Genomic DNA, 57,671 nt, shown 5'->3' on the forward strand with positions numbered 1-57,671 from the left:
TAAAGGTGTAATGTCTTTGAACACAATACCTTCTTTCGGATAATCTGGTACAATTGCGATATGTTGCTTGAAATCCATATTTCTGAATCCTCCTCAGATATAAAAGGCTTGTAAATACAAATCCTTTACCATAACTGTTCTACTTATTTATGATTACGAATCGTTTCAAACCATGTATATAGTTGCTGATATGTGCTATAAACCAATTCTTTCTCTAATTGTAAGTGGTTCATTTTCTCACGATATGTGTTCGATTCAATTAAATCACGCTTTTGTTTTTTGTCTGCCATAAAAATGACACCGTCTTTTATTGTAACAAATTCTAACTCAAAAAACACCTGTGTCATGAAATTTACTGTATCTTTTGACCAACCTTTATGACGACACAATTGTTCCCCATATTGCCTTAAAGAAAATGGAGCTTTTTGGTTCAAGAAAGAATAGTACCATTTAAAGTGTTCCCTCGTTGGGACTGTACTAAATAAATGATTATTCTCTTGATACAATAGTGTATAAATCCGGGCAGGGAATCCTGACTTAAATAAATCACGTAATTCATCTGTTCCTTTCGGTAAATCAAGTAACACAATGTATTGATCATCTAAATGACTTACCTCTGATGCATGCACGAGCTGTTCTTTATAGTCTTCTAAAGCAAATTTATTCAATACCTCTTCAGAAAAATACACCATTATTATTTTTTCTTTCGGAAGTTCTGCTAAATTCGCTTCTACATTACGCATACTACGCCAGTCAAATAATTGCCATGCCTCTACAGCAATATCTTGCACCATTAATTGCGGCTTTTTAAAGTTATTCCATTCATTAATGGACGCTTCTCCTACTACAGAAACCTTCGCAACCGGAGAGATTTCTTTCGCATAAGCACCGAATCCAAATCCAATTGTGTCCAGTGTTGCTTGTCCATCACGAAGAGCCATTTTCAAATGAGATCCATCAGATCCGATTGCACGAATACTTTCTAAGTCAGCGTTTTTCACCGCAATACGTGGTTTCGGATTTCCTACGCCAAATGGCGCTAACTTTTGCATATCCTCAATCGCGGCAAGCGTTACATCCTCTACTTTACAAAATGCATCCACTGCTGTAATCGGAATAAAATCTTCTTCTGTTAAAATTACATCTGCTTGCTCATTTAATCGCCTTCTTAATTCATCCACATCATTCATATGAAGCGTCATTCCCGCCGCCATCGGATGGCCTCCGAAATGCGGTAACAGTTCACGGCAATCTGAAAGGTTTGCAAACAAATCAAACCCTGCAATACTACGAGCTGATCCCTTTGCTGTTTCTTTATGAGGATCAATACTTAATACAATCGTTGGACGGTAAAAACGTTCAACTAACTTAGAAGCGACTATTCCAATTACCCCTGGATTCCAACCTTCTTTCGCAAGAACTAATACTTTATTTTCTTCTGGCGGGAATTTATTTTCGACTTCAGCGATAGCTTCTTCTGTAATTTGCTTTACAATATCTTTTCGAAGTTTGTTCAGCTCATCAATCTCTTCAGCTAGCTCTTTCGCTTCCTCTGGATCGTCCGATAATAAAAGGTGAACAGCAGGTGCTGCATCTTCTAAACGTCCAACGGCATTAATACGCGGCGCGAGCGAGAAGCCAATACTTTCTTCTGTAATTTCACTTTGCGAAACGTTAGCAACTTTAAATAACGCCTTTAAACCGATATTTCGCGTCATTCGCATATGCTTCAGTCCACGCTGTACTAGCAATCTATTTTCACCGTGAAGTGATACTAAATCGGCTACCGTACCGATTACTGCAATTTCCAACAAATGCTCCGGCACACGACCTAAAAGTGCATGTGCAACTTTAAATGCAACACCAACACCCGCTAAATAATGAAACGGATAAACACCGCCCTCTAATTTCGGATGAATAATCGCAAGTGCTTCTGGTAATTCTGGTGGTGGCTCATGGTGATCTGTAATAATAAGATCTATTCCAAGTTCCTTCGCTACCTTCGCTTCATGTACCGCTGCGATACCAGTATCAACAGTAATAATTAGCGAGAACCCTGCACTGTGCGCCCAACGGAATGCTTCTTCATTTGGCCCATAACCTTCAGTAAAACGATTTGGAATATAAAACTCAACATCTGCACCTAATTCTTGAAGAGCAAGATATAACACAGTCGTACTACTTACTCCGTCCGCATCATAATCACCAAATATTAATATTTGTTCTCCATTTTCAATAGCTTTTTTCACACGTTCTACAGTCCGATCCATCCCTTCAAGTAAAAATGGATCGTGAAATTCTTGATCTGCTGTATTTAAAAAGTCTACAATCTTGTCTTCTGTATTTAAGCCTCTACCTAGGAATAATGAAGTCACTAAAGGTGATAATTGTAATTTACTTGCTAATTCACTCACTGGTTCCTCATTATATTCTTTTTCTTTCCAACGCGTTTTCGGTTGTAACACGAAATCACCCCTTAACCTATCCATTATACAAGACAGATTAAGGGGTGACAATATAATGCAAATAACGAGTGGATATCTGCATAATCAAATATCTACTATACTCAATTTGGAGAATACGGATTAATATGTACAAAAACATTTTGTACGTTATCTTGTTTCATAAGTACTTCTTTTACATGTTTTCCAATGCGATGTCCTTCTTCTACAGTGATATAAGGATCTACAGATACTTTAATATCAACAATTACATAATGACCATGTTCCCTCGCATATAAAGATCCGATTTTTTTCACACCTTCCACTTGAAGAACTGCCTCTCTAAGCGGAACAACATCTTCTTCATGACGAACATGATCGAGCGTTGCATGAATAGCTTCCGCTCCAATATCCCACGCCATCTTCGCAACGAGAAGTGAAACAAATAATCCTGCAATAGGATCAGCATATACAAGCCAATCTATACCTAACTTACCGCCGATAATAGCTGCACAAATGCCGATTAAAGCTGCAATTGAAGAAAACACATCAGAACGATGCTCATATGCATTTGCGATAATTGCATCACTATTTATACGTTTTCCTAATCGGAATTTATACTGAAACATTCCTTCTTTGACTACAATCGAAAGAACGACAGCAAAAATCGTAATTCCTTTTGGTGGTTCTAATTCTTGCGAAAAAGCTTTTATAGACGAGATCGCTATCTCCAGTCCAACAATAAATAATAATACCGCAACAATAATCGCTGAAATCGATTCCGCTTTACCGTGACCGTACGGATGATCTTCATCAGGCGGTTGCTTCGCCGCTCGCAATCCAAAAAGTACAGCTAACGAGCCAATTACATCCGATCCAGAATGCACCGCATCCGCTAAAAGTGCCTTACTGTTTCCAATGTAACCAATTACCGCTTTTACAATCGCTAATATAATATTACCAACGATTCCGACAATAGCACCAAACTCGGCCTGTTTAAAACGTTCATCTTTTTCCATAATTAAAATCCCTTCTTTTCTTAACCTATCGTTTTATCCCGCTTTAACGGGCAGTAAGACTCCCACCTCAAAATCCGGCAAATACGAGGAAGTTAGGTGGGAGATCAACTGCCCGTAAAAGCCCGATTGGTTCAACTAATAATCAGTGGGGGATGACCCCCCACTGATTAAAGTTTCACTTTATTATAACAAAACTAAAGACCTCTCCACCACTTTCTTCCATTTGTTCTTTTTTAAAAGACGCTACATTATTGTATCCAGAAACGAAAAAAGAGATGCCCCATAAAAGGACATCATCTTTATATATATTTTCATTTTTACACTTGCGGTTCAGTTACTGGTTTTTCTACTTTTTTATTTCCTTTACCCTTTTTCAAACGACGGTTTTCAAGCATTAACCAAATTTGAGAAGCAACGAAAATAGAAGAGTACGTACCTACAACTAATCCAATTAATAACGCAAGTGAGAAGTTACGCAGTGATTCACTACCGAAAATAAGTAGTGCAATTACTGGGAACAACACTGTTAATACTGTATTAATTGAGCGACCAATTGTTTGACGAATACTTGCGTTTACGATTTCTTCTAAATCTTTTATATCACGAACTCGTTTTTTCTGTTTGTATAACTCACGGTTTCTATCGAACGTAACGATTGAGTCATTGATAGAATAACCGATAATTGTTAACACAGCAGCGATAAACGTTAAGTCTACCTCTATTTGGAAAAGACTAAATATAACAATCATAACGAATGCATCGTGTAATAATGCGATTACTGCAGATACTGCGTACGTAAGGCGGAAACGAATACTTACGTATAAAACGATTACTGCAGAAGCAATTAATACTGCGATAAATGCATTTCGCGCAATTTCTTTCCCTATTGTCGGCGAAACTGTACTTACGTTTGGATCTGTACCATATTTATCGTGGAAGAATGTTTTTGTTTTCGCAATTTCATCTTTTGATAGAACACCTAATGTACGAACTGCGAAACCTTTATTGTCATTTCCAGTCGGTACAATATTTTCTTCCTTCACATCAATCTTCAGTTCGTTGAAATCTTTATGAACGTCGGACACAGTAAGTGCTTGTTTTGATTGCAAGTCAATACGTGTACCACTTGCAAAGTCAATTCCAAGGTTCATTTTGAAGATCGGTAATATAATTGCCCCAGCAATTACAACTACAATTGAGAATAAGAAGAATTTATGACCGATATTTACGAAGTTAATACGATCAAATTTCGTCGGTGGATGTACTACACCTTTTGTTAATGGAATAATATCCTTTTCCTTAACACCAAAGTAAGATGGCTTTTTATCGAAGTAACGGCTCTTTACAAGTAAACCTAGTAAGAAACGAGTACCGAATACATTCGTAATAAAACCAACTAAAATACTTACGATTAAACTTGTTGCGAAACCTTTTACAGAGCTATTACCGTAAGCGAATAAAACACCTGCTGCTGCAATTGTTGTAATGTTCGCATCTAATATTGTCGCTAATGAACGATGGTTACCAGCACGAAATGCTGACATCATCGACTTACCAATTTTCAGCTCTTCCTTTAACCTCTCGTACGTAATGATATTCGCATCAACTGCGATACCAACCCCGAGCACTAATGCCGCAATACCTGGCAACGTAAGAACTGCATGCATCCAGTTAAAGACTAGTAACGTAACGAAAATGTATAAACCTAACATAATAACCGCTACAAGTCCTGGCAGACGGTAGAATACAAGCATAAATAGGAAGATAATAGCAATACCGATCGCACTAGCGAAAATCGTTTGCTCTAATGCTTGTTGACCAAATTTCGCTCCAACAGATGTTGAATACATTTCTTTTAAATCAACAGGAAGTGCCCCTGCATTTAATAAAGATGACAGTTCTTTCGCACTTTCAACTGTGAAGTTTCCACCTACGATAGATACTTCAGCTTGATTAAATACTTGATCTACTGTTGCTGCTGATAAAAACTTCGGATTCGGTTTTGCAGATTCTGCTTTATATGAATCTTTTCCTTCTTCAAAATCAAGCCAGATTACCATTAAATTCGTTGGTGGTGGCATTTTTGAAATCTTTTCAGTTACTTCACGGAATTTTTCAGCGCTTTTTAACGTAAGTCCAACACTTGGACGACCTTTATCATCAAATGTTTGCTTCGCTCCGCCGCCTTTTAAATCCGTTCCGTCCATAAGAAGATTGTCATTCACATCACGGAATGTTAATTTCGCTTGTGTTGATAACATTTCACGCGCTTTTTGCTGATCTTGTACACCAGCAAGCTGGACACGGATTCGATTTTCTCCTTCGATTTGAATGTTCGGCTCACTTACACCGAGAACATTGACACGATTCTCAAGAGCACCTACTGTACTTACAAGTGCATTATGATCGATTTTATCACCTTTTTTGGCTGGTTTTACTTCATACAGAATTTCAAAACCACCGCGAAGGTCTAGTCCTAGACTAATTCCTTTTGCTATGTCTTTTCCTGCCGCACCAATTACTCCACCAATTAATAAAACGATGAGGAAAAAGGCGGCAATTCTTGTACCACGCTTTGCCATATGTACCCTCTTTCTGCTACTAACAGATTCCATACATCACTTGATTCACTTGCAATAAGCAAATCTCTATACCTATATGCTTGTCTAGTTAGTAGACTTCCTTTCTGTAAAATACATGTGTTTCTTGCTAGGTCATCACTAGCTGTGTCGGTAAGACCTACGTAATACCTACACTTTCATTATTTTTTCTCTTCACTACCTCCTTTATATATAATCTTAGACATAATTATTTCCTCTTTATCAATACCTATCATTATACTGCAAAAGGAAGAACAAACCAATTGCAGTCGGTTATTTATTTTCATATTCATCAAACGACCAAAGTGGCGCTTGATATGCTTCAACAGTTAAATAATTCATATATTCATTAGTACTTACTCTTAATACATCATTTACTAATTCATATAATCTAACATCACTGTCTATCTTTTTCCACTTTTTCACCTTGAGAAACTTCCAAATATCATTATCTGTCACTCGGTCGTAACCAAACATTTGAAACTCTTCTACTTTACTTTCTAAAACGACTTGTAACTGTCCGCGGTATGATTCTACCAAAGCCTCTTTATCCAACATATATAACATCTCCTTCTTATTTCAGCACGAAAAGTCGCTTTTAATCCCGCTCTAATGGACAGCAATAACTACTTTCAAGAGCATTATCATACTCCACTCTCTTAAATGCTTGTCATTCTTGTCTCATACGTGCATATAAATTATTGTAAATCATTCCATTGATTTTGAGAAGGTAGGAGAAGACCATGACGAAACAAAGCTTTTTAAAAGGTGCTTTTATTTTAATGATAGCTGGCTTTATTACAAAAATCCTTGGGTTTATTAACCGCATTGTAATGGCACGTATTTTAGGAGAAGAAGGCGTTGGCCTTTATATGATGGCTGTCCCCACCTTCATTTTAGCAATTACATTAACACAAATCGGCCTTCCTGTTGCGATTGCAAAATTTGTAGCAGAAGCGGAAGCAGTGAACGATAAACAAAGAGTTAAAAAAATATTAACTGTCTCGCTAGCAGTTACATCCGTTATTAGTATCGTTTTAACAATTGCGATTATGCTACTCACACCTATTTTAGCAAAAACATTATTAACAGATGAAAGAACATACTATCCATTAATGGCTATTTTACCTGTCGTCCCTGTTATTGCAGTTTCTTCTGTTTTACGTGGTTACTTCCAAGGGAAACAAAATATGAAACCGAGTGCTTATGCCCAAGTTTTAGAACAAGTGGTCCGCATTACAATTATCGCTGTATGCATTCGTTTATTTTTACCTTATGGCGTAGAATATGCTGCAGCCGGCGCCATGCTATCAGCTGTTCTTGGCGAAGTTGCATCTTTATTATTTTTACTTACTTTATTCCAACGCGAAAAACATTTATCTATACGCTCTGGATTTTTCACTACTGTAAAGGAGAGCAAAAATACATTTTATTCCCTTATGGACATTGCACTCCCAACTACAGGAAGCCGCTTGATCGGTTCCATTTCTTATTTCTTTGAACCTATCGTCGTTATGCAAAGCTTAGCGGTCGCCGGCGTTGCTGCTTCTGTCGCAACTCAGCAATACGGTATGTTAAACGGTTATGCGTTCCCGCTTCTATCACTGCCAGCCTTTATTACATACGCTCTTTCTACAGCACTCGTCCCATCAATTAGCGAGGCAATGGCAAAGAGACAACACAAATTAGTTGAACACCGATTACAACAAGCACTTCGAATTTCATTAATAACCGGCGGATGGTCAGTCGTTATATTATATGTATTTGCTTCTCCTGTTTTAACTCTCATGTACGGCTCAGACAACGCGACGGCGTTCATCCAGCTTCTTGCACCTTGCTTTTTATTTCATTATTTTCAAAGTCCCCTTACATCTGTGTTGCAAGCTTTAAACTTAGCACGCGCTGCTATGATGAACACATTTATTGGTGCTATCGTAAAATTAATCGTTATCTTTGTACTCGCTTCACGCCCAGAGTTCCAAATGATGGGGGTTGCTCTCGCCATCGCAGCAAATATCGTGACGGTAACATTCCTTCACTACGCCACTGTTTTAAAGAAAATTACATTTACCATTTATGCAAAAGACTATATTTTCGGCGGGATTGCTATCGGGATTGCTGGTACCTTCGGTTTTTATCTTCATAAGCATATCGTTTTTTCTCATTCACTTGGCGTACAAACATTATGGGAGATCACCTTAACAACAATCGTTTATATCGTTCTCCTTTTCGTTTTCAAACTCATCCGAAAAGAAGAATTAAGTCGGCTCCCTATCATTCGTAAACTTTCATTTTTGAAGTAAAGTGAAACTTTAATCAGTGGGGGCATCCCCCACTGATTATTAGCCCGCACCAATCGGGCTTACCATTCAAAATGGTAAGCCTCTAATTCTCTTTCAAATCAACAAAAAATTGTCCATTTTGAAAACTACAATATAAAATCTGTTTCACATCTTTATAACCTAAGTTATTCAATTTTTCAACGAGCCATTCATCTGTATGCTCAATCATTTGCAAATGATTGTATTGAATTTCTCCATCAATAATTAGTGGGAGTGTAAAAATTGGTGTATCATTTTTACTCTTTTTACTTTTTTGTTTTTGAAAGACAGATAACCTCCCAGTTGGTTCTAAAATAGCGTATTCTACATCACGTACATCTCCGACTCCTTGCTCCCGTAGTTGCATCATTAAATCATCTATGCTATACCGCTGCTTCCGCATCTTTTTTTCATCAATTTTACCTGCATTTACAAGGATAGCCGGCTCCCCTTCTATTAAATGCCGAAAACGTTGAAACTTTAATGAAATGACTGACAAAATGATTTGTATACACATAAGAAAAGTCATTGGAACTAATTGATGCCAAAGTGACTTATCTGTATTTTCAATTGCCACTACAGCCATTTCACCGAGCATAATGAATACAACTAAATCTAATACACTTAATTCTCCAATTTCACGTTTACCCATAAGACGAAAAATAATTAAAATGATTATATACAACAGCATTGTTCGTCCAATTATTGATATCCATTCCATTTCTACATCTCCTTTTTTACTTATAGGTTCCCCCACAAAAAAGAAACTAGTCTAACTTAAACAAAATGAAAATATGCTTGTATTAAAAAGGGGGAATGCATAATGGATGGAACGAAAAAATTATCAACTGCAATTGGCTTTGGTATTATCACCCTATTAATCCTCGCATCTATTACAAGTATGATTATGGCTCTTTTATTAAAATTCACTAATATTGGCGAAGAGACATTAGCGGTTACCATTTTTATACTAGCTCTTCTATCTACTCTCATATCCGGATTTGTAGCTGGTAAAAAGGCAAAAGGAAAAGGATGGTTAGTCGGCCTCACAACAGGACTCACATTCACTCTTCTCGTCTTTCTCGTTAACTATTTAGGCTTCTCTCAAACTTTATCGAACTCACAGTTACTCTACCAATTGGCATTAATGGGTGCGAGTACACTCGGAGGTATTTTCGGTGTAAATATGTCAAAACAAAATAATTAAAAAAGGCCCTGCACATTTCATGCAGGGCCTTCATCATTAGTTTTTCACAACTTCACGAATCGCATTACGATCGAAAGTTAAGTGTGAACCACCAGATTTAACAACAATTTTAGTTTCATCTACTGATTCAATTGTACCATGTAAGCCACCAATTGTTACGATAGCATCACCTTTTTTGATTTCATTTTGCATTTGAGCTACTGCTTTTTGACGCTTTTGCTGCGGGCGAATTAATAAGAAATAGAAAATCGCAAACATCGCAACAATCATAATGATATTCATCATACCTGGATTCATCTTTTGTTCCTCCTTTTAAATTATGTATTAGAAGTTTTTAGCATTCGGTTTATTAAAGCCATACTGTTCAAAGAACTCTTCGCGGAAATCGCCAAGACGGTCTTCACGAATAGCTTGTCTCACCTGCTCCATTAAGTTTAACAGAAAATGAAGGTTGTGATAAGACGTTAAACGAATTCCGAACGTTTCATCACATTTCATTAAGTGACGAATGTACGCACGAGAGTAATTTTTACATGTGTAGCAATCACAGTTTGGATCAAGCGGACCGAAATCTCTAGCGAATTTCGCGTTTTTCACAACTAAGCGACCTTCACTTGTCATACATGTACCATTTCGGGCAATACGAGTTGGAAGTACGCAGTCGAACATATCAATACCACGAATCGCACCATCAATTAATGAGTCAGGAGAACCTACTCCCATTAAGTAACGTGGCTTATTATCTGGAAGAAGTGGTGTTGTAAATTCAAGTACACGGTTCATAATATCTTTCGGCTCTCCAACAGATAAACCACCTACAGCGTAACCAGGGAAGTCCATTGAAACAAGATCTTTCGCACTTTGACGACGAAGCTCTTCAAACTCTCCGCCCTGTACAATACCAAATAAACCTTGGTCTTGTGGACGCTCATGCGCCTTTAGACAACGCTCTGCCCAACGGCTCGTACGCTCTACAGACTTTTTCATATATTCAAAAGTAGCTGGGAACGGTGGACACTCGTCAAATGCCATCATGATATCTGAACCTAATGCATTTTGAATTTCCATCGCCTTTTCTGGAGATAAGAATAATTTATCGCCATTTAAATGATTACGGAAATGAACACCTTCCTCTTCAATACGTCGGAAATCACTTAAACTAAATACTTGGAATCCACCTGAATCCGTTAAGATTGCACGATCCCAGTTCATAAACTTATGCAAGCCACCTGCTTCACGAATAATTTCGTGACCTGGGCGTAGCCATAAATGATACGTATTACTTAAAATAATACCAGAATCCATTGCTTTTAATTCTTCTGGTGACATCGTTTTAACTGTTGCAAGTGTACCAACTGGCATAAATGTTGGTGTATCAAATGAACCGTGTGGCGTATGCACACGTCCTAAACGCGCACCCGTTTGTTTACAAGTTTTAATAAATTCATAACGAATTGCTGTCATAATTTACTCCTTTTATTTGTTTCTCATTTTAGCGTGAGATGCAACGAACATCGCATCACCAAAGCTAAAGAAACGATATTTTTCTTTTACTGCTTCATTATATGCATGAAGTACATTATCTCTATTTGCAAATGCACTTACAAGCATAATTAATGTTGATTTCGGCAAATGGAAGTTTGTAATTAAACCATCAATTGCTTTAAATTCATATCCTGGGTACATAAAAATATCTGTCCATCCAGAAGCGGCACAAAGCTTACCATCATGATCTGTCGCAATCGTTTCTAATGTACGAGTTGATGTCGTACCTACTGTAATAATACGTCCACCATTCTCTTTCACACGGTTTAATAACGCAGCTGTCTCTTCAGACATATGATAATACTCTGCATGCATATGATGCTCTTCAATAGTATCTGCAGAAACTGGTCTAAATGTTCCAAGTCCTACATGGAGCGTAATAAATGCTAATTGAACGCCTTTTTGCTTCAATTTCTCGAGTAACTCTTCTGTAAAGTGAAGTCCAGCTGTCGGTGCTGCTGCTGAACCAATTTCCTTCGCATATACCGTTTGATAACGATCGCGATCTTCCAACGTCTCTTTAATATACGGAGGAAGTGGCATTTCTCCAAGTTCGTCTAAAATTTCATAAAAGATGCCGTCATATGAAAACTCAAGTTGACGCCCACCTTGATCTGCAGTTCCTGTACAAGTTGCTTTTAACTTTCCTTCACCAAAAGAGATTACAGTACCTTCTTTTACACGCTTCGCTGGCTTGACAAGTGTTTCCCACTTATCGCCTTCCTCTTGTTTTAAAAGAAGCACTTCGATATGTGCACCTGTATCTTCTTTCACACCGTGCAAGCGAGCAGGCATAACTTTCGTTTCATTTAAAACTAAGCAATCCCCCTCATGTAAGTAAGAAAGAATGTCCGTAAAATGTTTATGCTCAATATCCCCTGTTTCACGGTCTAACACCATCAATCTTGATGTTTCACGCTCTTCAAGCGGGATTTGTGCAATAAGCTCTTCTGGTAAATGAAAATCAAACAGATTAATATCCATAACTATATCCACCTATTTCTTATTTGAATCGATTTATTATATACATAACAAAAGATAATACAATACTTAACACAATACATGTAATGATAGGAAAATAAAAGGTAACGTTTCCTTTTTTCACAAAAATATCGCCTGGAAGCCTTCCAATAAACTTCCAAGCCAGACCAACAACAATGAGTAAAATACCAGCTGTAATAAGCAGCTTTGGCATCTCCGTCATACCTTTGGCATCTCCATTCCGAAATGTTCATATGCGAGTGGAGTTACGATTCGGCCTCTTGGAGTTCGTTGTAAAAAGCCAATTTGTAATAAATACGGCTCATACACATCTTCAATTGTATGAGATTCTTCTCCAATCGTTGCCGAAACTGTTTCTAATCCAACTGGACCACCGCGGAACTTTTCAATAATACCAAGCAGTAATTTATGGTCAATATGATCAAGTCCTAATTTATCTACTTGTAATAGCTCTAACGCCATTTGTGTAATTTCCATCGCAATCGTTCCGTCACTGCGAACTTGCGCGAAGTCACGTACACGTCGTAATAGACGATTCGCAATACGAGGTGTACCACGGGCACGTCTTGCAATTTCTAGTGCTGCCAACGAATCAATCTCCACTTCGAATACTTCTGCTGTGCGTTCTACAATCGCAGAAAGCTGATCTACTGTATAATACTCTAATCGTGAAAGTACACCGAAACGGTCACGAAGTGGTGCTGATAATGCACCTGCACGCGTCGTTGCCCCAACTAGCGTAAATGGGGGTAAGTCTAGACGTACAGATCGAGCTGACGGTCCTTTCCCAATAACGATATCAAGGCAAAAGTCTTCCATCGCTGGGTATAACACTTCTTCAATAGATCTATGCAAACGATGAATTTCATCAATAAATAATACATCCCCAGGCTGAAGTGCTGTTAATACAGCCGCTAAATCTCCTGGTCTTTCAATTGCGGGACCTGACGTTGTTCGAATGTTAACACCCATTTCATTGGCAATAATATTCGCAAGCGTCGTTTTACCAAGTCCAGGTGGCCCATATAAAAGTACGTGATCTAACGTTTCTTCACGCATTTTCGCCGCTTCAATAAAAACTTCTAAATTATGCTTCGCTTTATCTTGGCCAATATACTGACGGAGCGTCTGTGGCCGTAATGAATACTCTAAATCTGCATCTTCATATGCAGATTCCCCTGAAAGGAGACGTTCGTCCATTATACTCACCTCTTACCATTTAGTAAAAGACTAAGTGCCTTTTTAATATATTGATCCGTCGTTAGTGATTCTTTTAATAGTTCTGGTACAACGCGAGAAACTTCTCGTTCTGCATAACCGAGTGCACGCAGTGCTTCCAGCGCTTCATCAAGTTCAACTGATGAACCTTTCTTCTCATCAAAACTTTCGACATCTGAGAACAAATCAACAAACGCATCTGGTACAACATCTGCTAATTTCCCTTTTAAATCTAAAATCATTTGGCGCGCTGTTTTCTTTCCAACACCTGGGAATTTCACTAAAAACTTCTCATCTTCATGTTCAATTGCTTGAACGACCTGTCCTGTTTGACCAGAAGCTAAAATTGCAAGAGCGCCTTTCGGTCCAATGCCTGATACACCTAACAATTTTGTAAATAATAAACGCTCTTCACGTGTTTTAAATCCGTAAAGTGCCATAATATCTTCTCTCACATAATGATATGTATAGACACGAATTTCTTGCTTACTTCTTTGAAAGACATATGGATTTGGTGTAAAAATTTGATAACCAATTCCATTATGATCAATTACGACATATTCCGGTCCTACATACTCCACGTAACCTGTAACATATTCAAACAAAATACGATCTCTCCCTCTCAAATCATGTATTCCATTTTAACATATTTAACAATAGAAAAGCGAGGCTACCCCAACAAATGTTCTCTGTTTAAAATTTCCGTTTTTTTCTATTGACATAAATACAGAAAGAACATTACTATACAGTAGTCGATAATGATTATCAATATTAATTAAAGGGGTTACATCAGGATGAAAAAAAGGCTATTTATTTTATTTACTATCATGTTAGTTGTTCTTTCTATCGTTGGCTGCTCTTCTCAAAAAGATGAGTCAAAAGCGAAAGAACAACCGAAAACAAAAGTTGTCAAACATGCTAAAGGAGAAGCGACAATTCCAGTAAATCCAAAAAGAATTGTTGACTTATCTGGATCAACAGAAGAATTGTTACTTCTTGGACATAAACCTGTTGGTACAGCAAATACATATAAAGATAAAATCCAAAATCATTTAACAGAAAAGCTAGACGGAGTAAAAGCTGTTGGCTGGTATTGGGCACCTAAAGTTGATTTAGAAGCTGTTACTGCTTTAAAACCAGACTTAATTATTTTAAACAATCGTCAATTGAAAATTTATGATCAACTAGAAAAGGTGGCACCGACAGTTGTTCTAGAAACAAATCTAGAAGACTGGCGCGGTAAGTTTAAAGAAGTAGGTAAACTATTTGACGAAGAAAAGAAAGCTGATAAATGGATTACAGACTACGATAAAAAAGCCGACTCTTTATCTAAAAAAATTAAAGAAAAAACAAAAGACGAAAACTTTATGTTCGTTGCAGTAACACCTCAAAACTTCCGTGTATACGGTAGCTTCGGATATGGTGACATCATCTTTAACGACTTAAAACTTCCAGCAACAAAAGGTACAGACTTAAAACAAACGATGGCACAAGTATCACTAGAAGGTCTCGTTGCATTCCAGCCTGATCAAATGTTCATTGTAAACTTCGGCGGCGAGGCTGATAAAGTGTATGAAGACTATAAAAACAGTGCAGTTTGGAAAGATAATAAAGCAGTGAAAAATAATCACGTATACGAAGTATCGAATGAAGTCTTCAATACGAAAGCATTTAATCCAATCGGAAAAGATATGCTAATTGATGAAATCGCTAAACAAATTTTAGATAAAAATAAATAAGAAAAGCAGCTCGCATTGAGCTGCTTTTCTTACTTTCTCACTGCATACTGCTTCATTTTTTCAATGGTCTTCACAAAACCTTCTTTTGATTTTATACGAATGCCACGTTTTAATTTCGCCCGTTCATAACTTTCAAGCTTTTTCATATCAATTTGAAAAAATGAGTGAATCGCGTTATCACTTTTCGGTACACCTTTAAAAATTTGTAATATCCCTTCCTCTGAAACACCAAAATAACCACTTGTTTTCAACAAAGGTGAAATATCATCAATTTTCTTTTGTAATACGATTTGTACATCATCACGATCAACAAGTTGCCACTCTTTATATTGCTGCAAAAACTGCTCCAAATTCACTACTTTTTCCGTAAATATTTCCTCACTTACTTCTCCATCAACATACATACGCTCTAATAAAATTGTAACTTGAGGTTCTTTTTCTTTTACTTCTGGTACTGGCCCTTCCGCCCTCACACTCGTTTCATAAACTAAACAAAACACCATAACGAAAGCTTGCACTGCAATCAGTATCCATTTCATTTCCGTTCACCTCTTCTAGGCAAAATCATACTTTCATTTGTAGTTTTTCCGGAAATGGGGGTTTTATCCCTAATTCATAGAATACCCCTATTAAGAATTATAGAATTTAATTTTTTGTACACCTTTACACTATTTCCAACTATTTAGAATCGCAGTGATTATGCGAAAGTAGTTTTTTATCTTTATTGGATCGCATCAAGCGTATTCAATGAACCACTCGTAATAACAACTATTACACCGATAAGCGATAAAATTAAACTTATTCCTATTTTTAAACTCCAAGATTCTTTAAAAAATAATATTGCTCCCAATGTCACAAAGACTGGCATTGTAGCAATGATAAGTGAGCCATTCATAGTAGAAGTATAGTGAAGTCCCATAAAGAAAAAAACGTTGTACCCAAAATTACCACTACATATTAATTCTTTTGAGAATATTTATAAATACATTCCAAATGTTTCGTCATTAAAACCAACAAAAAAAGTGAAGTTTAGATTTCTCTAAACTTCACTTTATCTTTATAAAATATAAAAGACGCCTGCATAGCAGGCGTCTTGATGCGTTTACGGCGAGAGACCAGGCGACCACATTCGCGTGTTTAGCACTTAAGCATATCTCTCGTCTTACGTAAATTAGCTCATCGCTTTGCTAATATAACATTAATAAGATAGGAGCGCAACATGTTTATAAAAATATTTAATTCCCTTTTTTACCCAAATAAAGTTTATGTAAATTATAAATTGATTAATGTAATATATATGTTACAATTAATACTATAAATATAAACAGGGGCTGAATACTTTGAAAAAAATTAAAGATGAACGTCTCATACTCCAAACATTAAAAAACATACGTATTGCCTTTCTCTTTCAATCAATTGGTATAATCGGAATTTTAGGCTATATCGGATTCACTGAAGGAATGGATCAAATTACGAAATCTCCATTATGGTTATTATTTATTCTTACAAGTATTTTACTTAGCTATTTACAATTAAGTATTTCAATCGATGTAGAAGAAAGCGAAAAGGAAATAAAGTTAACTCCTTATTACAAACTTGTCTTACGCTCCCTTATTGTAGGGATTATTATGGCTATTATTTATATCCTTTTCAGTCCAGAGAGACCTCTGTTTGAAGCTATCCTTACAGGTAGTATCCTCTTCGTATGCTTTTTAACTTCTTATTCCGTTAGTTATCTCATTAAAAAACGTCGTTTAGAAGACGAAGATGAATAAAGAGGAAGGGATTCCCCTTCCTCTTTATTGTTATCGTACTGTACCAGTTAGACCGTAACGAATGTCTCGGAACATATTTGTTATGTCACGATTAAAATTGTTTGTAACTGTGCCGTTACGTAGACGCGTACTCATTGCATCAACACGAGTAAACATGTCATTTCTTACAGAGACGTACACGTTTCTGTTTCCAGCTTCACTCGCAACAGCTTGACGAATTTCGTTTGCCATCGCTGTTTCATCTGTCGCTGTATTACGTGGTTTTACCGCAATCGCTACATCGTTTCCATATACAACTGTAGAAACTCGATCTACGTTATTCATACGTTTCACACGATTCGTAATTTTTTCTGCAGTTTTACCATCATTGTTAATGTATGAATTGTTCATTGTAATATTACGTGTTGGGTGCGGATTAGCAATTTGTCCATTGTAATTTACATCACGGTAATAATTATATCCGGTACCGTTACGATTATCATACACATTGTCTGTTGCTCTGTTTCCATTTCGGTATGTTACATAATCTGTATAACGATCGTTATGCGTTACATTAGTACGATTTGGATGTGTATCATTATAAGATGTACGCTCGTAATTATAATTACGCCCGTCCATCGCAGTTTTCTCTTTAGGTGTACCACATGCAGCTAACGCACTGGTAACTAACAAAGAAGCAGCAATAATTTTAACTTTCGTATTCAATACAAAAACCCCCCTTGTTAGAATGCACTTCTCTTTTCGAAAAGCTCCCTCTTATGATGAGTAACAGAGAGGTTTTTTACACTGTTAATATTTCACTAGGAATTTTCTAGCACTTAATGTAAATCTTCTATTTTTTCTAATAATCACAAATACAAAAAAGGCGGGAATTCCCCACCTTTTTTAAACTTCCTCTTCATCCTCTTCTTCTGAAACTGGTTCTCCAAATACATTTGGTGGATCCGGCTGATAATACATCGTTCCCGGCTGCGGTGCATGTGCTGGCTGAGTCGGTTGATAATATAAAGGATTGGCGTATTGTGGTCCACCTGGTTGCGGACTATATAACCTACTTTCTCCTCCACATCCACAATCTTCCTCACCTTGCACAAGTGGTGGCATATTATTATCCATTGGCATCATATTCGGATTTGGCATAGAAGTATATTGTGGTACCACCTGTGCTCCTTGTTGATATGGCATATTATAGTATGGATTTTGTTGTTGATAATGCGGATATGGCGGCATCATTGGCATTTGATTTGGCATCATGTTTGGCATTTGATTGTTATCCATTATCGGCATCATGTTTGGCATTTGATTGTTATCCATTATTGGCATCATGTTTGGCATTTGATTGTTATCCATTATCGGCATCATGTTTGGCATTTGATTGTTATCCATTATTGGCATCATGTTTGGCATTTGATTGTTATCCATTATTGGCATTATGTTCGGCATTTGATTGTTATCCATTATTGGCATCATGTTTGGCATTTGATTGTTATCCATTATCGGCATTATGTTTGGCATTTGATTGTTATCCATTATTGGCATTATGTTTGGCATTTGGTTATTATCCATTATCGGCATTATGTTTGGCATTTGATTGTTATCCATTATCGGCATTATGTTTGGCATTTGGTTATTATCCATTATCGGCATTATGTTTGGCATTTGGTTATTATCCATTATCGGCATTATGTTTGGCATTTGGTTATTATCCATTATCGGCATTATGTTTGGTATTTGATTGTTATCCGCTATTGGCATTATGTTTGGCATTTGATTGTTATCCGCTATTGGCATTATGTTTGGCATTTGGTTGTTATCCGCTATTGGCATTATGTTTGGCATTTGGTTGTTATCCATTATCGGCATTATGTTTGGTGGTTGATTGTTATCCAGCATCGGCATTATATTTGGCACTTGAATATTTGGCGGTATTACTTGCGGGATAACAACATTTTCCTTTGATACGTTTGGTGATACTATGTTTCCTATATTTTCTTTCTTCACTTGTGGTGATACTATATTTCCTATATTTTCTTTCTTCACTTGCGGTGATACTATGTTTCCTACATTTTCCTTCTTCACTTGCGGTGATACTATGTTTCCTACATTTTCTTTCTTCACTTGCGGTGATACTATGTTTTCTACATTTTCCTTCTTCACTTGCGGTGATACTATGTTTCCTACATTTTCCTTCTCCACTTGCGGTGATACTATGTTTCCTACATTTTCCTTCTTCACTTGCGGTGATACTATGTTTCCTACATTTTCCTTCTTCACTTGCGGTGATACTATGTTTCCTACATTTTCTTTTTTCGCTTGTGGTGATACGTTTCCTACGTTCTCTTTCTTTACTTGTGGTGATATATTTCCTATATTGTCTTTTTTCGTTTGCGGGGAAATGATGTTGTTAGGTTTCATTTTATTAATTTGAGGAGCAATTAACTCGCTTCCCTTTTTTATTACGTCTGAAATTTTATATTCTTTTTTCGGTTTAATCGGCGGTTGCGGCGGCTGCGGTAATACATTAACAGAAAATTTAGTGTTCTCTTTCGTAGTCGGTTTTGGTTTTTCTACTTTCTCTACAACAGGTGGTTTTTGAATGACAGGTGGTTTTTGAATTGGTATTTCTTTTTGCACTTCTTTTTGCGGCTTCACCTGTACTTCTTTTTGTGGTTTCACTTGCATTTCCTTTTGTGGTTTCACCTGCATTTCTTTTTGTGGTTTCACCTGCATTTCTTTTTGCGTTTGTTGCATAGCTGGTTGCTGTGTAATAGGTGCTGATTGATACGTAACTTCTTCTTCATCTGCTATTCCGAGTGGAGTTGGTGTTGATGCAAACTCTTTTTGCTGCACCTCTTTTACATATTGTTTCGGAGGCGCTGAACCCGATCCAGCCTGTTGTTTCACATGAACGCTACTCGATGGTACTTTAATTTTCATCCCTGGCATAATAAGGTCTGGATTACTAAGTTGTGTATTTGTTTTTTTTAGCGTTTCAAAATCCACTCCGTACTTTTTCGCAATTTTCCAAAGGGTATCCCCTTTTTGCACGATATGAATTTTCAAATTTTCCCCCTCCTGTATAACTTATCTATAAGTAAAAACACTTCGAAGTAACACTTTCTAAAAAACTTAACTTCATCTACTTTTATCACTTCTTCTATTTTCAATATGGTTTGAAGTGGAATAATCATAAAAAAATCACAATGATTTCCTCAACACAATGTATGCCTATTTCACTCTTCTTATGATTACATGCAAGAAAAAAAGCAACGGAAGTCCCGTTGCTTTACACACGCTCTAACATACGATTCAATGCAAGAACCGCCTCTTTTGTTACTTGCTTATTTACACGAATAACATTGAGTTGTTCTCCTCTTTCTATATTCTCAAGCGCCCATAACAGGTGGGGTAAATCAATCCGATTCATCGTTAAACAAGGACACATAAACGGATTTAGAGAAATAATTTCTTTATCTGGATGTTGCTGAATAATTCGATTCACTAAATTCATCTCTGTACCAATCGCCCATTGACTTCCTGCTGGAGCTGCTTCAATCATATCAATAATATATTTCGTCGACCCTGCATAATCAGACGCATCAACAACTTCATAACAACATTCAGGGTGAACAATAATATTCATATCCGGATAGTTTTTTCGCACACTTTCAATATTTTTTACAGTAAAGTTTTGATGAACAGAACAATGGCCTTTCCATAAAATCACTTGAATTTCTTCTATATCTCCATCGTACTCTAGTGAATCTGTATGCGGGTTCCACACTGCCATTTTCTCTAAAGGAATACCTAAATCGTACGCTGTATTTCTCCCTAAATGTTGGTCTGGTAAAAAGACGAGACGCTCTTTTTGCGTAAACGCCCAAGACACCATTTGTTTTGCATTAGAAGAGGTTACTGTTGCCCCTCCATTACGACCGCAAAATGCTTTAATCGCAGCTGTTGAATTTACATACGTTAACGGGATCATCGTATCCCCAAATAACTTTGTGAGCTCTTTCCACGCTCTTTCTGTTTGTTCAATATCTGCCATATCCGCCATAGAGCAGCCGGCACGCATATCTGGTAAAATGACAACTTGATCATCTGTTGTTAACATGTCTGCCGTTTCTGCCATAAAGTGCACACCACAAAACACAATATATTTTGCCTCTTTATTACTCGCTGCAACTTGTGCAAGTTGCAACGAGTCCCCTGCTGCGTCTGAAAATTGCACTACTTCATCTTTTTGATAATGATGCCCTGGAATAAATAGTAATTCCCCCATTTTTTCTTTAATTTCGCGAACACGCTCTTCCATTTCTAATGTAGACATCGTTTGATAACGCTCCGGTAACATTACTTCAATTGGCTGAACTTTCTCTAAAATACCCATTTATGATTCTCCCCCTCTAAACCACTCTCATTAAGACTCAATATTAAAACTAATATCAAGTGCTTTCACTGAATGTGTTAACGCTCCAAGTGAAATATAATCTACTCCTGTTTTTCCGTATTTCGATAAATCTTCAATTGTAATGCCACCTGAAGCCTCCGTAACGATAGCACTCGGTACAAGTTTTGAAAACTCACGAATCTCTTCTGGCGTGCGATTATCGAACATAATAACATCTGCGCCAGCCTCTACTGCTTCTCTCACTTGCGCCTCCGTCTCTGTTTCAACTTCTACTTTTACCATATGCCCTAATCTTTCTTTCACTGTCGTAACAGCCTTTGTAATAGACCCCGCAAACGCAATATGATTATCTTTAATCATGACACCATCATACAAACCGAAGCGGTGGTTAAACCCGCCTCCGCACACTACCGCATACTTATCAAACATGCGCAATCCTGGCATCGTTTTTCTCGTATCACAAATACGCGTGTAATTGCTATCTAACGTAAGAACTGCTTTACGAGTCATCGTTGCTACACCGCTCATACGCTGAGTGATATTCAATATAACGCGCTCCGCTGTTAATAAAGACGCAATAGGCCCTTGTGCCGTTGCTATAATTTCACCTTTTTCTACTAAGTCCCCATCTTTTTTATGGAGTGCAACTTCAATTTTTTCATCGATTAGTTTAAAGCCCTCTTCTATTACTAAACTCCCTGCAAAGACCCCTGAATCCTTTACAAGAAACGTTCCTTTCGCAAGTGCATTACCGGGAAAGATAAACTGAGATGTTACATCTCTTTCTCCTATATCTTCTAGAAAAAATCTATTTAATGCTTCCTTAACCTTTAACGTGTTCATAAAACCCCTCTTCCCCTCTTTAAACAAGTTGTAGTTTTCTTCTCACTCGAATAATCTCTTTCCTTACTTTATTTCTTTCTGGATAATCACTGCGGTAATGACCACCAATACTTTCTTCTCTTTGTAAAGCTGATACTGTTATAAGCTCACAAACCGTTAACATATTAATAAGCGTTATCTCTTCATTTGTAAGTGCATCATATTGTAATATCATATTTCGCACACCGTACCTACTAAACCATCTCTTAGCATATGATAAACTTTTCTCAGTTCGTACAATCCCAACGTGCTTCATCATGTATTCTTGTATTTCTTCTTTCAACGGTAAATCATTAAGAGCTATAAAGCTTTTTTCTCTCTCTTCTGATACATTTTTTCTTTCTTGTACTGGTCTAGTTAAAATATGTTTTCCTATTCTTCTTCCAAACACTAGACCTTCTAATAATGAATTACTTGCCAATCTGTTCGCACCGTGAACCCCATTACAAGCCACTTCGCCGACTGCATATAAATTTGGAATAGACGTCTCGCCGTCACAATTCGTCTTCACGCCGCCCATATGAAAATGAGCACCAGGTACGACTGGAATACGATTTTCTTTTAGATTCACACCATTCTTTTTACATAATGATGAGACGGTTGGAAAACGCTTTTCAAAGTTTTGAATGCTTTCGATGTTCAAGTACACTTTTTCACCTGCAAGAAGTTGTTCATGAATAGCCCTTGCCACAACATCACGCGGTGCGAGATCTTTCCCGGGATGTATATCCATCATAAAACGCTGTCCTTTTCCATTTATAAGGACAGCTCCTTCACCACGGACTGCTTCAGAAACGAGACCACAACATCGCCCGCCCACGTATAACATTGTCGGATGAAATTGCACAAATTCTAAATCAACAAGTTCGCCCCCAGCTCGATAGATCATCGCAAGTCCATCACCTGTAATTGTCTCATCATTCGACGTAAAGGCGTACAAACCACCAATTCCACCTGATGCTAACACTGTATAATCAGCATAGTAACGCTTCAACTTTCCTTCACTATTTCGTGTTAAAGCCCCTATACATTTATTATTTTCTATAATAAAATCAAGTACCATTTCTTGCTCAACGATAGTAACGTATGGAGCTACTTCTTGAATTAAATGTTCTAATAGATTTTTACCAGTTGCATCTCCTCCCGCATGTAAAATACGACGTTTTCGATGCGCCCCTTCTTTACCAAGATGGAGCCCTGCTTCATCCCCATCAAATTTCATTCCATTTGTAATAAGTTTATTTATTTCTTTCGGCCCTTCTTCAACTAAATACCGAACTGCTTCTTCATTGTTATAATGACAACCTGCCACTAATGTATCTTCAAAATGCCCACTCGGATTGTCATGTGCAGCAACAGCTGCTGCAATTCCTCCTTGAGCTAAATGTGTATTGTTATTGCGCCCTGTTTTTTTTGTGATAATTATCACATTCTTTTCGTGACAAAGCTCTTTCGCAACACGAAGTGCCGCAACGCCACTTCCAATAATTAAGACATCTGCACTTGGCATAATTGTTGCCTCCTACTTTACACTTTTCAACTGTCTTGACACCTATATTTACATAGTTTTAAAATAATGACAAGAGTTTTTTTACAATTCTTATTTTCACTACCATTCTAAAAACGAAAATTAATATCACTCTTACTGAAGAGAGGAAATTATATAATGATATATCTTGATTATGCAGCGACAACACCTATGAGCGAAGAAGCTTTAGAAACATATATACAAGCAACAAAGAAATATTTCGGAAATGAACAAAGTTTACACGATATCGGTGGAAGTGCCTCGTCTTTATTACAAGTTTGTAGAGAAACATTTGCAGAAATGATTGGGGGTAAAGAACAAGGTGTATTCTTTACAAGCGGCGGTTCAGAATCTAACTACCTTGCGATTCAATCCCTTCTAAATGCTAGGAATGGGAAGCATATTATTACGACACCTATGGAACACGCATCGATTCGAAGTTATTTTCACTCCTTACAATCGCAAGGCTATACGATTACTGAAATCCCTGTTGATAAAAGCGGGCTAATTCATTTAGTAGATTTAGAAGCAGTTATTACAGAAGATACTGTTCTAGCAAGTATACAGCATGGAAACTCTGAAATCGGGACCGTTCAAAACATTGCAGAGATTGGAGCACTTTTAAAAAAATATAATGTTTTATTTCATTCGGATTGTGTTCAAACATTTGGTAAACTTCCAATAGACGTTACAGTGATGGAGATTGATAGTCTCTCTGTTTCAGCACATAAAATTTACGGCCCAAAAGGAGTCGGCGCTTGCTATATAAATCCGCAAGTTCGTTGGGAACAAATATTTCCTGGAACTTCTCATGAAAAAGGATTTCGCCCAGGTACAGTGAATGTACCTGGAATTGCCGCCTTTTTAACAGCCGCAGAGCATATATTAAAGAATCAAAAGGAAGAGAGCTTTCGTTTTAAACAATTACGATCTTATTTTTTAGAGCAATTACAAACACTTCCTCTAGAAATTGAAGTGGAAGGACATTCTACTTCTTGTTTACCACATATTATTGGGGTTACAATAAAAGGAATAGAAGGTCAGTATACGATGTTAGAATGTAACCGTCATGGTATTGCCATTTCGACCGGAAGTGCTTGCCAAGTCGGTAAACAAGAACCTTCAAAGACAATGCTCGCAATTGGAAGAACGTATGAAGAGGCAAAACAATATGTCCGCTTTTCTTTCGGACAGCACACAACGAAAGAACAAATTGATACAACTATTCATGCACTACACACAATTGGAAATCAATTTTATAGAGGTGTTAAATCATAATGAAACAAAATGATCAAAAAAAGATTTTAGGTGAAGAAAGACGACAGCTCATCCTGCAATGGCTTCTTGCTGCAAATGAACCGTTATCAGGAAGTGAACTATCTAAAAAGACGAATGTAAGTAGGCAAGTTATCGTTCAAGATATTTCCTTACTAAAAGCACGAAATGAACCGATTATTGCGACTGCACAAGGGTATTTATATTTAAAACCACAAGCGAAACAACAAGCTTTTGAACGTGTAATCGTATGCCAACATAAACCAGCAGAAGTACGTCAAGAACTTACAATGCTTGTTGATCACGGCGTTACGATTAAAGACGTAAAAGTTGAACATCCTGTATACGGTGACTTAACAGCATCGATTATGGTAAGTAATCGCTTTGATGTAGAGCAATATTTACAAAAAATAGAAAACACAAACGCTTCTTACCTTTCTCAGCTAACAGATGGTATTCACTTACATACAATTGAAGCAGATTCTAAAGAAAAATTAGATGCAGCTTGCGATGCACTAGATCGAGCTGGATTTCTCGTTTATTAATGTAAAGCACAGAGTTTTTCATCAATCTCTGTGCTTTTATTTTGTAGATGATATAATATTGTAAACAATTATAAAGGAGATCAACTATGGGAATTGAACTCGTTCACTTTAGCATTGGCAAACCGAAACAAATGAAATATAGCGAAGATAAAGAAATGATTACAGGTATATGTAAAGAACTTACAGAAGAAGCTTTTCTCTCAAAAGACGGCTTCCGTGGTGATGATGTAGCAGATTTAAAGCATCACGGTGGACCTGATCGTGCTGTTTGTGTGTATCCATATGAACATTACGCACTATGGGAAAAGGAATTTCAAACAACGCTCCCAGCTTCCACGTTTGGCGAAAACATTACCGTAACAAATATGTTAGAGCGTGATGTATGCATCGGAGATACATATCAACTAGGCGAAGCAATCATTCAAGTAACACAAGCTCGCGTACCTTGTAGCACAATTTCAAAACGTCTTGGTATTCCAGGCATTTTACCACGCATTGTAGCAACTGGATATACTGGGTATTTATGTCGTGTTCTTCAAGAAGGTACCGTACGTAAAGATTCTAAAATTACATTACTAGAACGTCAACCGAGCAATGTTTCTGTTTCTTTCTCTAACGAAATCTATTTTCATAATAGAAAAGATAGAGATGGCATTGAGAAGATTCTTGCTGTCCCAGAACTAGCTGATGTTTGGCGTGAGCAGTTAGAGGATCGTCTTGCGAAGTTAAAATAAAAAACTCCCACCTTTGCAGGTGGGAGTTTTTTAATCTATCAAAATTTCATCTCTTGCTTCAATAGAATAGACAGCTTGCTCTGCCCCAAACCGATAATATGTTTGAATTAACTTCATACGTAATCTTTCTAAAAGTTTACGCGAAGGTATATTAGCCGTTTGTGTTACTGCAATTACTTTTGATAATTGTAATTCATGAAAAGCATAACCGATTACCTCTTGAACTACTTCCGTTGCATAGCCAACTCTCCAAAACATCGGCAAAAATTGATAGGATACTTCAATCTCTTGATTCACATCATTTGGATCGAGCGATACTACTCCAATGAATGTTTTTGTTTTCTTTTCCCTAACAATCCAATACCAACAGTTTTCTTCTGGGTATAACATTTCATTGAAAACACCCCTAATTGTCTCCGCTTTCCGCGGCCCACCGAGGTATTTTCTCACTTCTGCATTTAAATATAGTTCTTTGATACTTTCGTAATCTGATTCATGAACTGTGTCTAATAAACAACGTTTTGTTTCAAACAAATTTAACAGCCCCTTCATGTCTTACAACCAATAAGAAGAATAACTCCCCAGTACAGTAACAGAAAACCCAAGTGCTTCAAGTTCCATCGTTACGCCTGGCAATAATACGTCATCATATGCTTTATCTACGTCGATTAGGAAAAAGTAATTGCCAAGACCTGTTTTCATTGGACGTGATTCAATTTTTGATAAGTTTAATTTTCTCCATGCGAAAGCTGATAACACTTGATATAGCGCTCCAGCATAATCCGCAGGTAACGTTATCATAAGCGTTGTTTTCTCTCCGCGGTTTTCTCCGTTATTTGGGAGTGCCGCCCTTTTTTTCTTATGCAAGACAAGAAAACGTGTATGATTGTTTTTATGTGTATGAATATCACGCCTTACAATTGTTAATCCGTACTTTTCTGCTGCTGCTTCATTTGCAATAGCTGCAATTTTTTCTTCTGGATGTTCTTTCACATATTGTGCAGCTGCACTTGTGGATGTCATATCTCGAACTGTTATGCCTTTTAATTCCTCATTTAAAAACTTATGACACTGTGCAATGGCATGTGGATGAGAATGCACAGCATATACTTCTTTCCACACTTCTTCATAATGTGGATGCACGAGTAAATGTTGCTGAATTGGTACTGTAATTTCTCCTACAATGGAAAGTGGCTGCTCATGTACGAGATAATCAACCGTTATATTAACTGAACCTTCTATGGCGTTTTCTAACGGTACAACCGCATAATCTACATTTTCATTTGCAGCTGCATCAATACAATCTGGAATCGTTCGATACGGTACATGCTCTGCTTCCGGAAAAAAACGACTCACCGCCATATTTGTAAATGTTGCCTCTGGTCCTAAATATCCTACTCGAATCATCGTCTTTTCCCCTCTTTTTCATTTTCTTACTGTTATACCATACTTTTTTATATTCTTCTATGTAAATTTCGAATATTAAAAAAAGACTAGCATTCGCTAGTCTAAATGTTTCTTATATTCTCTTTGAGCGAAGAAGAAATAAATGATACATGCAGCGATATAAAACAGAATGAACAAACCTACTTTTCTTAATGATCCGTCCATAAAGAAAGTATTATGAAACGTATATAACGCAACTGCACTATGCATACTCCCTACTATAATCGGCGCAAAAAATAGCATACACAATTGCCAACGAGAAACCTTCCACACTTCTTCCTTCGTCATTCCAAGTTTAGATAGTGCACCGTACTGCTTTCGGTCCGATGCAATATTATGAAACCATTTAAAATATACGATACTGCATGAAGTAAGGAAGAATAATATACTAATGAATGAACCTACAAATAGAGTAATATCGCCGCCTTCTTTCATATTCACATATAACTCCATATTACTTCGAAATGCATTATTATTATCTTGTTTCATATGTTTCCGTAAATCTTCATTTAATTCTTTCGTATTTTCGATATTTGGTAATGTGTATCCTCTATACATCAGTTTTTCAGAATCCGGAATTTTATTTGCTATGCTATCAAAATCTTCATCATTCATGACGAAAAACAGACCGTTAATGTGCGCAGGGTGATGGTTAAATTTCACCCCTTCTTTCTGACCGTTAAATACGAATGGATACGTTTGATTCATTACTTGTAATTGAATCTCTTTTTGATTATATACATTCGGATTATTGCGTTTATTATAATAAACGAGTGTCACTGTACCTTTTTTTGGATGATACGTTTTCTGTTTTTGTTTTCTCGCCTCTTGATTGTATTCACTTTCCTTTATAAGCGGTGCAACTTCTGTTTCTCCCTTATTGGACTGAAAAGATGCATACACTCCAACAAAACTCATATATTGAAAATCATCATACCCATATTGATGCAGTAATTTTTCAACCGTACCTTCCTCAAAGACTTCGTGAGAAGAAGTACCTTTCTCTATGTAAGAAAACGAGTGCACTCCTCCATCTCGCCACATATCTTGCATGCTAGAAAAATATAAGAACACCGTACCTGTTGCTGTAACAACAAACGTCGTTGCCATAGACATCAGAAAGAAAAAGCGACCATTTTCCTTCATTCGATGTGACAATTGATTCACTATAAATAAATACGGATATGTATACATAATCTTTTTATTTCGCTTTATCATTTCTAACACTTGGGTAGCTCCGTGTGTAAAAGAAAAGTACGTTCCGAAAAAGACAAGTATAGACACAGGAAAAAAGTATAATGCTATCGTTTGTATCGTCACTTGTAGCGCTAACGCATATCCCGTCCCTAAACAAGCAAATCCGAATAAACAAAGCCACTTCGATGTTTTTCTTTCTCTTTTATCTGTTCGAAATTCTTTTAATAACCGAATGATTTTTATATTCCATATACGTAAAGCACTTATAAAAGATAAGACAATAAATACGACCATATATGTAACAAACGTTACACCAATTGCTCTTACGTCTAATATGACAGTGAGTTCTTTCGGAAGACGAAGTAACATGCTAAATACCATAAAGAAGAGCTTCAAAAAGATCATGCCAAGCCCAATACCGAAAATGTTAGCAAAAATCCCAATCAACATTTGCTCGGTCATAATTACTCCTATTACGTTAGACCTCGTCGCTCCCATTAACATATATAGTCCTAATTCTTTCTTACGTGCTTCTATGAAAATAGAAGTAGAATACAAAATAAATATAACGAAAAAAGAAATAATTATAACATTACATAGGATAAGTCCCCAGCGTACGTTTTGATACCACATCGTTTCTTGCATATACGGATGTACAATTACAGACATATATGCATAAGAAGCAAATATTGCAAAACAACTACTTAAGAAAAACACTTTATAATTACGCCAATTCCCCTTTATATTTTGCATCGCTAGTTGCCGAATGTTCATCTATCGTCCTCCTGTAACTTACTACATACGTAAAAAGCTAGAGGTTTCCCTAGCTTTTTACGTGTTTTAAATATCCTCTTTGCGCAATCATAAAGTAAATGGCAGAAGCTAAAATATAAGCCCCTATTACAATCGCACCTGATTTCCATAAATCGATATAAAGCATTTTTCCTAACGTATGAAGAGCAAATCCACTATGAATCGCACCGATCAAAATCGGGATAAAGAAAATAACGCCCATTTGTCGAATTGCAATTTTGCGGATTTCCTTATCTGTCATACCAATTCTCTTTAACGATTTAAATTGAATACGATCTTGTTCTTTATCGTTAAACCATTTAAAGTATGTCATACTACAAGCGAAGAAGAAGAACAGTACTGCTACGAAGAAACCGATGAACATTGTAATTGCTCCTGCCTCTCTTATATCTTTATAAGCAAGCACTGAGCTTTTCAACTCTCCTTGTTTTTCTGGTGCAATTTCCTTTTTCAAATCTAGCACAAGGTCTTCTGTACTTTTCCAATCTTCAATATAATAACCGTAATATTTCGTCTTTTCTTCATCTGGTACGAGCTTTGCATATTTCTCAAAATCTTGATCATTCACAATGAGATAATCGTCATCATTAAAAACCGAATATGAAGTTGGTTCATTTAACTGAACAGACTGTTTTTGTCCGTTGATTGTAACTTCATATGGCTTCGTACGATCTATCTTTACTATATCATTTGTCATATCACTCATGATCATCGTCGCACTACCTGGTGCATTATGAACTTCTCTAACTTCTTCCCTTTTTTGTTTACGCACTTCCGCATTATATACTTTCTCTGAAATAACTGCAGTTGGTACTTCATGTTCACTGTTAAAAAACGTTACTTTCTGCGTTGCAGGTAGTTTTACGAAAGTTAATTTTCGTGCATCTTCAAATCCATGTTTTTTTACAATCTCTTGTACTTTATCTTCATTAATAATGTTATGTGTATTTATACCCTTTTCCTCATATGAAATAGCATGCGGCGTAATATCTACCGTTTTCGCACTCATATTTTCAAAATATACGTAAAGTGTGCCAACTGCTGAAGAAACAACCGCCGTAATAATAGAAATGACAAATAGAAAACGAGCATTGTCTTTCATTTTATAAATAAGATTGCTAAGGACAAACATATTTGGATACGTATAGAAAGATTGCTTTCTTTTTTGCAATGTTTTTAATACGACTGTACTTCCTTGTGTAAATAGTAAATACGTTCCGCCAATTGTCAGCCCTACAATCGGTAAGAAATACATCAGAAAATTCATAATTGTTACTTGGAAGCAAAGGACGTATGCAGCAATGAGACATCCTATACCGGCTACACATAGCCATGTAAATGCAAAAGGCTCCACTTTTTGTTTTCTTGCTTCTCTTAATAAATCAATGATTTGCAAGCGTCCTACTGTCCAAACACTAAACAATGATAATATTAAAAAGAGAATAAAGTACACACCAGCTGTAATAAGAATTGCTTTACTATTCCACACAAGCGGAAGTGTTTTATCAACCTTTAGTAATACACTCAGTGCTTGGAAAAACAGTTTTGAACAAAGCATTCCAATTCCAATACCTGCTACAATGGCAATACTACCTAACATCAATTGTTCTAATATAATCATTCTGCCAAGTTGAGACTTCGTTCCGCCTATTAACGTTAATAAGCCAAACTCTTTTTTTCTTGCTCGTAAAAACGTTGAATTTGCATATAAAATAAAGAGTGCTGAGAAGATGACTACAATATAATTCATCGATTCTAATCCTTTTGTAATCATCGTTCTCATACTAATATTACCGCTTACGACATCTGGATGATAAATGAAGGAAGCATACATGAAAAATACGACGATCGATAAACAACTACTAATAAGGAATGCTTTATAATTACGCCAATTTCCTTTTACGTTACTAAGCGCGAGCTGGCGAAAGTTCATGATATTCTCCTCCTAGCATCGCAAGTACGTCTAAAATTTCTTGGAAAAAGGCTTGCTTCGTTCTTCCTTTATGTATTTCTGAGAAAATTTCTCCATCGCGAATGAAGAGGATACGTTCGCAATAACTAGCTGCTACTGGATCGTGCGTTACCATTGCAATTGTCACTTTCTTTTGCTCATGTAAATCTTGCAGAGCACCCATTAATGATTTCGCAGACTTAGAGTCTAAGTTTCCTGTTGGCTCATCTGCTAAAATTAATGTTGGGTCATGAATAATTGCTCTCGCTGCTGCCGCGCGCTGTTGTTGTCCCCCAGACACTTCATATACTTTCTTATTTAAAATACCTTCGATATTCAAAAACTTCGCAATCTCAAGTACTTTCGCATCAATTTCTTTTACAGATTTCTTCGCCATTACAAGCGGCAAAATAATATTTTCTTTAATCGATAACGTATCAAGTAAGTTGAAATCTTGGAAGATGAATCCTAAATGTGTACGACGAAATTCCGCTAATTTTGCAGCACGCATTTGATTAATTTCTTCACCATTTACAAGCACATGACCTGAAGTTTGCTTATCAATTGTTGCTAATAAATTTAAAAGTGTTGTTTTCCCGCTCCCTGAAGGACCCATAATTCCTACAAATTCGCCTTCCTCAATTTTAAAATTTATATCATTTAAAGCAGTCGTCGCTACTGAACCTTTCGATTGGTATACCTTTGTTAACCCTTTTACTTCAAGAACACTCATTTCTAATCCCCCTATGTGTTTTCTTCTTACATTTACTATAAGAAAAATAAGAAAAAGGAACGAGTGATTTCCCTTACAAAACGTTTTGTTATCTTACAGTTTTGTCATTTTTCTCATTAATGTATGATATTCTTCATCTTTTGCAAATTGGAACGTAAACGTTGTCCCTTCACCTTCTGTTGATTGTACATAAATTCCATGATGTAAATTATCGCAAATTTCTTTCGTAATATATAAACCCATTCCAGTTGCTTCCCTCGTTTTACGGCCGTTTACTCCCGTAAAGAACGGATCAAATATACGCTTCACATCTTGTTCTGGAATACCGATTCCATTGTCCCTAATATGTAGTAACACCTTTTGATCTTTCTCTTCAATTTGAAATTGAATTTCTTTTTTCTCTGCTTCTGAAATTTTCGTATACTTAATTGCATTTACAACAATTTGGCTCATAGCGATACTAAGCCACTTTCTATCAGACGCAATCATACAAGCCTCTTCCTCAAACATCAGTTTCGGAAATACAGAAGATTGAATGAACGACTTTCGATTTTCATTAATAATATCTCGAATAGCATCTATAACATTTACTACTTCTACTTTATAATCCTTCGCAAACTGATCTAATCTTGCCATATGTAACGCTAAATCTAAGCCATTTAAAATACGATTATTTTCTTCACGAATACTTTCAATCGTTCCCCTGGCTTCACGGTGTTCCTTACCATATCTCTGTAACAATAATTCAATAACAGATACCGGTGTTTTCATTTGATGAATCCATTGGTTCATAAATATCATTTGCTGTTGCTCTTTCGCATGCTGCTTATGAACTTCATTCATATATTGCTGCCTTAGCAACGTGAACGCTTCAACGACCATTTCTTGCTCTAATGTATAAGAAGCATCTATGAGTAAAGCATCGTGTAATGTATGTCCACCGGCAATATACTGTTCTATTCTTTTTAAAAACACACTTCTTTTTCGGTAATCGTAAATAAGGTATACACTAAACACAACTGTCCCTAATAAAAGTCCATATAGCCAAGTACTCCAGTCCAATGACCTCTTTTCTAAAAGGCTTTGTAACTGCAGTACGAGCCCAAATAAACAAAGGCTTATAATGTAAGAAAGGATTAAGGAAAAACGGTCTATGAGGTAGCTTTTAACCTTCATGCCCTTCGCCCCACTCTGTAAGAAGCGCATAACCGTACCCACGTTTTGTTACAATAGCATTTTTAATACCTAGCTCCTCTAGCTTCTTTCTTACACGCTTTACATTTACGGTTAATGTATTATCATCAACAAAAGCTACTTCATCCCATAAAGCCTCTAACAACTCTTCACGTGTTACGTATTGATTTGCTTGTTTCATTAAACATTCTAATAAATAAAACTCATTTTTTGTAAGTTCCGTTTGTTGACCTTTCCACTCTACTGTGTGCTGGGATGGGAATAATAACAATCCATTAACACCTAAACAGTCACTTTCCGCGGCCAAAGCATACTCACCATATCCGCGGCGAAGTGCACTTTTCACCTTTGCCATTACGATATCTAAATGGAATGGCTTTGTAATGTAATCATCTCCGCCATTCTCAATCGCCATGACTTGATCCATTTCTCCTGTTCTTGCAGAGACAAAAATAATTGGTGCATTCGATACTGTGCGAATTTGGCGACACCAATAGAAGCCATCAAAATACGGTAAATTAATATCGAGTAACACTAGATGCGGATTTACTTTTACAAACGCATCTTTTATATGGCGTAAATCACTTGCTCTAAATGATTGATAGCCATATCTTTCTAAATGTTCCTCTAATATTTCTGCAATTTTCTCATCGTCTTCTACAATTAATATTTTATACATGCTTCTTTTCTCCCCATAAAATATTCTTCTAAAATCACTCCTTTTTCTATTATAAATTGAAACTTTATTTAGTGGGAAGTTTTTCCTATCCCTACTGATTTTCATCCTACACCTTCTTTAATTTTACCGGCAGCCCGATTCTCACCTAACTTCTTAATATCCTCTAGTTTTCAAGGCGAGTTTTATTGTCCGTAAATAATAAAAAAAGACTGCCATATTTCGGCAGTCTTAATCGATAAATTCAAATTCATATTCAAGAATTTTTACAATATCTCCATCTTTTGCACCGCGTGCACGAAGCGCTTCATCAATACCCATTCCGCGCATTTGACGAGCGAAACGACGTATAGATTCATCACGTGAGAAGTCCGTCATTTTGAATGTCTTCTCGATATCGTAACCAGAAATAACAAACGTGCCGTCACTTTCACGTGTAATTTCAAATTTAAGACTTTCAGCATCAAATTTGTACATTACACTTGCTTCAGACTCCTCGACAACATCGTACATTGGAAATTCTGGTGTTGTTTCTAATAAGTTCGCTACTTCAAATAGTAAATCACGAACACCTTGTTTCGTTACAGCTGAGATTGGGAAGATTTTTACTTCGTCTCCCACTTTCTCTTTAAATGCTTGTAAGTTTTCTTCCGCATCTGGCATATCCATTTTGTTTGCAACAACAACTTGTGGACGCTCTGTTAAACGCATATTGTATTCTTTTAATTCATTATTGATTGTGACATAATCTTCATATGGCTCACGGCCTTCTAAACCAGACATATCGATAACATGCACAATTACACGTGTACGTTCGATATGACGTAAGAATTGGTGTCCAAGTCCGACGCCAGCGTGTGCGCCTTCAATTAGTCCAGGAAGGTCAGCCATAACGAAGCTGCGGTTATCACCCGTTTCAACAACACCAAGATTTGGAACGATTGTTGTAAAGTGATACTCTGCAATTTTCGGACGCGCTGATGATACAACAGATAATAATGTAGATTTACCTACACTTGGGAATCCAACAAGTCCAACATCTGCTAGTACTTTAAGTTCTAGAATGACATCACGTTCTTGACCTGGTTCCCCGTTCTCAGCGATTTCAGGCGCTGGATTCGTTGCTGTTGCGAAACGTGAGTTACCACGGCCACCACGGCCACCTCTTGCGATTACAGCTGTTTGTTCATGCGTTACTAAATCGGCAAGAATTTGACCTGTTTTTTCATCTTTTACTATTGTTCCTGGTGGAACCTTTACGATTAAATCTTCAGATTTACGACCGTGCTGACCTTTACTCATTCCGTGCTGACCGCGATCAGCTTTGAAATGACGTTGGTAGCGGAAGTCCATTAATGTACGTAAGCCTTCCTCAACAACGAAAACAACATCTGCACCTTTACCACCGTCGCCACCTGCTGGGCCACCTTTAGGTACATACTTCTCACGACGATACGCAACCATTCCGTTACCACCGTCGCCGCCTTTTACATATATCTTGACCTGATCTACAAACATTATTTCACCACACTTTTTTCGATTGGTTGTAATATAACTGAGACCTCTTCGTCTCGTACTGTATAAGAAATGGAATACCATTTATTGTTTTGGTTCGCAAGCCAGTTCTGTAGTTCTTCTACATTCGTTAGCTTTCCACGAAAATCAAAAAAGAAACGAGCATTCTCCGCGTCACTTTCAATTGTGATACAAACATAATTTTCAACATATACGTCTAAACTATGCTGAAGCATTAAGAAAAACTGATTCGTCCATGTACATACATTCTCATCGATATGAGATAAGTTATGTAATTCTCCCAATACTTCGTACTCCAATAAGCACGGTTGCTGTTTCCAATTATATGTTAAAATCCACTCTGAAAATAAAGGCATTGATAGCCCCATCAGATTGGATTCTTGTCTCGCTTCTTGGACAAAACGATCGATGAGCTTATGAATCTCTTCCACTTTTCCAAGGGAAAGGTTTCCTTTAACCATCTGCAAACGATTGAGCCAATCATGTCTTGAGTGGCGCAACGCATCTATAATTGTCCATTTTTCATTCATTTAGATACCCCTTAATATAGAAAAACTCTAACCTGCACTCAGGTTAGAGTTTTCCGTGAGTTCTTATGCTTCTTGAGCAACAGGATATACGCTCACTTGTTTGCGGTCACGGCCAAGACGCTCAAAGCGTACTACGCCGTCAACTTTCGCGTATAAAGTGTCATCGCCACCACGACCAACGTTAACACCTGGATAAATTTTTGTACCGCGTTGACGGTAAAGAATTGAACCACCTGAAACCGTTTGACCATCTGCGCGTTTAGCACCAAGACGTTTTGACTGAGAGTCACGACCGTTCTTTGTACTACCTACACCTTTCTTAGATGCGAAAAACTGAAGATCTAATCTTAACATACGTTACACCTCCTGCACTTTTTCTATTAAACGGATATACTTTCCGTAATCAAGTTCGATCGTCTTAAGCGAAACAACCAATCCTTCTAAAAGTATTTGTGCTTTTTCTGCTGTATGAACGTCTAAATCATTAGGCAATTCATACGTTAAGAATCCGCCATCACTTCCGAGTTCAATAGTTGCCTGCACATTACAAAGTTCTTCCACTGCATTTATAGAACCAAACACAACCGCTGTAGTTCCAGCACAGACAAGGTCTTGTCCATGTGGCGCATAATTGGCATGTCCAGTCATTTTAAATGATTGGATACTTCCTAATTTCGTGCGACTTATCGTAATTTTAATCATGTTAACCAGAATTAAGCGTTGATAGCTTCAACAACTAGCTTAGTGTAAGGTTGACGATGACCTTGTTTCTTACGATTGTTCTTTTTCGCTTTGTATTTGAAAACGATGATTTTCTTAGCGCGACCTTGTTTTTCAACTTTCGCAGTAACTGTTGCACCTTCTACAACTGGGCTACCAACTTTAACGTTTTCGCCACCAACGAAAAGAACTTTGTCAAAAGTAACAGTTTCACCAGCTTCAACATCTAATTTTTCAATGTAGATTGCTTGACCAGCTTCAACTTTAATTTGTTTTCCACCTGTTTCGATAATTGCGTACATACTTGCACCTCCTCTTAATTACTAAGACTCGCCAAAAACGAGGTAGACATAAATGCCTTTAGGGAACCTGTCTTGTGCGGTTGTAGCATATAGCCGTTTAGGTGCTATAAACTATAACATAAAGATGTTATCATGAATCATTAACTATTGTCAACAAATGTTCTGCTAACTATTTTTTCCGTTCCATTATTTCTTTTTTACTTCCGAAACGAATTACTGCATACTTCTCTACATCTTCGTCTTTGAAATAAATTTCAAACGGAATATTTTTTTGTAATTCTTTTTGTAAAAATATTTTTTGCACCTTTTTCGAGGCACCAATCAATACAGCTTCATCCTCTATATTACCATAAGTAATAAGTTCTCTCTCTAGCTCGTACGCAATTGTTGCATTAGATATAACGTAACCTGTCGCTTTACAAGGCGCACACTCTTCTAATAATACGTCACGTAACGAATGTTTCTTGCGCTTACGCGTCATTTCTAAAATTCCTAACTCAGTAAACCCAAGCACTCTCGTATATGTACGATCATCTTGTAAAGCTAACATTAAACTCTCTCTTACTTTATCTTTATCTTCCCGTCTTTTCATATTAATAAAATCGATTAATATCATGCCGCCAATATCACGGAGTCTTAATTGACGAGCGATCTCTTCAGCAGCCATTTCATTTGTACGAAGTACTGTATCCTGTAAATTTTGTTTTCCAGTAAACTTACCCGTATTCACATCAATTACAGTCATCGTCTCCATTTGTTCCACAATTAGATAAGCACCATTTGGTAGCCAAACAATTTTTTGAAGTGCTTTCTCGATTTCACGTTCTATTCCAAAATGGTTAAACATCGAAGATTTTTCATTATACAGGGAGACTCTTTCTTTTCCGACTTTTTCTTCTAATTCTTTTACTACACTTCTCGTATCTACAACTACTTTTTCAATCGTTTCAATTGGATTCTCCTGAAATACACGATCTAAAAACGTCGCTGGTCGATGAAGTAGTAACGGTGCCTTCCCTTGGTTTTCTTTTCTTGTTAATTCTTCATATAGTTGTTGCAGTCGCTGCATTTCAGCTTGTATTTCATCGATTGTCCCTTTTTCAGAAGCAGAACGGAATATATATCCTCCTGTCCCTTCCACTTCAATATGAAGTAACTCTTGTCTTCTCTTGTTATTTTTTATTTTCCGAGAAACAGCACGCATTTCATCATACGGCATATACACGACATATTTCCCAGTAATTTCTATCTTCGCCGTTAATTTTGGCCCTTTCGTATCAATTGCCTCTTTCACAACTTGTACAAGTATCGCCTGCCCTTCATGTATGCGATATGAAGATGGTACATCATCGTATGAAAGATATGCATGTTTTTCTAATCCGATATTTACAAAGGCTGCGTTCATTCCAGCAATTGTTCTTACGATACGTCCAACATAAATATGTCCGACAATTTCCTGCTCTTCATTACGTTTCCATAATAGTTCGACAACTTTTTGCTTCTCTTCTATCGCAACACGCTTTTCCGAACCAGTGTAGTTAATATATAACGTCTTCAAAATTCTTTCCTCACTTTTCACTTCTTTTCCTTACAATATAAAAGGTTAGTGTCGTCGTCAACACTAACCAATTAATTCTTCAACAGATGAGGTTGTTCTTTTTTCAGCAAAATACGCATACAACAACTCATTTTCATCCAATGTGTAGTGCTCTTTATATTTTCCATGGACGATAATAGAGTGCTTATATCCTCTGCGAAATTTTGTGAAAATCGTATATAAACGATCTTCTGTTTTCACCTCAATAGGTGCAATCTTTTCAATATCTCTTTTATTCCCATAATAACGTTCTAATAAAAAGCGCATAAATGCGTACCTTCTTTGTTTCCATTCTTGATATAAAGAAATCGCTAGAAAAACGAGTAATACCCACATCATAATGTTATTACTATTCCAAAGTAACTGCCATCCTAATATTACACTAAAAAAAACACATGACAATTTCATCATCTTTTCATGTGCTTGTAAATAAGGAAAACGATATGATAATACATTAAATAATACTTTCCCACCATCAAGTGGCCAAATAGGCAATAAATTAAAACCTAAAATGACAACATTATTCCACACAAAGAAATGATACAAATCATTAGTTACCCAGCCCGCTTGATACAAAATATAAGCAACCGCAATCATCCATACATGCTGAATTGGCCCAGCTATAACGACAATTAATTCTTCTTTTAATGATTTGTTCCCATGTTCTTCAAGCTCAGCTACGCCACCAAATGGCAAAAGCTGAATTTGTTTAATACGCCAATTATAATATGCCGCTGCAAAAGCATGCCCAAGTTCATGAACTAGAACGATACAAAATAATAATATTAACTCTTTAAAACGTGCCGTGAAAATGCCAATAACGATAATAACCCAAAACAATGGATGTACTGTAATTTTCGTTAAAACATCTCTATATTTAATCAAATGAAATCACCTGAATGGGATCAATAAATTTTTCATTCTTTTTTATCGCAAAGTAAAATTTACCGTTTTTATGATTTTCGTCACTATTCACCGTTCCGATTTTCTGTTTTTTTGAAACGTAATCATATAACTTCACTGACATATCACTTAAATTTCCATACCATGATTCTGTACCATCGGCATGTTGAATTTGAACTGTATTTCCAAGATCCTCTTTCTTGCCTGCAAAAATAACTACACCTTCATTTACTGACTCCACCGTTGCATTTGTAGCTGTTTGAACAAATACACCTTGGCCGTTTTTTTGAAATCCTTGCATCACCTTTCCAGAAGCAGGAATTGCATAATCTTTTTGCTGAATAGCCCCTTCTTTTTTCTCATTTGGAGAATAAAACACAAGAGGTTTTCCAAACTGCTTTTCATACCATTTCGATATAGTAGCAAATTGAAACTCTTCTTTCATAACTTTTTCTGTAACAGCTCTAGTACCATCAAAGGACGGAGGAGCATTTTTAAATAAAATAGCGATTGAAAGAACTAATATTGCTGATAGCAAAACTTTGAAGAGAAAGACTTCTTTTCGAAATAGGGGATGAATTCCCTTTTCCCCTTCTTCAATAAATACCGTTTCGCTATCAAAATCCCCCCCAGCAAAATACTGCTCTTCCTCCATCCTTTCTTGCTCTGCTTTCCTTTTCGCAATCCGCTTTTTAATTTCTTCTACACGTCTATTCTTCATACTGTCTCCTTTCTTTAGTTAGCCTTATTCAAATAGAAACAGTTATATACAGTTTGTACATATGTATGAGCTACGGAAGAAAGATATTCATGCGAAGAAAAAGAAAGCACTCCGCATATATGCGAAGTGCTTTTAACGGATTCCAAAGAAGTTTTTCATCTTTGTAAATACCGATACTTTTTCTTGTTCAAATGCTTGTAATGGTACATTCTCACCTAATAAACGTCTTGCAATATTACGATAAGCTAGCGCTGCTTTCCCACTAGGTTGCAGTGCTACAGGTTCACCTGTATTCGTAGCACGAATAACTTCATCATCATCCTCGACAACTCCAAGAAGCTCGATTGACAGTGTACGTACGATTTCATCTACATCTAACATATCTTGTTCATGAAGCATATGACTACGCACACGGTTAATAACAAGTTTCGGTGGTTCAATATCCTCTTTCTCTAAAAGCCCGATAATACGATCCGCATCACGCATTGAGGATACTTCTGGTGTTGTTACAACGATTGCTTTATCCGCACCCGCTACTGCATTTTTAAATCCCTGCTCAATCCCGGCAGGACAATCAATTAATATGTAATCATAATCTTGACGTAATACTTGTATTAATTCATCCATTTGTTCAGGTGTTACCGCCGATTTATCACTCGTTTGTGCTGCAGGTAATAAATATAGATCATCAAAACGCTTATCTTTAATAAGAGCCTGAGGTAAACGACAACGCCCTTCAACGACATCAACAAGATCAAATACAATACGATTTTCCAGCCCCATTACTACGTCTAAATTACGTAAACCGATATCTGTGTCAATTAAGCATACTTTCTTTCCAGATAACGCTAAGGCTGTACCAATGTTCGCAGACGTTGTAGTTTTACCTACTCCGCCTTTTCCAGATGTAATTACTATTGCCTCTCCCACAGCTATACAATTCCCCTTTCTAACTTTGTTAAATTAGGTCTAAGATGAGTGAGAAGTTGCAGGCGATCGACAACAATGTGATTGTTCTCATTAATATACGCACATTCCGCCGCCTCAGCTCCGTCTTCTTTCTCTTCCGGAGCCCGCATTGCCACATCACTAATTCGGAGTTGCATAGGGTTCATAATAGATGCAGCAATGACAGCTTCTGAATCTCCATTATACCCAGCATGTGCAATCCCTCTTAATGATCCCACAACAAAAATATTCCCCCCAGCGATAACCGTTCCGCCTGGATTAACATCCCCAATTAATAATAAATTTCCTTTTACATGTAACACTTGTCCAGAGCGAACAATTTTAGAAATAGGGACAATTTCTGTTTCTTCTATCCAAGCTATTGCTTCCGCTTTTGTTATAACATCACTTTCAATAGAATCCACAACAAGGTTCTTCTTATTGCGAATTAACGTACGAATCTCTTCTTGTTGAACTTCTGTTAAATAACGATTTCCTACTTTAACATGCACTTCAATTAAAGAGCGTCCGTCACCGTCATAGTAATGTGTAGAAAGCTTCTCGTCCAATTCTTTCAGTAATTCTGAGAATGAACAGCAATCATCTAAATGAAGCGTTATTCCATCTTTCGTCCCTTTTATCGTTACATTTTGTTGCTTTTTTTCTTCCACTAAAGTTCACCCCACCGATTCAATTCGACATAAAATTAGAAAATCCTTTTTTCTTTTTCTTCCATCGCTTTTGAAAGACGCACTAAATATCGTCTCAGTGGGAAACAAACTATTAATAAGAAAATTCCATTTAGCAATAAAGTAGCAAGGAGACGATCGGTGAAAAAGACATGCGCCGACATATGAGTACGTCCTAACAAAGTTAAAAATCCATACACATAGTACTCTAATGCTGCAATACCAGCTAATACGATAGAAACAACAATAAATAGATTCAATTGTAATACCTTCATCGCACTATAAACTAAGTAAGCTAAAATTGGATAAGCAAATATATATATACCGACAAGCTCTGTGTATACGGTATCAAATAAAAAACCAAACAATAGTCCGTAGTAAATCCCTTGAATCGGACTATAGTACACTGTAATAAAACAGAGCACAATTATAAAGAAATGCGGTGCTGCTATACTGCCTTTCCAAAAAACTTCCGTTGGAACAACAGTAGAGAACATATTTTCAAATAAAAAAACAAAAAGGAGCAAAAGAGGAAGAGCTGCTCTTTTTAAAATCTTCATCATCTCTTCTTCCCCTCCTATTCTAACGGCGCTGTAGGCGTAGCGCGTTTGGCAACCGTAATATGCTCTACGTCATTTAAATCAGCAGCAGGTTTCACATAAGCTGTTTTTGTTAAACCGTATGGATCTGGCTGAACATCAACGATCTTCCCAATTACAAGACCTTTCGGGAAAATATCACCAAGTCCAGATGTTACAACTAGTTGATCTTTTGCTACTGGTGCATCAGAGCCAATCTTTGTGAAAAGAAGTAATTGTTTTTCTTTATCATAACCTTCAATCAATCCAAAGATTTTTTCTTGTCCTTGTACAATAGCAGAAACACGGTTTGTCCGGCTCATAGAACTTAACAACTCTACTGACGATGTAAACTGCGATACACTTTTCACTCGTCCAACTAAACCTTGTGAAGTGATTACAGCCATATCTTTTTTAATTCCTTGCTGTGCCCCTTTATCAATTCCAATTAAATCGTACCATTTATCTGGATTACGAGAAACAACAGTAGCTGGAATTTCAGTATAATCGCTATTCAACTCTTTTTTACCAGTTAACTCTTGTAATTTCTTTTTATCATCTTCTAATTGCTTTACTTTTCCTGATAGATCTGCATAATTATCTAATTTTGCTTTTAATTCTTTATTCTCTTCATACGTGCGCTTTACATCTTCTACGTTTTCGAAGAATCCGGCAACATAATTCGCTGGCTTTTGGAATACACGTTCTACAACACCGACAGTATCTTTAATAAACTGCTCTGGCCATGTTAAACTGTTCCGTTCTTTCAATGAGATTCCAATCAATGCCACGAGAAGAATAATACTAACTAACAAAACAATTAATCTTTTGTTTAAGAAAAACTGTGGCACGTTCACACCCTCTTAATTTCAGTGATTTTTATTTTGCAATATTATCGAGCAGCAGTTTTGAAAAGATCGATATTGTCTAATGCTTTACCCGTTCCAATTGCTACGCAATCTAATGGGTCCTCTGCAACAAGAACTGGCATATTTGTTTCTTCACTAATAACTTTATCTAAGTTACGAAGCAATGCTCCACCACCTGTTAATACAATACCACGGTCCATAATATCTGCCGCTAATTCAGGTGGAGTTTTCTCTAACGTATTTTTAACTGACTCTACAATCGCATCTACTGTATCTTTTAATGCATCTGCAATTTCTTCTGGTTGAATTAGTACTGTTTTTGGTAAACCACTTACTAAATCACGACCGCGAATTTCCATCGGCTCAATACCTTCTGGCTCGCCTGCAGAACCGATTTCTAATTTTAATGCTTCTGCAGTTCTTTCACCGATCATTAAGTTGTAGCTTTTCTTAATGTACTGAATGATTGAATCATCCATATCATCACCAGCAACACGAACTGATTGACTTGTTACAATACCACCTAAAGAAATAATTGCAACTTCTGTTGTACCACCACCGATATCAACAACCATACTACCAGTTGGCTCCCAAACAGGTAAGTTCGCACCAATTGCTGCTGCAAATGGCTCTTCAATTGGATATGCATCACGAGCACCTGCTTGACGAGTCGCATCGATTACTGCACGTCTTTCTACAGCTGTAATACCAGATGGTACACATACCATTACATATGGTTTACGTGAGAAGAATCCATTTGATTTTTGAGCTTGTTGAATATAATATTTCATCATTGTTGCTGTTGTTTCGTAATCAGCAATTACACCGTCTTTCATAGGACGAAGTGCCACTACGTTTCCTGGTGTACGACCAATCATTTGTTTTGCATCGCTACCTACCGCAACGATTTGTTTCGTATCAGTTTGTAATGCTACTACTGAAGGTTCACGTAAAACTACACCTTTTCCTTTCACATATACAAGCGTGTTCGCTGTTCCTAAATCTATTCCAAGATCGCGAGTAAATCCACCAAATCCAAACATATCATCTATCTTCCCTTCTTATTTTCACGGACTCATTTTTCTTACTTTATATTTATAAAAACAGTACGTTTTTTATATTTGTATCCTTTTTATAGATAATTTTCTACAAAAAACTCATAAATCACATTATAAAACAAAATAAGTAAAAAGAATAGTCTTAAATATGACCTTTTTCCTTTAAACTCACGAATTTATGGTCACCTATTATGATATGATCAAGCACTTCAATTCCGATAATTCGGCCACATTCTACTAATCGTTTTGTAACTTCAATATCTTCACGGCTCGGCGCCGGATCTCCTGAGGGATGGTTATGAAGACATATAATAGAGGCTGCTGCACGACGGAACGCTTCTTTAAAAACTTCCCTTGGGTGCACAATCGACGTATTTAAACTTCCAATAAAAATCGTTTGCCTATGTATAACTTGATTTTTCGTATTCAAATATAAACAAACAAAATGCTCCTGCTGCAAAAAACGCATTTCTTCCATCATATAGCTCGCACAATCCTCTGGACTTCGAATACTATATCTATTTTGATATTCTAAACGTACCATTCTTCTACCTAATTCGAAAGCAGCCACAAGCTGAGACGCCTTTACGATCCCAACACCATGAATGCTCATCATCTCTTCTAACGTTGCATCTTTCAACATTCGTAAGCCATCAAAATGATGTAAAATTTTGTCTGATAACATTAAAACCGTCTCTTCTTTAGAACCCGTTCTGAGTAAAACTGCAAGTAGTTCTCGATTCGATAAACTTCCAGCTCCTTCTAACAATAAACGCTCCCGTGGCTGTTCTTCTCTCACAACATCACGAATACCGTTCATCTCTTCACCCCTTTTTTACGATTTCTCCCAAAGAAAACCCCATGCAATTTTACACATGGGTTACATCGCTATCAAACTGCTTTAATTCACGGACAAGACGCGCAATTGGCAATCCAACTACATTGTAGTAGTCCCCTTGAATATGCTGAACAAAAATAGACCCTTTACCTTGAATCCCATAGCTTCCTGCTTTATCAAGTGGTTCCTTCGATGCAACGTATACGTCAATTTCCTCTTCTGTTAATCCCCAAAATGTTACTTCTGTACGTTCATAAAAAGTTACCGTTTTCTCTTTTGATATAATTGCAACACCTGTGTATACTTCATGTGTTTTCCCCGATAATAATCGTAACATTTCTTTCGCCTCAGCCTCATTAGACGGCTTTCCAAGAATACGCGAATCATATGTAACAATTGTATCTGCACCTAGTACAACGTGATCACTATGATTTTCCGCCACAGCAGATGCTTTTTGCAAAGCAAGCGACATAACAATATCAGAAGGTGATGAATATGCACCAATCGTCTCTTCTACTTCACTAACAACAATTTCAAATGGCACATCAGCTAATTCAAGTAATTCCTTCCTCCGGGGTGATCCTGAAGCTAAAATAATTTTTCTCATATTTTCTCCTTCCTTTCTCATATGCAGCAGAACAATTCAAATCAATCGTATCAAAGGAATAGTTTCCCCACAAATTATAGAAATATCATTTTCTCTAAACAAAATAATGATTCTTTTTAAATACGATTATATTCTGCCATAAAGAAAGTACTTTGCCCTAAATTCAAAAGAAAAGAAAGAAGTATACATACTTCTTTCTCCTTCATCTCATTATCTTATTATTTTCCTTTTTGTGAAACCATTTTTTCGTACGAAAGTAATCCATCAATAATAACTTGATTTAATTTAGCTACAGATTCCTTATCGCTCTTTCCTTCCTTAATCGTTTGCATAGCCACAGATGTATACGTATAAAGCTTCTTCGCATCTTCACGCTTCATACTCTTCCCTTCCTTTTCAATGGCTTGCCATTCTTTTTCAATCGCCTCTACATCTTTTGAATTACTCTTTCCACTAGTTTGTACGGTGGACACATATTTTGTTAAATGAGTATATAATGGCTGCACTTTCGCTAAAAATCCACCTACTTCTTTATCATTTTTGAGTAATGCTTTATCTGTAATATCCCAATTCTTTTTCAAAACTGAAACGCCATCTTGCTTATACTGATCTATTAATTGATTAACTACCTGTTCATCACTCGCAACCCCAACAACTAACGCATACTTATCACCACTTGGTTTCAAAGCAGCAATACCTCCATTTCTTTTCCACTCTTCAAGAGCGGCCTGTCCCTTTTCTTCAGAAGAATAAAGCCCTCCTTGAACAAAAAATAATTTCATTGGTTCTAATGAAGCACCTACCTGCGCTTTTTGTTTTTCATCTTTTGGTTCTGCTGTTGGTTCTGTCGTTCCGCCCACCTTTTTGCCCTCATTCCCCACCTGCTTCGAAGCTGTTGCCGTACTTTCTCCTGTTGTCCCTTGTCCCGTTAGCAAATGAAGCATCCCCATTCCAAATGCCGTACCAATAATAATTGCAGTTGCAACTATTACGATTAGTGTATTACTCCATTTCTTTCGGTATTTTCCCATATGCGCTGACTTCGCTTTTTGAAACGGCACGACATTTTGCGGTCTTTCACTTTCTACTACCATCCATTCAAACTCATCTTTCTTCTTTTCCTCATACTTCGCTTCTGTTCCATTTACTTTCACCGAGATTGTTCGTGATTGCTTGTCCATACACTCACACCTCACCTCTTATCGTTGTCCGCATCATATCATATTCATTTCACAAAAAAACGAGATATTTGTCAGAGGAATTCGCCAAATTACCCTATATAATTATCTTATATGTATGCATTTGACTTCATTTGTAGAACAAAAAACTAGATAGCAAATACTATCTAGTTTTTCTTGCGAATATATTTTCGAACTTCAGAAATGAAATATAGAGAACCTGTTATGATGAAGACATCATTTTCTCCTATCATTTCAATCTTCGTATCAATTGCCTCTTTCCAATCTTCAAAAATTATTTTTGATTCTTTTTGTGAATACGATGCAAGTTTGTCAGCAGAAATGGCACGATCAAAGGCGAATGTTGTAAAAATAATTTCATCTGCAATTGTTTCTAATTGTCCTACCATGTTATGCAATTGTTTGTCGCCAAGAGCAGTAAATAAAACTATTACATTTTTATCTTTGTAATGTGACGATACGGTTTTCACAAGACTTTCAATACCTTCCGGATTATGAGCACCATCAATAATAACGTCCGGATTGCTTTGTAATTTTTCAAATCTACCAATCCAGTATGCTTCTTGTAATCCAGCTTTCATTTCCTCTTCATTAATTAAAAATGATAAATATGTCTTTAAATACATCACTGCCATAAGCGCTACTGTAGCATTTCCTACTTGATGACTACCTTTCATTGAAATCCTAACATCTTCAAATGAGGCGAATGGACAAGAAAAATCAAAATGTTCCCCATCTTCATTAGAATGTTTATGTAGTGATGTAAACTGTTTGCCAAGTTCATATACGTTTGCATAATTTTCCTTCGCAACTCTTTGAATTACTTGCAATGCTTCTTCATCTTGCACACCAGTAATAACCGGCACACCAGACTTAATAATCCCTGCTTTTTCATATGCGATTTCTTCTAGTGTATTTCCTAAAATATGCATATGATCGTGACCGATATTCGTAATAATCGTGAGAACAGGATGAATAACATTTGTAGAATCAAATCTTCCCCCAAGCCCCGTTTCAAATAAAACAACATCACAGAAATTAACTTTACCGAAATAACAAATTGCCATTACTGTAATAATTTCAAACTCAGTCGCTTCCCCTAAGTCCGTCTCATCTAATTTTTCAACAACTGGCTTTACCATATTTACAAGTTCCGCAATCTCTTCATCTGCAATTGGTGTTCCGTTTACACTTATACGTTCATTAAATGTTTCTATATAAGGAGATGTAAACGTTCCTACCTTATATTTTGCACCTTCTAACATGTAGCGCATATATGTTAAAGTTGAACCTTTTCCATTTGTGCCAGCAAGATGAACACATTTTATGTGACGCTCTGGATTTCCGAGCTCTTCTAGCATCCATCTCATTCTTTCTAATCCTGGTTTAATACCAAACTTCAATCGGCTATGAATCCATCCTATCACTTCTTCGTATGTATGTATCACGTATGTTATTCCCCTTTCAAAAGACAACCTTCATAATTCTATTATACGCAAAGAAAAGAGACTCACCAATATAGTGAGTCTCTGAAAAACATTTTTATTTCTCTAGGTCAGCTAGACGTTGACGAACCGCTTCACGTTTTTCTAGATAATCTTGCTCTTTCGCACGCTCTCCGTCAATAACTGCTGCAGGAGCTTTCGCTACGAATCCTTGGTTTGAAAGTTTCTTCTGTACACGTTCTACTTCTTTATCGAACTTCTCAAGTTCTTTTTCAAGACGCGCTTTCTCTTCATCAAGATTGATAAGATCAGCTAACGGTAAGAATAACTCTGCACCTGATACGATTGCAGTCATCGCTTTTTCTGGCGCTTGTAAATCAGTTTTAATTGTTAATTCACTTGGATTACAGAAACGCTCAATGTAAGAGCTGTTTTTCGTAAGTTGAGCTAGTACCGCCTCGTCTTTTGCTTTAATTTGCATTTGAACTTTTTTACTCATTGGCGTATTTACTTCTGCACGGATGTTACGAACAGAGCGAATGATATCAACTAGAAGGTGCATTTCTGCTGCCGCCTCTTTATCTTGTAAATCTTCGCGAACTGTTGGCCATGCAGCTACTGTAATAGACTCACCTTCATGTGGTAAGTGTTGCCAAATTTTCTCTGTTACAAATGGCATGAATGGGTGTAATAGACGCATCGTTTGGTCTAGTACGTAAGCTAAAATAGAACGCGTTGTTTTCTTAGCCACTTCATCTTCACCGTATAGTGGAAGCTTCGCCATTTCGATGTACCAGTCACAGAAATCATCCCAGATGAAGTTGTATAATGAACGACCAGCTTCACCGAACTCATATTTATCCATGTTACGTGTTACACTTTCGATTGTTTCGTTTAAGCGAGTTAAAATCCACTTATCTGCAACTGATTTTTCACCAGTTAAATCGATTTCTTCATACTTCATATCATCCATGTTCATTAATACGAAACGTGATGCGTTCCAAATTTTATTAATGAAGTTCCAAGTAGATTCTACTTTTTCCATGCTGAAACGTAAATCTTGGCCTGGTGCACTTCCTGTTGATAAGAAGTAACGCATTGCATCTGCACCGTACTTCTCGATAACATCCATCGGGTCGATACCGTTACCAAGAGATTTACTCATTTTACGTCCTTGCTCATCACGAACTAAACCGTGAATTAATACATCTTTAAATGGACGCTCGCCTGTAAACTCTAAACCTTGGAAAATCATACGAGATACCCAGAAGAAGATAATGTCATAACCAGTTACTAGTGCATCTGTTGAATAGTAACGTTTAAAGTCTGCTGAATCTTCGTTTGGCCAACCAAGTGTTGAGAATGGCCATAAAGCTGAACTGAACCATGTATCAAGTACGTCATTATCTTGATTCCAGTTTTCAATATCTGCTGGCGCTTCTGTACCTACGTATACTTCACCAGTTTCTTTATGATACCAAGCTGGAATGCGGTGTCCCCACCATAATTGACGAGAAATACACCAGTCATGAATGTTTTCCATCCAGCGTAAGTATGTGTTTTCAAAACGCTCTGGTACGAACGTTACTTTTTCTTCCTCTTTTTGTTGAAGTTCTACCGCTTTTTCTGCAAGTGGAGCCATTTTTACGAACCATTGTGTTGATAAGTAAGGCTCAACAACTGCACCGCTACGCTCACTATGGCCTACTGAGTGCATATGAGGCTCGATTTCTACTAATACACCAGCTTCTTGTAAGTCTTTCACTAACGCTTTACGGCATTCGAAACGATCCATACCGTTGTACTTACCAGCTTTTTCGTTCATCGTTCCATCTTCGTTCATTACTAAAATACGTGGTAAGTCATGACGGTTACCTACTTCAAAGTCATTCGGGTCATGAGCTGGTGTAATTTTTACAACGCCTGTTCCGAAGTCTTTTTCTACGTATTCATCAGCAATAATCGGAATCTCACGGCCTACGATTGGAAGTGTAACTGTTTTTCCGATTAAATGTTTGTAACGATCATCTTCTGGATGTACTGCTACTGCTGTATCACCAAGCATCGTTTCTGGACGAGTTGTTGCAAGACGAATGTGACCAGAACCATCTGTTAACGGATAGTTCATATGGTAGAACGCACCTTGAACTTCTTTATGAATTACTTCAATATCAGAAAGAGCCGTGCGTGTTGCTGGGTCCCAGTTGATAATATATTCACCGCGGTAAATTAAGCCTTTTTCGTATAATTGAACGAATACTTTATTAACCGCATCAGATAAACCTTCATCTAATGTGAAACGTTCGCGAGAATAGTCTAGCCCTAAACCAACTTTCCCCCATTGTTGACGAATATGAGAAGCGTACTCTTCTTTCCATTCCCAAGCTTTTTCAAGGAACTTCTCACGGCCAAGATCGTAACGTGAAATACCTTCTTCACGAAGTTTTCCTTCTACTTTCGCTTGTGTTGCGATACCAGCATGGTCCATTCCTGGAAGCCATAATACATCGTAACCTTGCATACGCTTTGTACGAGTTAAAATATCTTGAAGCGTCGTATCCCAAGCATGACCTAAGTGCAACTTACCAGTTACGTTTGGCGGTGGGATTACGATTGTATAAGGTTGTTTCTTTTCATCTCCTGTTGCTTCGAAATATTTGCCTTCAAGCCACCATTGATAAAGGCCTTCTTCAACGGACATATGATCATATTTAGTTGGTAAATTCTTTTCCGTGTTTGACATTATTTTCCCTCCTTAAAATAAAAAATGTCCCTCATCCAAAAAAGGACGAGGGACATCGCGGTACCACCTTTATTTACAAACAAATTCAGAATTTGCTTATACTCTTAATTTGATAACGGACAAATCCGTCTTTTCCTAATGAGAATCATTCCGTTCAGAAAAGATGCTCCAGGGCTACCTTCTAACATAACTATCTAGAGAATCTCCCAGCTAATGATTCCCCTCTCTGAAGACGTTTCATGTTATACTCTTCCCCTTCAATGCATTTATGTGATTGTTAATTATTATATACAATAGTGTAAAAAACGAAACCTTATTCGTCAAGATAAATTTGAGACTACGACTTTTATCTCACAAAAAAGACAAGCAGGACACTCCCTACTTATCTTCTTTATCCGTTCCCTTGCTGGGCAGCTTGTAATTGTGAAAGGAAATATTCTGTATTGCTAACGAGCCAATGCGATTGTTGCAGGCTTTTCACTCCGCGGAACTCATTTTCTTCATTACGACTCTGTCTTCTTTTCGTATAAGACTCAATTTGCCGAATAAAATGCGATGGGTACGTCATATACGCAAACATAAGAAGTTGCTCCTCTTTCGTAAACGGAAAATTTTTTTGATACATTTGATACCATTCAAAGCGGTCACTCCGTGCAATTGGATATGTGTTCAAAGATCTTGAATAAAAGCTAACGATATCTTGTACGGGTGTGGCAAACTGTGATTTTTCTAAACTAATAAAATAACCGTTTCGTTCATAATCAAATAAAAAATGGTTAAGCGATACATTTCCGTGAACGAAGGTAATACGTGTTTTTTCCTTTTCTTTCATTGCATCATGCCATTCATTTAATTGTTTCGTTGCGAACTCACGTGCTCTCATAACATGGTGATAATACGTACAATATTGTAATTCAAATGGAGACATATACCACTTCGCTTCAGATTCTACAAGAAACTCTTCTAACATCTCACCATCATTTTCCCAGCGATCCGATATATTCGTATAATGCTTTTCTAAATCTTCTTCTGTATAAGTCTCCTCTTTCACCGTTTTCTGATGCAACATTCCAAGTGTCTGGAACATTTTATGATATTGATCATTATCCTCGCCGTTTCCTTCTACACGTTCTAACCAAGGCATTAAATAATAACTATACGTCCCATCACTTAAAATATAGTTCCCGTCCGTCGCATGATATATAGGTACATAATTCGAAAAACCTTTCTCCTTCAAGTATTGAATATGATGCAAAAAGTTATTCCGTTCTAATTTTCTATCTTGTATTCTCTTTAACGCATACGGACCTTGATTCGTATAAATTTTCATTACACTTCCGTGCTCTTCCATATGCTGAGTGTCCAATCTATATTGCCTCACAATGGGTTCATAGCGATTTCGTAATTCAATATCCATACGAATAACCCTTTCTTATTCAAAACATAGCTTCTAGGAAAAGAAAAGAGGTGAGTGAAAAAAACTCACTCACTTATTTCACCTTTGCTTTTGAAACAGGAATATATATAATTTGCCCTGTAGTTAAATATATATCTTCTGTTTGATTTACACGGTATAGGTTTTGTACAGACGTTTCGTAACGTTCTGCAACTGATTCAATTGTATCTCCTTCTTGTACGAAATACATTCTTAACTTCGTAAATTCTTCTTCTGGTTCTTTCGTAAATATTTTCGTTAAATAAAGTGCGTTTTCATCTCGCTGCGAGTAAGCTTCTTCCTCTTGCGCTTCCTGCTTTTTCGCTTTCTCTTTCTTAAAATCTTTTCTTCCGAACAATTCAAACTGTGGCGCTTTTTCTTGCTCCTCTTCACGCTCCACATTCTCAAACTCTTCGACTTCCTCTTCTTCTATTTCCTGCTCTTTTCTTTCTTCTAGCTGGAACGGTTCAAATGCGTAATCTTCCCATCCATCTGATTCTTTATAAGCTGATACCTCTTCAAGCTGCGCTGGTCTACTTTCCTCTTCTTCAGCTTGAGTATCCTCTTCTAACTCAGCATATCCCTCTTCTTCCTCTTCTTCCTCTTCTTCCTCAATTCTTTCCTCATCACATAAACCTGTAATAGATATATCCGCTAATAGTTGTAAGCAACCATGTTCCTTTAACTCATAATCAAATTCCTCGATTGATACATATAACTCTTCAATTACTTTCACTCGATTTCTTGGAATTGATATTTCGAGTGGAAAGGAATGGACAAGCTCATTAACCCCATCTTCCCTTGTTTCTACATAATCAATTGCCTTTGCTGGTGATAGTTCCCTTAATGAATAAGCTGAATCATCTTGCCTTGCAACGTACTCTCCCGTTAAATCTAATTGCCCTCTCACGATGACTTCATGATCAAGCTCTTCTATCTCAACGTCTGGATCTAACGAAATTGACAAAAGTTCTTCGACTTCCTGTCCTTTTTGGAACCAAACAGATTCTTTTAACGAAAATCGTAATGAATGATCTGTTGCCACTTCTTTTCCCCCTCCCAAACTATATGTCATTACAGATTTATGTTTCTGAAGGCCACTTTATGAATAAAAAAAATCGCTCCCCTTATGGAGAGCGATTTTCTCTAAGAAATTATGCTTTTAATTTTGACATTGCAATTTCAGCCGCTTCAATTGTCGCTTCAATATCTGCATCACTATGTGCTGTCGATAAGAATAAACCTTCAAATTGAGAAGGTGGTAAAAATACACCTTGTTCTACCATTTCACGATAGTAAGCTGCAAAGAATTCTAAATTCGAAGATTTTGCTGCATCGTAATTGATTACAGGCTCATCTGTAAAGAAAATACCAATCATAGAGCCTGCGCGGTTAATATGATGAGGAATGCCATGTTTTTCAGCCGCTTTACGTAATCCAGCCTCTAACATTTCTGCTTTACGCTCAAATTCCACGTACGATTCTGGTGTTAACTGTACTAACGTTTCATAACCTGCTGCCATTGCAAGTGGATTACCTGATAATGTACCCGCTTGGTAAATCGGCCCGCTTGGCGCAACCTGACGCATAATTTCTGCTTTACCACCGTATGCTCCTACCGGTAAACCACCACCGATTACTTTACCTAAACAAGTTAAATCAGGTGTTACGCCGTAGTAACCTTGTCCACAGTTGTAAGCAACGCGGAATCCTGTCATTACTTCATCAAAAATAAGCAGTGAACCGTTTTGCTCTGTCACTTCACGAAGTCCTTCTAAAAATCCTGGTTGCGGAGGAACAACCCCCATATTCCCTGCCACTGGTTCTACAATTACACAAGCGATGTCATCACCGAATTGTTCGAAAGCATATTTTACACTTTCTAAATCGTTATACGCTACTGTAATCGTATTTTTCGCTACACCTTCTGGTACACCAGGGCTATCTGGTAAACCTAACGTCGCTACACCCGAACCTGCTTTAATTAATAAAGAATCACCGTGACCGTGATAACAACCAATGAATTTCAAAATTTTGTTACGCCCTGTATAACCACGTGCTAAACGTAGCGCACTCATTGTCGCCTCTGTTCCAGAGTTAACCATACGTACAATCTCAATCGATGGCACGCGCTCAATAACAAGTTTTGCTAGTTTATTTTCAATTTCTGTTGGTGCACCAAAGCTTGTTCCTTTTTCAGCAACAGCTTTTAAAGCCTCAACAACACGATCGTTCGCATGACCATGAATTAAAGGTCCCCACGATAATACGTAATCGATGTATTCATTACCATCGATATCATATACTTTAGAGCCTTTTCCACGCTCCATAAACAACGGATTCATACCAACAGACTTAAAAGCACGAACAGGGCTATTTACGCCTCCAGGCATTAAGTCTTGTGCCTCTTCAAACGCCGCAATCGACTTATCAAATTTTTTCATTATTTAGCGCCTCCTTCTTGTAACCATCTTGCTGCGTCTTTCGCATGATACGTAATAATTAAGTCTGCTCCTGCGCGCTTCATGCTTATTAATTTCTCTAATACAACTTCTTTTTCGTTAATCCAGCCATTTTGTGCTGCTGCTTTAATCATAGAATATTCACCACTTACATTGTAAGCTACGACTGGTAAGTTAAAGTTATTTTTCACATCACGAACAATATCTAAGTAAGAAAGAGCTGGTTTTACAATTAAGAAGTCGGCCCCTTCCATTACATCTGATTCTGCTTCACGGAATGCTTCCATACGATTTGCTGGGTCCATTTGATATGTTTTACGATCACCAAACTGCGGTGCACCATGTGCTGCATCACGGAACGGTCCGTAAAATGCTGATGAATATTTCACAGCGTACGACATAACTGGTACGTGTGAAAAACCATTTTCATCTAACGCGTGACGAATTGCCGTTACAAATCCATCCATCATATTAGATGGAGCAATAATGTCTGCTCCTGCTTTCGCTTGGCTTACAGCTGTTTTTGCAAGAACTGCAAGAGACTCATCATTTAAAATAACGCCATCTTCAATAACACCGCAATGACCATGGCTTGTGAATTGGCATAAACATGTATCTGCAACTACTACTAGCTCAGGGAACTCATCTTTAATTTGTTTAATTGCAAGCTGTACAATTCCATGCTCACAATATGCTGATGATCCAACTTCATCCTTTTCAGCAGGTAAACCAAATACAATAACAGAACGAATACCTAAATCAACAACTTCTTGCATTTCAGCTTGCAATAAATCTAAAGAGATTTGATATACGCCTGGCATAGAAGGAACTTCATTACGAGTATTTTCTCCTTCTAATACAAAAATAGGGTAAATAAAATCTTCTGTATGTAAAAAAGTTTCACGCACAAGCGCACGCATGCCCCCGCTTTGTCTTAAACGACGATGACGATTAAATTGTAAAGAATTCATAGATTTCTATCCCCATTCTTTTATTTTGATTATGCATGTAAAGTAGATTCACAAATGCATTGTATTAACGATTCTATTGTGTATTCTTCCGGTACGATAACATCTGAGAAATAGCTCCTTGCCTCTTTTGCTGTTATCGGTCCTATACAAGCAATTGTACATTTTTTTGTCCATTCTCTCCAGTTTGTACCCTCAAGTAAATGAACAAAACTATCAACAGTTGAAGGGCTCGTAAATGTAATAATATTTACTTTCCCTAATTTCAATGCAGTTATAAGCTCTTGCTTTTTCCCTACATTCGCTTTCGTACCGTATACGATTAGCTCATCTAGAAAAACACCAAACTCCCTTAACTTTACTGGGATTACATCTCTTGCTAAGTTCCCTTTCGGAAATAAAATGCGTTCGTTTCCACTTAACTCTTTTACAAACTCCTCTGCAAATGCCTCAGCGACAAATGACGATGGAACAAAATGAACTTCATAGCCTCTTTTTTCCAACTCTAATTTTGTTTTCACACCTACTGCAGCAATTTTAATAGCTAAAGGTATTTTCTTTCTCAAACCATCCAGAAAAAAAGTTACACCATTTTTACTCGTAAAAATAACCCAGTCATACGAATGTAGTTGCCTTGCTGCACGTTGAATTTGTTGCTGAGATGTGCCTTCCATACGCAAAAGCGGAATTTCCAATGGAATTCCGCTCCTTTCTTTCACCGCTACACTCATTTGTTTCGCTTGATGCTGGGCACGTGTAATCAATACTGTTTTGCCAGCGAGAGCATCCATATTTATTGTTGCTCCTTATTTGCAGCAAGGATGAGCTCTTTTGCTCCTTGTTTAATTAAACGGTCTGCAGCTTCTAATCCTACTTGCTCTGGATCAGTTCCTAATACTGTCTCTTTCAATAAAACAGAACCGTCCATAGAACCGACAAGCGCAGTTAATTCAATTGCATCATTTTCTTTAAGGGTTGCATATCCAGCGATTGGAACTTGGCATCCACCTTCAAGTTTATGAAGGAATACTCGCTCTGCTGCCACTGTTTTTTCTGTTACTGCATCATTAATATGTGATAACAACTCCAGTAAATCCTTATCGTCTTCACGACACTCAATCGCTAATGCACCTTGTCCTACGGCTGGTACACATAACGTTTCATCTAAATGTTCTGTAATAACTTCATCATCCCAGCCCATTCTCTGTAATCCAGCTGTCGCTAAAATAATTGCATCGTAATCTTCATCTTTCAACTTACGTAAGCGT

Annotated in this window: 56 protein-coding genes, 2 pseudogenes and 2 other annotated features (2 of these 60 cut by a window edge); of the genes and pseudogenes, 7 read left to right on the top strand and 51 right to left on the bottom strand. The window is 37.1% G+C overall.

Annotated features, from left to right (window positions below; genetic code table 11):
* The 5 genes from ACTFQM_RS16990 to ACTFQM_RS17010 all read right to left on the bottom strand — a co-directional run.
* Window positions 1-78, bottom strand: partial view of an adenine phosphoribosyltransferase gene (locus tag ACTFQM_RS16990; protein WP_002173582.1) — the start only. 435 nt of this gene lie to the left of the window's left edge; the window shows 78 of its 513 coding nt (coding positions 1-78); it begins with the start codon at window positions 76-78; its stop codon lies beyond the left edge, outside the window.
* Between the two features lie 65 nt (window positions 79-143).
* Window positions 144-2,465 carry a single-stranded-DNA-specific exonuclease RecJ gene (gene recJ / locus ACTFQM_RS16995; RefSeq protein WP_440035308.1) on the bottom strand — a complete coding sequence of 774 codons (2,322 nt, stop codon included), beginning with the start codon at window positions 2,463-2,465 and terminating at the stop codon, window positions 144-146.
* 101 nt (window positions 2,466-2,566) lie between these two features.
* Entirely contained in the window at window positions 2,567-3,460 is an 894-nt protein-coding gene (locus ACTFQM_RS17000; protein WP_440035309.1) for a cation diffusion facilitator family transporter, read from the bottom strand.
* A 317-nt stretch (window positions 3,461-3,777) separates the two neighbouring features.
* Window positions 3,778-6,042, bottom strand: a complete 2,265-nt coding sequence (gene secDF, locus ACTFQM_RS17005; RefSeq protein WP_440035312.1) for a protein translocase subunit SecDF — start codon at window positions 6,040-6,042, stop codon at window positions 3,778-3,780.
* Window positions 6,043-6,333: 291 nt separating this feature from the next.
* Window positions 6,334-6,618, bottom strand: coding sequence for a post-transcriptional regulator (locus ACTFQM_RS17010; RefSeq protein ID WP_002173586.1), 285 nt, complete (start codon window positions 6,616-6,618; stop codon window positions 6,334-6,336).
* A 185-nt stretch (window positions 6,619-6,803) separates the two neighbouring features.
* Here ACTFQM_RS17010 and spoVB point away from each other — a divergent pair, with 185 nt between their 5' ends.
* Complete coding sequence (spoVB, locus tag ACTFQM_RS17015; RefSeq protein ID WP_071718552.1) at window positions 6,804-8,363, top strand: stage V sporulation protein B; 1,560 nt, start codon at window positions 6,804-6,806, stop codon at window positions 8,361-8,363.
* An 82-nt stretch (window positions 8,364-8,445) separates the two neighbouring features.
* On the opposite strand, the gene ACTFQM_RS17020 is transcribed toward spoVB, so the two are convergent.
* The gene (locus ACTFQM_RS17020) at window positions 8,446-9,102 is read right to left on the bottom strand and encodes a DUF421 domain-containing protein (protein ID WP_440035314.1); all 657 of its coding nucleotides are present in this window, start codon (window positions 9,100-9,102) and stop codon (window positions 8,446-8,448) included.
* Window positions 9,103-9,204: 102 nt separating this feature from the next.
* Between ACTFQM_RS17020 and ACTFQM_RS17025 the strand changes: the two genes are divergently transcribed.
* On the top strand, window positions 9,205-9,588 hold the full coding sequence (locus ACTFQM_RS17025; RefSeq protein ID WP_048372353.1) for a TIGR04086 family membrane protein: 384 nt from the start codon (window positions 9,205-9,207) through the stop codon (window positions 9,586-9,588).
* A gap of 36 nt (window positions 9,589-9,624) precedes the next feature.
* Here ACTFQM_RS17025 and yajC read toward each other — a convergent pair whose 3' ends face one another.
* Genes yajC through ruvA form a run of 6 tightly spaced genes read right to left on the bottom strand, consistent with a single transcriptional unit; the run spans window position 9,625 to window position 13,958 of the window.
* Window positions 9,625-9,885: a preprotein translocase subunit YajC gene (gene yajC / locus ACTFQM_RS17030; protein WP_002173590.1), complete on the bottom strand. Its 261-nt coding sequence runs from the start codon at window positions 9,883-9,885 to the stop codon at window positions 9,625-9,627.
* A gap of 27 nt (window positions 9,886-9,912) precedes the next feature.
* On the bottom strand, window positions 9,913-11,052 hold the full coding sequence (tgt, locus tag ACTFQM_RS17035; protein WP_000125362.1) for a tRNA guanosine(34) transglycosylase Tgt: 1,140 nt from the start codon (window positions 11,050-11,052) through the stop codon (window positions 9,913-9,915).
* Between the two features lie 12 nt (window positions 11,053-11,064).
* Complete coding sequence (gene queA, locus ACTFQM_RS17040) at window positions 11,065-12,117, bottom strand: tRNA preQ1(34) S-adenosylmethionine ribosyltransferase-isomerase QueA (RefSeq protein WP_002173591.1); 1,053 nt, start codon at window positions 12,115-12,117, stop codon at window positions 11,065-11,067.
* Between the two features lie 19 nt (window positions 12,118-12,136).
* Window positions 12,137-12,337 carry a DUF2905 domain-containing protein gene (locus tag ACTFQM_RS17045; protein WP_002173592.1) on the bottom strand — a complete coding sequence of 67 codons (201 nt, stop codon included), beginning with the start codon at window positions 12,335-12,337 and terminating at the stop codon, window positions 12,137-12,139.
* Window positions 12,334-13,335 carry a Holliday junction branch migration DNA helicase RuvB gene (ruvB, locus tag ACTFQM_RS17050; protein ID WP_002173593.1) on the bottom strand — a complete coding sequence of 334 codons (1,002 nt, stop codon included), beginning with the start codon at window positions 13,333-13,335 and terminating at the stop codon, window positions 12,334-12,336. Before ruvB ends, ACTFQM_RS17045 begins: the two co-directional genes overlap by 4 nt.
* Window positions 13,336-13,340: 5 nt before the next feature.
* Entirely contained in the window at window positions 13,341-13,958 is a 618-nt protein-coding gene (gene ruvA / locus ACTFQM_RS17055) for a Holliday junction DNA helicase RuvA (RefSeq protein WP_000464514.1), read from the bottom strand.
* A gap of 189 nt (window positions 13,959-14,147) precedes the next feature.
* Between ruvA and ACTFQM_RS17060 the strand changes: the two genes are divergently transcribed.
* Complete coding sequence (locus ACTFQM_RS17060; RefSeq protein WP_002173594.1) at window positions 14,148-15,092, top strand: iron-hydroxamate ABC transporter substrate-binding protein; 945 nt, start codon at window positions 14,148-14,150, stop codon at window positions 15,090-15,092.
* Between the two features lie 29 nt (window positions 15,093-15,121).
* Here the strand turns inward: ACTFQM_RS17060 and ACTFQM_RS17065 are convergent, their stop codons facing one another.
* On the bottom strand, window positions 15,122-15,631 hold the full coding sequence (locus ACTFQM_RS17065) for a BofC C-terminal domain-containing protein (protein WP_002173595.1): 510 nt from the start codon (window positions 15,629-15,631) through the stop codon (window positions 15,122-15,124).
* Between the two features lie 197 nt (window positions 15,632-15,828).
* A pseudogene (locus ACTFQM_RS17070) lies at window positions 15,829-16,044 on the bottom strand (EamA family transporter); the annotation flags it as partial.
* 388 nt (window positions 16,045-16,432) lie between these two features.
* On the opposite strand from ACTFQM_RS17070, the gene ACTFQM_RS17075 reads away from it, so the two are divergent.
* The gene (locus tag ACTFQM_RS17075) at window positions 16,433-16,867 is read left to right on the top strand and encodes a branched-chain amino acid ABC transporter substrate-binding protein (protein ID WP_440035317.1); all 435 of its coding nucleotides are present in this window, start codon (window positions 16,433-16,435) and stop codon (window positions 16,865-16,867) included.
* A 30-nt stretch (window positions 16,868-16,897) separates the two neighbouring features.
* Here the strand turns inward: ACTFQM_RS17075 and ACTFQM_RS17080 are convergent, their stop codons facing one another.
* The 6 genes and pseudogenes from ACTFQM_RS17080 to nadB all read right to left on the bottom strand — a co-directional run bounded on the left by ACTFQM_RS17080 (window position 16,898) and on the right by nadB (window position 23,673).
* Window positions 16,898-17,572, bottom strand: coding sequence for a YhcN/YlaJ family sporulation lipoprotein (locus tag ACTFQM_RS17080; protein ID WP_002173599.1), 675 nt, complete (start codon window positions 17,570-17,572; stop codon window positions 16,898-16,900).
* A gap of 180 nt (window positions 17,573-17,752) precedes the next feature.
* Window positions 17,753-19,618, bottom strand: coding sequence for a spore coat protein (locus ACTFQM_RS17085; protein WP_440035812.1), 1,866 nt, complete (start codon window positions 19,616-19,618; stop codon window positions 17,753-17,755).
* A 155-nt stretch (window positions 19,619-19,773) separates the two neighbouring features.
* Window positions 19,774-19,930 (bottom strand): annotated as a pseudogene (gene safA / locus ACTFQM_RS17090) (SafA/ExsA family spore coat assembly protein); the annotation flags it as partial.
* A gap of 223 nt (window positions 19,931-20,153) precedes the next feature.
* Window positions 20,154-21,260, bottom strand: coding sequence for a quinolinate synthase NadA (gene nadA, locus ACTFQM_RS17095; protein WP_440035318.1), 1,107 nt, complete (start codon window positions 21,258-21,260; stop codon window positions 20,154-20,156).
* Window positions 21,261-21,290: 30 nt separating this feature from the next.
* Window positions 21,291-22,124 (bottom strand): carboxylating nicotinate-nucleotide diphosphorylase, encoded by an 834-nt coding sequence (gene nadC, locus ACTFQM_RS17100; RefSeq protein ID WP_440035319.1) that lies wholly within the window; start codon window positions 22,122-22,124, stop codon window positions 21,291-21,293.
* 19 nt (window positions 22,125-22,143) lie between these two features.
* Window positions 22,144-23,673 carry an L-aspartate oxidase gene (gene nadB / locus ACTFQM_RS17105; protein WP_440035322.1) on the bottom strand — a complete coding sequence of 510 codons (1,530 nt, stop codon included), beginning with the start codon at window positions 23,671-23,673 and terminating at the stop codon, window positions 22,144-22,146.
* A gap of 153 nt (window positions 23,674-23,826) precedes the next feature.
* Here nadB and ACTFQM_RS17110 point away from each other — a divergent pair, with 153 nt between their 5' ends.
* The 3 genes from ACTFQM_RS17110 (at window position 23,827) to ACTFQM_RS17120 (ending at window position 26,245) form a co-directional block, all read left to right on the top strand.
* Window positions 23,827-24,969, top strand: a complete 1,143-nt coding sequence (locus ACTFQM_RS17110; protein WP_440035815.1) for an IscS subfamily cysteine desulfurase — start codon at window positions 23,827-23,829, stop codon at window positions 24,967-24,969.
* Complete coding sequence (locus tag ACTFQM_RS17115) at window positions 24,969-25,511, top strand: transcription repressor NadR (RefSeq protein WP_002173606.1); 543 nt, start codon at window positions 24,969-24,971, stop codon at window positions 25,509-25,511. Before ACTFQM_RS17110 ends, ACTFQM_RS17115 begins: the two co-directional genes overlap by 1 nt.
* 86 nt (window positions 25,512-25,597) lie before the next feature.
* Window positions 25,598-26,245: an MOSC domain-containing protein gene (locus tag ACTFQM_RS17120; protein WP_440035324.1), complete on the top strand. Its 648-nt coding sequence runs from the start codon at window positions 25,598-25,600 to the stop codon at window positions 26,243-26,245.
* Between the two features lie 30 nt (window positions 26,246-26,275).
* Here the strand turns inward: ACTFQM_RS17120 and ACTFQM_RS17125 are convergent, their stop codons facing one another.
* The 31 genes from ACTFQM_RS17125 to hemC all read right to left on the bottom strand — a co-directional run.
* A complete protein-coding gene (locus tag ACTFQM_RS17125) occupies window positions 26,276-26,779 on the bottom strand; it encodes a GNAT family N-acetyltransferase (RefSeq protein ID WP_440035326.1) in 504 nt (167 codons plus the stop codon).
* A 21-nt stretch (window positions 26,780-26,800) separates the two neighbouring features.
* The gene (pheA, locus tag ACTFQM_RS17130) at window positions 26,801-27,652 is read right to left on the bottom strand and encodes a prephenate dehydratase (RefSeq protein WP_071718539.1); all 852 of its coding nucleotides are present in this window, start codon (window positions 27,650-27,652) and stop codon (window positions 26,801-26,803) included.
* A 96-nt stretch (window positions 27,653-27,748) separates the two neighbouring features.
* Window positions 27,749-29,662 carry an ABC transporter permease gene (locus tag ACTFQM_RS17135; RefSeq protein ID WP_440035327.1) on the bottom strand — a complete coding sequence of 638 codons (1,914 nt, stop codon included), beginning with the start codon at window positions 29,660-29,662 and terminating at the stop codon, window positions 27,749-27,751.
* 49 nt (window positions 29,663-29,711) lie between these two features.
* Window positions 29,712-31,634, bottom strand: a complete 1,923-nt coding sequence (locus ACTFQM_RS17140) for an FtsX-like permease family protein (protein ID WP_440035328.1) — start codon at window positions 31,632-31,634, stop codon at window positions 29,712-29,714.
* A complete protein-coding gene (locus tag ACTFQM_RS17145; RefSeq protein WP_427349316.1) occupies window positions 31,609-32,385 on the bottom strand; it encodes an ABC transporter ATP-binding protein in 777 nt (258 codons plus the stop codon). Before ACTFQM_RS17145 ends, ACTFQM_RS17140 begins: the two co-directional genes overlap by 26 nt.
* Window positions 32,386-32,478: 93 nt before the next feature.
* On the bottom strand, window positions 32,479-33,561 hold the full coding sequence (locus ACTFQM_RS17150; RefSeq protein ID WP_440035330.1) for a HAMP domain-containing histidine kinase: 1,083 nt from the start codon (window positions 33,559-33,561) through the stop codon (window positions 32,479-32,481).
* Window positions 33,551-34,258, bottom strand: a complete 708-nt coding sequence (locus ACTFQM_RS17155; RefSeq protein ID WP_025147487.1) for a response regulator transcription factor — start codon at window positions 34,256-34,258, stop codon at window positions 33,551-33,553. The genes ACTFQM_RS17150 and ACTFQM_RS17155 overlap by 11 nt, the downstream gene beginning before the upstream one ends.
* Window positions 34,259-34,486: 228 nt before the next feature.
* The gene (obgE, locus tag ACTFQM_RS17160; protein ID WP_000497121.1) at window positions 34,487-35,773 is read right to left on the bottom strand and encodes a GTPase ObgE; all 1,287 of its coding nucleotides are present in this window, start codon (window positions 35,771-35,773) and stop codon (window positions 34,487-34,489) included.
* Entirely contained in the window at window positions 35,773-36,321 is a 549-nt protein-coding gene (locus ACTFQM_RS17165) for a Spo0B C-terminal domain-containing protein (RefSeq protein WP_440035331.1), read from the bottom strand. Before ACTFQM_RS17165 ends, obgE begins: the two co-directional genes overlap by 1 nt.
* Window positions 36,322-36,384: 63 nt before the next feature.
* Complete coding sequence (gene rpmA / locus ACTFQM_RS17170; protein ID WP_000944957.1) at window positions 36,385-36,675, bottom strand: 50S ribosomal protein L27; 291 nt, start codon at window positions 36,673-36,675, stop codon at window positions 36,385-36,387.
* Window positions 36,676-36,678: 3 nt separating this feature from the next.
* Window positions 36,679-37,023: a ribosomal-processing cysteine protease Prp gene (locus ACTFQM_RS17175; protein ID WP_002008596.1), complete on the bottom strand. Its 345-nt coding sequence runs from the start codon at window positions 37,021-37,023 to the stop codon at window positions 36,679-36,681.
* Between the two features lie 11 nt (window positions 37,024-37,034).
* Entirely contained in the window at window positions 37,035-37,343 is a 309-nt protein-coding gene (gene rplU / locus ACTFQM_RS17180; RefSeq protein WP_000270907.1) for a 50S ribosomal protein L21, read from the bottom strand.
* 14 nt (window positions 37,344-37,357) lie between these two features.
* Window positions 37,358-37,435 (bottom strand) — a sequence feature (ribosomal protein L21 leader region).
* A 77-nt stretch (window positions 37,436-37,512) separates the two neighbouring features.
* A complete protein-coding gene (locus ACTFQM_RS17185) occupies window positions 37,513-38,901 on the bottom strand; it encodes an Rne/Rng family ribonuclease (protein ID WP_440035332.1) in 1,389 nt (462 codons plus the stop codon).
* 63 nt (window positions 38,902-38,964) lie between these two features.
* The gene (locus ACTFQM_RS17190; RefSeq protein ID WP_002173616.1) at window positions 38,965-39,825 is read right to left on the bottom strand and encodes a M50 family metallopeptidase; all 861 of its coding nucleotides are present in this window, start codon (window positions 39,823-39,825) and stop codon (window positions 38,965-38,967) included.
* Window positions 39,818-40,564 carry a peptidoglycan DD-metalloendopeptidase family protein gene (locus tag ACTFQM_RS17195; protein WP_440035334.1) on the bottom strand — a complete coding sequence of 249 codons (747 nt, stop codon included), beginning with the start codon at window positions 40,562-40,564 and terminating at the stop codon, window positions 39,818-39,820. The genes ACTFQM_RS17190 and ACTFQM_RS17195 overlap by 8 nt, the downstream gene beginning before the upstream one ends.
* A 132-nt stretch (window positions 40,565-40,696) precedes the next feature.
* Window positions 40,697-41,494, bottom strand: coding sequence for a septum site-determining protein MinD (gene minD, locus ACTFQM_RS17200; protein ID WP_000503310.1), 798 nt, complete (start codon window positions 41,492-41,494; stop codon window positions 40,697-40,699).
* A gap of 2 nt (window positions 41,495-41,496) precedes the next feature.
* The gene (gene minC, locus ACTFQM_RS17205) at window positions 41,497-42,183 is read right to left on the bottom strand and encodes a septum site-determining protein MinC (RefSeq protein WP_002173618.1); all 687 of its coding nucleotides are present in this window, start codon (window positions 42,181-42,183) and stop codon (window positions 41,497-41,499) included.
* A gap of 35 nt (window positions 42,184-42,218) precedes the next feature.
* Window positions 42,219-42,764 carry a rod shape-determining protein MreD gene (gene mreD / locus ACTFQM_RS17210; RefSeq protein ID WP_002173619.1) on the bottom strand — a complete coding sequence of 182 codons (546 nt, stop codon included), beginning with the start codon at window positions 42,762-42,764 and terminating at the stop codon, window positions 42,219-42,221.
* A gap of 14 nt (window positions 42,765-42,778) precedes the next feature.
* Window positions 42,779-43,630 (bottom strand): rod shape-determining protein MreC, encoded by an 852-nt coding sequence (gene mreC, locus ACTFQM_RS17215; protein ID WP_002173620.1) that lies wholly within the window; start codon window positions 43,628-43,630, stop codon window positions 42,779-42,781.
* Between the two features lie 41 nt (window positions 43,631-43,671).
* Window positions 43,672-44,691, bottom strand: a complete 1,020-nt coding sequence (gene mreB / locus ACTFQM_RS17220; protein ID WP_000466737.1) for a cell shape-determining protein MreB — start codon at window positions 44,689-44,691, stop codon at window positions 43,672-43,674.
* Window positions 44,692-44,848: 157 nt separating this feature from the next.
* Window positions 44,849-45,526, bottom strand: a complete 678-nt coding sequence (gene radC, locus ACTFQM_RS17225; protein WP_002173621.1) for a DNA repair protein RadC — start codon at window positions 45,524-45,526, stop codon at window positions 44,849-44,851.
* A 49-nt stretch (window positions 45,527-45,575) separates the two neighbouring features.
* The gene (locus tag ACTFQM_RS17230; RefSeq protein WP_440035337.1) at window positions 45,576-46,151 is read right to left on the bottom strand and encodes a Maf family protein; all 576 of its coding nucleotides are present in this window, start codon (window positions 46,149-46,151) and stop codon (window positions 45,576-45,578) included.
* Window positions 46,152-46,369: 218 nt separating this feature from the next.
* Window positions 46,370-47,332, bottom strand: a complete 963-nt coding sequence (locus ACTFQM_RS17235) for a stage II sporulation protein B (protein ID WP_440035339.1) — start codon at window positions 47,330-47,332, stop codon at window positions 46,370-46,372.
* A gap of 164 nt (window positions 47,333-47,496) precedes the next feature.
* On the bottom strand, window positions 47,497-48,798 hold the full coding sequence (locus ACTFQM_RS17240) for a bifunctional folylpolyglutamate synthase/dihydrofolate synthase (RefSeq protein WP_440035340.1): 1,302 nt from the start codon (window positions 48,796-48,798) through the stop codon (window positions 47,497-47,499).
* A gap of 94 nt (window positions 48,799-48,892) precedes the next feature.
* Complete coding sequence (locus tag ACTFQM_RS17245; RefSeq protein ID WP_440035342.1) at window positions 48,893-51,538, bottom strand: valine--tRNA ligase; 2,646 nt, start codon at window positions 51,536-51,538, stop codon at window positions 48,893-48,895.
* 38 nt (window positions 51,539-51,576) lie between these two features.
* Window positions 51,577-51,808, bottom strand: a binding site (T-box leader).
* A 121-nt stretch (window positions 51,809-51,929) separates the two neighbouring features.
* A complete protein-coding gene (gene ysxE / locus ACTFQM_RS17250; RefSeq protein WP_328046405.1) occupies window positions 51,930-52,955 on the bottom strand; it encodes a spore coat protein YsxE in 1,026 nt (341 codons plus the stop codon).
* A 73-nt stretch (window positions 52,956-53,028) separates the two neighbouring features.
* Window positions 53,029-54,048: a stage VI sporulation protein D gene (gene spoVID / locus ACTFQM_RS17255; RefSeq protein WP_082183114.1), complete on the bottom strand. Its 1,020-nt coding sequence runs from the start codon at window positions 54,046-54,048 to the stop codon at window positions 53,029-53,031.
* Window positions 54,049-54,127: 79 nt separating this feature from the next.
* Window positions 54,128-55,417, bottom strand: a complete 1,290-nt coding sequence (hemL, locus tag ACTFQM_RS17260; RefSeq protein WP_440035346.1) for a glutamate-1-semialdehyde 2,1-aminomutase — start codon at window positions 55,415-55,417, stop codon at window positions 54,128-54,130.
* Window positions 55,417-56,406 (bottom strand): porphobilinogen synthase, encoded by a 990-nt coding sequence (hemB, locus tag ACTFQM_RS17265; protein WP_002173629.1) that lies wholly within the window; start codon window positions 56,404-56,406, stop codon window positions 55,417-55,419. Before hemB ends, hemL begins: the two co-directional genes overlap by 1 nt.
* Window positions 56,407-56,435: 29 nt before the next feature.
* Window positions 56,436-57,194, bottom strand: a complete 759-nt coding sequence (gene hemD / locus ACTFQM_RS17270; protein ID WP_328054763.1) for a uroporphyrinogen-III synthase — start codon at window positions 57,192-57,194, stop codon at window positions 56,436-56,438.
* Window positions 57,195-57,196: 2 nt separating this feature from the next.
* Window positions 57,197-57,671, bottom strand: partial view of a hydroxymethylbilane synthase gene (gene hemC, locus ACTFQM_RS17275; RefSeq protein ID WP_025147501.1) — the 3' portion only. It continues 455 nt past the right edge of the window; the window shows 475 of its 930 coding nt (coding positions 456-930); the start codon falls outside the window, past its right edge; its stop codon occupies window positions 57,197-57,199.

Source organism: Bacillus cereus group sp. MYBK30-2 (assembly GCF_051915945.1).
Taxonomy (GTDB): Bacteria; Bacillota; Bacilli; order Bacillales; family Bacillaceae_G; genus Bacillus_A; species Bacillus_A paramycoides.

Bases quoted from the DNA above. Each gene is read 5' to 3' on its own strand.
- ACTFQM_RS17145 (WP_427349316.1), bottom strand. From the start codon at position 32,385: ATGAGTGTTCTTGAAGTAAAAGGGTTAACAAAGGTATACCAATCGAAA.
- ACTFQM_RS17115 (WP_002173606.1), top strand. From the start codon at position 24,969: ATGAAACAAAATGATCAAAAAAAGATTTTAGGTGAAGAAAGACGACAG.
- ACTFQM_RS17175 (WP_002008596.1), bottom strand. From the start codon at position 37,023: ATGATTAAAATTACGATAAGTCGCACGAAATTAGGAAGTATCCAATCA.
- rplU (WP_000270907.1), bottom strand. From the start codon at position 37,343: ATGTACGCAATTATCGAAACAGGTGGAAAACAAATTAAAGTTGAAGCT.
- queA (WP_002173591.1), bottom strand. From the start codon at position 12,117: ATGGATATTAATCTGTTTGATTTTCATTTACCAGAAGAGCTTATTGCA.
- ACTFQM_RS17010 (WP_002173586.1), bottom strand. From the start codon at position 6,618: ATGTTGGATAAAGAGGCTTTGGTAGAATCATACCGCGGACAGTTACAA.
- ACTFQM_RS17165 (WP_440035331.1), bottom strand. From the start codon at position 36,321: ATGAATGAAAAATGGACAATTATAGATGCGTTGCGCCACTCAAGACAT.
- nadC (WP_440035319.1), bottom strand. From the start codon at position 22,124: ATGAACACGTTAAAGGTTAAGGAAGCATTAAATAGATTTTTTCTAGAA.
- obgE (WP_000497121.1), bottom strand. From the start codon at position 35,773: ATGTTTGTAGATCAGGTCAAGATATATGTAAAAGGCGGCGACGGTGGT.
- secDF (WP_440035312.1), bottom strand. From the start codon at position 6,042: ATGGCAAAGCGTGGTACAAGAATTGCCGCCTTTTTCCTCATCGTTTTA.
- ACTFQM_RS17025 (WP_048372353.1), top strand. From the start codon at position 9,205: ATGGATGGAACGAAAAAATTATCAACTGCAATTGGCTTTGGTATTATC.
- ACTFQM_RS17235 (WP_440035339.1), bottom strand. From the start codon at position 47,332: ATGGACAAGCAATCACGAACAATCTCGGTGAAAGTAAATGGAACAGAA.
- spoVB (WP_071718552.1), top strand. From the start codon at position 6,804: ATGACGAAACAAAGCTTTTTAAAAGGTGCTTTTATTTTAATGATAGCT.
- hemD (WP_328054763.1), bottom strand. From the start codon at position 57,194: ATGGATGCTCTCGCTGGCAAAACAGTATTGATTACACGTGCCCAGCAT.
- ACTFQM_RS17120 (WP_440035324.1), top strand. From the start codon at position 25,598: ATGGGAATTGAACTCGTTCACTTTAGCATTGGCAAACCGAAACAAATG.
- nadB (WP_440035322.1), bottom strand. From the start codon at position 23,673: ATGCCAAGTGCAGATGTCTTAATTATTGGAAGTGGCGTTGCGGCACTT.
- yajC (WP_002173590.1), bottom strand. From the start codon at position 9,885: ATGAATCCAGGTATGATGAATATCATTATGATTGTTGCGATGTTTGCG.
- ACTFQM_RS17085 (WP_440035812.1), bottom strand. From the start codon at position 19,618: ATGCAACAAACGCAAAAAGAAATGCAGGTGAAACCACAAAAAGAAATG.
- pheA (WP_071718539.1), bottom strand. From the start codon at position 27,652: ATGATTCGAGTAGGATATTTAGGACCAGAGGCAACATTTACAAATATG.
- ACTFQM_RS17000 (WP_440035309.1), bottom strand. From the start codon at position 3,460: ATGGAAAAAGATGAACGTTTTAAACAGGCCGAGTTTGGTGCTATTGTC.
- ACTFQM_RS17155 (WP_025147487.1), bottom strand. From the start codon at position 34,258: ATGTATAAAATATTAATTGTAGAAGACGATGAGAAAATTGCAGAAATA.
- radC (WP_002173621.1), bottom strand. From the start codon at position 45,526: ATGAACGGTATTCGTGATGTTGTGAGAGAAGAACAGCCACGGGAGCGT.
- mreB (WP_000466737.1), bottom strand. From the start codon at position 44,691: ATGTTTGGATTTGGTGGATTTACTCGCGATCTTGGAATAGATTTAGGA.
- ACTFQM_RS17150 (WP_440035330.1), bottom strand. From the start codon at position 33,561: ATGAAGGTTAAAAGCTACCTCATAGACCGTTTTTCCTTAATCCTTTCT.
- ACTFQM_RS17140 (WP_440035328.1), bottom strand. From the start codon at position 31,634: ATGAACTTTCGCCAGCTCGCGCTTAGTAACGTAAAAGGAAATTGGCGT.
- nadA (WP_440035318.1), bottom strand. From the start codon at position 21,260: ATGGGTATTTTAGAGAAAGTTCAGCCAATTGAAGTAATGTTACCGGAG.
- ACTFQM_RS17045 (WP_002173592.1), bottom strand. From the start codon at position 12,337: ATGACGGAGATGCCAAAGCTGCTTATTACAGCTGGTATTTTACTCATT.
- rpmA (WP_000944957.1), bottom strand. From the start codon at position 36,675: ATGTTAAGATTAGATCTTCAGTTTTTCGCATCTAAGAAAGGTGTAGGT.
- ACTFQM_RS17195 (WP_440035334.1), bottom strand. From the start codon at position 40,564: ATGAAGAATAGACGTGTAGAAGAAATTAAAAAGCGGATTGCGAAAAGG.
- ACTFQM_RS17245 (WP_440035342.1), bottom strand. From the start codon at position 51,538: ATGTCAAACACGGAAAAGAATTTACCAACTAAATATGATCATATGTCC.
- tgt (WP_000125362.1), bottom strand. From the start codon at position 11,052: ATGACAGCAATTCGTTATGAATTTATTAAAACTTGTAAACAAACGGGT.
- ACTFQM_RS17020 (WP_440035314.1), bottom strand. From the start codon at position 9,102: ATGGAATGGATATCAATAATTGGACGAACAATGCTGTTGTATATAATC.
- ACTFQM_RS17060 (WP_002173594.1), top strand. From the start codon at position 14,148: ATGAAAAAAAGGCTATTTATTTTATTTACTATCATGTTAGTTGTTCTT.
- ruvB (WP_002173593.1), bottom strand. From the start codon at position 13,335: ATGGACGAACGTCTCCTTTCAGGGGAATCTGCATATGAAGATGCAGAT.
- ACTFQM_RS17065 (WP_002173595.1), bottom strand. From the start codon at position 15,631: ATGAAATGGATACTGATTGCAGTGCAAGCTTTCGTTATGGTGTTTTGT.
- mreD (WP_002173619.1), bottom strand. From the start codon at position 42,764: ATGATGAAGATTTTAAAAAGAGCAGCTCTTCCTCTTTTGCTCCTTTTT.
- spoVID (WP_082183114.1), bottom strand. From the start codon at position 54,048: ATGACATATAGTTTGGGAGGGGGAAAAGAAGTGGCAACAGATCATTCA.
- hemB (WP_002173629.1), bottom strand. From the start codon at position 56,406: ATGAATTCTTTACAATTTAATCGTCATCGTCGTTTAAGACAAAGCGGG.
- hemL (WP_440035346.1), bottom strand. From the start codon at position 55,417: ATGAAAAAATTTGATAAGTCGATTGCGGCGTTTGAAGAGGCACAAGAC.
- ACTFQM_RS17135 (WP_440035327.1), bottom strand. From the start codon at position 29,662: ATGAACATTCGGCAACTAGCGATGCAAAATATAAAGGGGAATTGGCGT.
- ACTFQM_RS17230 (WP_440035337.1), bottom strand. From the start codon at position 46,151: ATGAGAAAAATTATTTTAGCTTCAGGATCACCCCGGAGGAAGGAATTA.
- ysxE (WP_328046405.1), bottom strand. From the start codon at position 52,955: ATGGATATTGAATTACGAAATCGCTATGAACCCATTGTGAGGCAATAT.